Here is a 56873-nt window from a genome sequence, read left to right as displayed (position 1 = left end):
GTTCCTGTTACCCATATTTTGTTCCAACTGCTGGCACTAGAACCCGTAGATAGTATAGTCTTTTTAGAAACGCCGGGTCAGACCACTCATACAGTTGAAATCCAACGTTCAGAATTACAAAATATCCTGCAAAACCAAATGCAGTTTAACTGTGGTACTCTGACATTCCCCACGGCTAGAAGCCTGGGGATTCCCATGAATTTACCCGCGCTAACAGCAAGCATCTTCACCGTATGCCCTAGGGCTGCAAGCTCCCTAATAAGAACTACTTGAGCGGCTGCAACATCCCTATGAGTGGTATAACCACAAGTTGAATAGGCATGATTGTTTTGCCAGTTAATAGTATTGTAAAACGATAGGTAACAGGATTCCTTTCAAAAATTGATGGAATTCCCCGACACAAAATTCACAGCACCTTGAAAGTTGCCACTGCGTCTTGCAATTGCTGGGAAATCTCCACAGTTTTTTGCAAAGATTGGGAAACCACACCAGAAGAATCACGGGTACGTTGGGAAATAGACGCCACTTGTTGCATTAACTGGCTGACCTCTTGGGAGGTTTGTAACTGAGATGTAGTGGCATTACAAATTGACTGTACCAAAGCATCTATTTGCCCCGATACATCCAAAATCTCACCCAGGTTTTCCTTGGCTTCCGCCACCATTTTTGTACTTTCCACTACTTGGGAAGTTCCTATTTCCATTGACTGCACCACTGCGGAAGTTTCCCGCTGGATATTATCGATAATTTGCTCAATTTCTTGGGTGGCGCTGGCGCTACGGATGGCTAATTCTCCTATTTCTTCGGCTACTACAGCAAAACCTTGTCCTTCCTCACCCGCTCGGGCTGCTTCAATACGTGCATTGATGGCGAGTAAATTGGTTTGGGTGGCAATTTGGTTAATTAACGACAGCACGCGGGAAATTTGTTGCGAAGAATCCCCTAACCGTTGAACTTTCTTAGTAGTATCGCCAACTGTTTCCTTTAAACTCAGGATATTTTGCACTGTTAAATCCATTGCTTCTCCACTCTTGATGGCATTTTTAGCAGCATTGTGGGCAACAACAGCAGCTTGTTGAGCGTTTTCCGCTACGCTTTTCATAGAAACAGTCATTTGGTCAACAGCATCCAGGGCGCAGCTGATTTCGGCGGATTGGGTGAGTGCTGCTGCTGCGAGTTGGCGAATTGCTGCGTCGTTAGTACCAATGGACACATTTACTTGGGTGGCAGCTTCTTTCACCTGAGTAACAATGTCCCGGAGGTTTTCGATAATAGAGTTAAAAAAGTCGGCGATAGTGCCAATTGCTCCGGTTGTCACCTCGGCACGTACTGTCAGGTCACCGCCAGCGGCACTTTCTACTTGATTGATTAGTTCTAAAAGTTGTATTCGCAGTGTTTCGTTACCACCTTTTTCTTCAGTCTTGCTGGTTTTTTGAATGGTCTTTTCTTTAGTTAAAACCTCTAATTGCAGGGCTAGTTGATGAATATTTGCATGGATGAGTCGTAAATCATCTTGACTGGATCTGTCTCTAGGAGGTTCGATTTCAAGTTTACCAAGTTTTGATAATTCCCCAGATGCATTTAAAATTTGCCGTGTGGTATAGCTGGCTAACCAAACTATCATTATCACTGCTATTAATACTATCAATCCTGTTATTAGTATGGGACTGCTTATGATTTCTTGCAATTGTCTTGAAATACCATGCTCCGGCTGTTCGTCTTGGGATTGGCGAATCAAGTCACCTTGACCATTGACTATGGCAATTCTGTCATTATTTTCTATGGTATTTGTGAATACTGACAGCATTTGAATATCTTCATATATACCCAAATTTAAGCTGTTGACTTTGTGTGTTGACCTTGTGTTTACCTGATCAATTTTATGCACCGATTGAAGAGCAAAATAAGCGATAGCACCTACCCCTATTGTTTGTATAGTGGTGATAGCGATGGCTAAAATCGTCTTTTTCATCAAGAAACTGCCTCGTTGTAAATTTCCCTGTAGAAGATGATTAACTTTTGCATGATGCCTGTTTGAGTCTTTTACATGACCATCGGTAATTTCTGTGGGTGAAATCGAAGATGCTGGATTTTGAGGATTACTAATTTGACTCATAGCGGTTTTGTTAAAGATAGTTTTATTCGCTATAATGGGGGTGATAAATAAATATCGAATGTTTTTCTGTATTTACACATGATCACTGTAAAGAATTGGGGAATCCACAATACTCGATGCATCCAACACGAGCCACATTTCTGGTTGGTGAACAATGCCTCGCACATAAGGCTGTAAACTAGCGGCTACTTTTCCAGAGGGAGGCTGAATGTCATCAGAGATCAAGTTACTTATACCTGTTATCTCTCGTACAACTAAACCTAAAACTACAGATTTTACATTAATTAGGATGAGATTGTATTGCCGAAGCCTGATATTTATAGATTCTAAATTGAGCATTATCGGCAAGTCGATTACCCAAATTATGTGACTGCGCCACAATTCATCAAGCCTAATACACAAGTCGGCATATTAGGCATTGCAGTGACAGATTCTACAGGTAATATAACTGCTTCTTGAGTGTGATTCATGCTCACAAGAGCAGTGGTTTGTTGATTTAATTTAAACTTAAGATACAAATCACCCTTGTTGCTCTCTTTGTCTTTGCCAGAAAAAATACCGTTAAAATTATTCATTATTTGATTACATCGTCACTGATTTAATAGCACGCAGTAACTGTTCGCGTGTATATGGCTTAGTCACATAGGCATCAGCCCCTTGTTTCATTGCCCATAATCGGTCAATTTCTAGATTTTTGGAACTGCAAATAACTATTGGGAGTTTTCGAGTGGATGGATTTTTTTTCAAGGAACGGCATAACTCAAATCCACTCATTCCAGGCATGACTACATCAGTAACAATTGCGTCTAGCTGTTCTGAAGCAGCTTTGTCTAACGCTTCTTTGGCACTAGTGGCATGAATTACATTGTAACCACTATCTTTGAGATAATGGCTCATTAGTTCTAATTCGCTGGGTGAATCGTCTACAAGCAGTATTTTGCCCACTAGAATAATAGTCATACTAAAATTTTCTCAAGATGAAATTGATATGATCAGTATGATCAGATGTACGTATATATACTATTCCAGATGCTTAAACAACATTTTCAGTAAATCTTGCTGTGTAAAAGGCTTAGTTAAATACCCAGATGATCTGACCATTTTTGCCTTGGCTTTGTCAATAAATCCTTTCCTACTTGTTACCATAACAATGGGGATGTTCTTCAGATCTGAATGCCTCCTTAATAGGGAACACAATTCAAAACCTTGTAAATTCGGCATCTCTACATCTAGTAAAATTATGTCTGGTTTACTACGTATAATTTTCATTAATGCCTTTAATGGATCATTGATTGCCACCACTGAAAATGTATCACCTTCCAGAAAAAGTTTTATAGAATCCAATATTGTTTGACTATCATCAATACAAACAACTGTATATACCTTTTTTCTGCCAAATGTCTGAGAATTGTCATGATTCTTGTTGTCAGCAGTTTCAGTATTGTTTGCCCGAGAGAATTGTGGGCTATTGAGAAATTCCGAGGGCGTTTTTTTAAGAGGTAAAACCGGTTGACCTTGACTAGCCTTAACTGATGAGTCGATATTTAGCTGATTTCCTAACTGCTTGTGAGAGTATTCAACTAGTAACCGCAAATCTAAATGGCAGAATTTTGGTAATTTTTCCCAGCCCTCCTCAATGGAAAATTGATAATTTCCTGCTTTTAAGGAGAGAAATGTTGCTAGGGCTTCTTGGGATAATTGAGATATCAGAGTTTCTGCTTGGCTGGGGGTGATAAATTCCTGACGTACCAACCAGCAAATTGCTTGATAATCTGCATATGGCATAGACTGACTTTCATTTTTGGGTTCAAACATCAGCCGGATTTGTACACGGGTGGCACTATCTAGAGTGGGAACTCTCTGACTTAAGCGGTATAGGTGATGATCCAGACGCTCAAATAGTCTGTCTGAATAAGATGCGTAAGTAAGTTTACCCTCCTCTATATTAATTAACCAAGAAGCCATTTGAGTATATACGCGTAAGTTACCAGTAGTATGGCGGCCTGTGAGTTGTGCTAACAGAGATAAGGGATGTAGTTTTTGGGGTACCCGGTGGCTAGTTACAGAAGTCATGTTCATGTTACTTTTATTTCCTCACCTTTGTCTGAATCGAACTATATGTATGATGCCCTTGGTAGTAATATGTAAGATGAATGCCATTGGATGCAATGTCCACTGGCTCATCAGTTGTCATATTGGCACATTTTTCTCAAGCTGCGCTGGTATCCATATTGTTAATTTTGGTGTTCAAGAGCTAAATATAATAGCAGCATAATAACATGATCAAAGCTGCTATGATATTTCAGTATAAACAAGGTAAAATCATATTTTTCAGTGGCATAATTACTGTCCAACAGGGCACATTTTCATCACACACGACTCTAGGGTGGAAACTATCCCCTGTTTCCAACCCATGAAAAATAGGCGCTACTGAGTGAAATTATCAGTTACTCAGGTTAGCTGCTGCAAAAGCTACCTAGGAGAAACAAAAAAGAATAGATGGTGTTTCCCTTAGGAGCAAGGAGCAATTAGAACTATGTTGGCAATGCCAGAAATTAACCTAATAAATTTAGCCTCAGACATTGATGGCTGGGGTTTAATTACTGCATTGAAAATGCGGATGAAAGGACTTGAACCTTCACTCCTCTCGGAACTAGAACCTAAATCTAGCGCGTCTGCCAATTCCGCCACATCCGCATCAGATTCTGATTGTAGCACAAAAAATCTCTTATGGACAGAGGAAATAAAAAAAATATTTTCCTCATGCCCAATTTTCCTACATGACCGCCACACGAGGCAAGCGATGCTTAAAGCCGCAAAGAATTTCCCAAGAAATAGTGTTTAATTTTTCCGCCCACTCGTTAGCTGAAATGGTTTCGTTTCCTTGTTCGCCGAGTAGGGTGACTATTTCCCCGGCTTGTAAATCTGGAATGGTGCTGACATCAAGCATCAACTGATCCATTGTAATCACCCCGATTTGTGGCACGCGCTGGCCGCGAATTAAAACCTGGATTTTTTGGGAAAGATTACGGGGGACTCCATCAGCATAACCAATACCAACCACGGCCAACCGGAGTTCGTGGGGAGCGATAAAGTGTTGACCATAACTAACCCCAGTACCGGCGCTAATTGTTTTGACCTGAGTAACTCGCGCCTTCAGTTGCAGAACAGGCTGGAGGTTAATCGTATTTTTTAAATGAGGAGCTGGATAAAGTCCGTAGATGGCTAAACCGGCGCGGACAATGTCGTAATGTAGCGCAGGATTGGTTAGGGTGGCGGCTGAGTTAGCTAAATGCAAGCAATGTGGATTGATTCCCATGTTTTTGATTTGGGCGATCGCCTGCTCAAATCGTCTATGCTGTTCTTCCATGAAGGTGGTGTCAGGATGATCTGCCGTTGCCAAGTGCGAATAAATGCTGGCAATTTCAAGATGAGGTAAATTCTGTACTAACTGCACAAACTCAACGGCTTCTTTCCAGTCAGTTCCCAACCGAGACATTCCCGTATCTAACTTAATGTGTACGGGTAAAGGAGAAGTATCATTAATGGTTTCTAAAATATTGGAAAAAATCAGAGCGTGTTTGGGACTGCACAGAGTTGGCTGTAGTTTCCAGTGGGCGATGGCCCGAATTTGCTCTGGTGTGTGGGCTGCACCCAAAATCAAAATCGGGGCTTTTATCCCACCTTCCCTGAGTTGAATACCTTCTGGAACTGTAGCGACTCCCAACCAACCGGCTCCTGATTGCAGTGCTGTTTGAGCCACTGTGACCGCTCCATGTCCATAAGCATCAGCCTTGACTACCGCCATCAACTGGGTACGTGGCAATATAAAGTTTACTAACTGCCCCACATTGTGGGATAACGCCCCTAAATCAATTTCCACCCAAGCCCTTTGCGAGAACCAAGCATATGTATCACGCTCCTGACTATCCGCAAAACTAGGGGTTTCTCTGCGACTTAACATTGCACTTAACTCCTATCACAGCACTGCACACTGGCCAAGTTATCTGATTATTCTGGTTTGCCACCCTTAAGGCTATATCAATATGAATCAGTAAACTTCACCCTTGTTCCGGGAGTTATTATCAGGTTATCAACAGCAATTTATTTAAGAATAATTCTTCCTCATCGTTTTCATTATAACGAATATTGCATGTCAAGTCAACCCGCCAATATCTCTTTGATTGCCGTGGGTATTTCATGAATTGACTCTACCTCATTTACAGCCAGCAGTTATGAACGTATAAATTATTCTCATCTCCCAATAAGAGTATATTTGTGTTAATATACATGAAACTAATACCTCGAGCGTTAACCAATGGGGAAGGTTTTAGTCCTAAACGCCTCTTACGAACCGCTCAATATCACGAGCTGGCGTCGCGCTGTGATTCTGTTAATTAAAGGCAAGGCAGAACGCGTTGAGCATAACGGTAAATTTCTGTATACAGATTTTCCGTTGCCCACTGTAATTAGGCTGCGTCATTATGTGCGCGTGCCCTACAAGGAAATTCCTCTCACTCGTCGAAATATTTTGCACCGTGACAGCCACTCTTGTCAATACTGCGGCTATGTCGGCGATGATTTGACACTAGATCATGTCATACCGCGATCGCGCGGCGGATGTGATACATGGGAAAATATTGTTACGGCTTGTGTCCGTTGCAACGTCAAAAAAGGTAATCGTACACCCTACGAGGCCCATATGCCTTTGCGTCATCCCCCACGCCAGCCCTATAGTAGCCTTTATTTTGAGGTCACTAAACACCTCAACAGCGGACTGCATAATGAGTGGCAAAAATATGTGATTGGTCTTTGACGCTCCGGCAATGACTCGTAACACCTAAAGGAATTATCACCTGTTGCGGGTGTAAAATTCTCCTGCGGCATCAGACGGAGGCCTTCTGTCCCCATCTGAGAGGATGTTTGGCGACATCTAATAAAACATGATGGCAAATATAATGTTCTATTGAGCGACCGGTTTCTAATCGGGGGAGATAGGCGCATTCCCAAATTTATTGGGTATGAAAATGCTAAACTATTTTCATAGCGGTAAAGCGCACATGTAAAAACCCTAGGAGCAGGTTTACGAATATGCCGGTTAATAATGAATCATATTTGTCATAGCTTGCGTGGTATACCCATACCCGGCCGTACTAAGTCAAGTGGACAGATCCAACAGCCAGAACCCTGGTAGCAAAAATCAGAAATTTTGTACAAATATGGGAGTCTCAGCACGAGTTTCGTTAAATCTCCCCTAAGACCCCTTAGCACAGTCGTTGTCAGCTTGTGGAGGTATCCACAGACGGAGGCCTGGTGCTAGTATTTAGTCTCTAAGGACGACAGATAAAGCAAGAATTCCCTTCACTTCACTGGGCGGAGTGTCTAATCAAATAAACATAGGGTGTCTATAATACTTCAGAATATTGTAAAATAACTGAGTCAGGTGGAAATTTCCCCAGACAGTATAAAAATATGCTTAAAGCCTGTAAAAGTTGAAAATACATAAAAACTTTAGTTGAAACTCTTATTCAAAATTGGCAAAAATAACCAGAGGGAACTTGGGTGATTTTGGCAGATTATTGACTAATTTGATTCACAGAAAATACATCCAGATAAGTATGTCAACCAAGCTATATTTTTGCGAATATTAGAATGTGTCTCGAAATCAGTTGGGTGTTAATTGTATTATTTTAAACAATTCAATGGAGGCTCGCACTTATCAAAATGTCCCCTATGCAATTAAATTCTGCCGCGCAACAATCAGAAAGTTTTTTATTGACCACAGAACCTAGCCTAGAGGATGCTGTTCATAGAGGTAAAGAACCATTTGAAGTTTCACATACCAAGCCATCCTTGCCATCATCCCATGACGAAGGAAAACAAGATAGATATTTAGGTCAAAGGGGAAATTCCTCGGCTTTTCAGAAATCTGAAGAGTTGCAAAAGATCCTCTTTGCACACCGACATGAGCGTCATCTAGTAATTCTACAGGATTTCCCCGACCCTGATGCTCTCTCTTGTGCTTGGACTTACCAGTTAATTGTTCAGCAATATGATATAAAATGTGAAATCATTTATGCTGGTACGCTGAGTCATCAAGAAAATATTGCCTTAGTTAAACTAACTGGATTACCCGCCCAAAGGTGGACATCACAAGTCCTCAAAAGCAAAGACTTGTCATCTTATCAGGGTTGTATTTTGATTGATAATCAGGGAACTACAAGTCAACTGATGACCGCCGTACAACAGGCGGAAATTCCCGTAATAGCAGTCATTGACCATCACACCTTACAGGCGGAACACAAGTCAGAGTTTGTTGATATTCGTCCTAATGTGCGAGCGACATCGACAATTTTTACTCAGTATCTGCAATCCGGTTTACTGTCTTTAGATAGCAGCATCAGCCAACACGTTAAATGTGCTACAGCATTGATGCATGGTTTACGGTCAGATACTAATCGGCTGATGCAAGCCCAAGAAGAAGATTTCATGGCAGCAGCATATCTGAGTCGGTTTTATGATGCTCAATTGCTGAATGCTATTTTACAGGCAAATCGTTCTAAGCGGGTAATGGATGTGATTGAGCGATCGCTGAAAAACCGCATTGTTCAGAATAACTTTTCCATTGCTGGAGTTGGTTATCTTCGCTACGAAGACCGGGATGCTATTCCCCAAGCAGCTGATTTTCTGGTGACTGAAGAAAACGTTCATACCGCAGTAGTTTACGGTATTGTTCACGACGAAAACGAGGTAGAAGTAGTTATTGGTTCCCTCAGAACTGCTAAACTCACCCTTGACCCTGATGAGTTTATCAAAGAGGCCTTTGGACAAGATAGCACAGGACGATTTTTTGGAGGCGGACGTACAGGAGCAGGCGGTTTTGAAATTCCCATGGGTTTTCTATCTGGTAGTAACGAAAATTCCACCTATGCCAAAATGAAATGGGAAGTATATGATTCTCAAATCAAGCAAAAACTCCTCAAGTTAGTTAATCCTCAAGACGACCCCATTAAATCAGTGTGAAATTAAATTAATACACTACGTCTAAGTAATATTTCTGAATAAAAAACCTGGAGATATAGGGATTGGCTGGGACTGCTCTGAGTAACAGGAGTAATGCCAAAGCCCTAGGGATGGATTTATTCTGGCTATTGTGATAGCAGTAACTAAAACAACATGGAATTATACTTAGTTCGTCATGGTATCGCTCAAGAAAAGCAACCAGACATTCAAGATGAAGAGCGAAGGCTGACTAAAGCAGGAAGACAAAAAACCGAGAAAGTAGCCCAAAGAATTAAACAGATGGGTTTGCAGTTTGACGTGATTCTCAGTAGTCCCTTAGTACGAGCCTACCAGACCGCAGAAATTCTCATAACCGCTGGACTAAGTACCCAACTAGAGGAATCTATTTATCTCGCCCCTAATGGTAATATAGGAGGTTGGCTAAATGAGTGGTTAGAACCGAAAAATTATGCCCAAAATAGCCAAATTGCCTTAGTAGGCCATGAGCCTTGTTTAAGCAATTGGGCAGAAATTATGCTTTGCGGGGAAGTCAAACACAGTTTAGTCTTGAAAAAAGCAGGTATGATCGGGATAAAGCTACCAGAAATAGGTTCACCTGTGGGTCGTAGTCAAATGTTTTGGCTAGCATCGCCCAAGTACCTGCTGTAACAGCCTTTCAACATTTTTCCCCAAAATGTTGTGACATTGACTGCTGTTATGGTGAAAATAATTTCTGGTAAGTTGGCTTGATCAGATATTTCAAAAAGCAAATGGTGTTGCCATGATGGTGTGCGAATACAAGCCTGGTTTAGAAGGCATTCCGGCTGCCCAATCAAGTATCAGTCATGTTGATGGGCAAAAGGGAATTCTAGAATATCGTGGCATCCGAATCGAGGAACTAGCAGAAAAAAGTTCATTTCTAGAAACTGCTTATCTTTTGATTTGGGGTCAACTACCAAGTAAAGACGAATTGAAGACGTTTGAGGATGATATTCGCTCCCACAGGCGGATCAAGTACCGCATTCGTGACATGATGAAATGCTTTCCCGAAAGCGGTCACCCCATGGATGCTCTCCAAGCCTCAGCAGCGGCTCTAGGCTTGTTTTATTCACGTCGGGATTTACATAATCCCGCCTATATTCGGGATTCTGTGGTGCGTTTGTTAGCAACCATTCCCACAATGGTAGCGGCATTTGGGTTGATGCGAAAAGGCAATGACCCTGTAAAACCTCGCGATGACTTAGACTACGCTGCCAACTTTCTCTACATGCTCAATGAGAAGGAACCGGATCCTTTGGCGGCAAAAATTTTTGACATCTGCTTGATCCTGCATGTGGAGCATACAATGAATGCCTCTACCTTCAGTGCTAGGGTAACAGCTTCAACCCTAACTGACCCTTACGCAGTGGTGGCTAGTGCTGTAGGAACCCTAGGCGGTCCCCTACACGGTGGAGCCAATGAAGAAGTGATTCAGATGTTGGAAGATATTGGTACGGTAGAAAATGTGCGTCCCTATGTAGACGACCTGCTGCAACGTAAAGCCAAGATTATGGGCTTTGGGCATCGTGTCTATAAAGTCAAAGATCCACGAGCTACAGTCCTACAAAACCTGGCAGAGCAGTTGTTTGCTAAGTTTGGGCATGATAAGTACTATGACATTGCCCAAGAAATGGAGCAGGTAGTAGCGGAAAAACTCGGGGGTAAAGGAGTGTATCCTAATGTTGACTTTTATTCTGGTTTGGTGTATAGGAAAATGGGGATTCCTACAGACTTATTTACACCAATATTTGCGATCGCCCGCGTTGCAGGTTGGCTAGCCCACTGGAAAGAACAACTGGCAGAAAACCGGATATTCCGACCTACCCAAGTTTATAACGGTGAGCATGAGGTTAATTATATCCCCATAGAGCAACGTTAACGGGCGGTGTGATCGTTAGTCATACTAATGCCCCAATTAACTGGGTCACCGTTGAGATCAAGTCAGGGGAGGTAATGTCTGAGCTTTACGAGGGCAGAGTAAAGGGATAAGGGAGGTGTAGAAACAGAATTGTTCCTGCACTACCCCATCTCCCCAAAAGAAATCCCAATCCTGACCATAAGTAGAAGTTCTCGTATAGCTTCGAGGGCTGAAAACCATCCGACGATATACTAGGCATGGGAATTCATTCCCGCGACCTCATCAAAGCATAAAAGGGTCAACTACCTTACCTAAGCTATGGGGATGAGGCTTGGGATAGCTTCAACTAAGAGTTGACTAGCCCATAGCAGCCCAATAGAAGCCACACACTTGGTGGGCAAGTCTCCAACGGCGATGATCTGTGTAAGCCTTTTGTAGTGCGGGCATCTTGCCCGCCCCTGACCTTGGCAAAGCCCAGTGATGTTGAATGAAGTAGGTGTGTAATCAAGGATGATGGCTTGGGTGGCGTAGCCATAGTCCGAAATTTATACTTCATAACTTCACACTTCATACTGTAGTTGACTTAAAAGAGCACCAAAAATGAATTCAGGAATTGACCTCCAAGGAACGTTTATTAAATCCTTGATGGATTTAGGGATCCCAGCAGGGACAGCTAAAGCCATTTGGATGCCGTTACCCATGATACTAATGCTCATTGGCGCAACAGTGGGCGTACTAGTCTGTGTTTGGCTAGAACGGAAAATTTCGGCATCAGTACAGCAGCGCATCGGTCCAGAATTTATTGGGCCTTTTGGCTTACTGGCGCCAGTAGCCGATGGTGTCAAGCTGGTATTTAAAGAAGATATTGTGCCAGCCAAAGCTGACCCGTGGCTATTTACCATCGGACCCATCCTAGTTGTCCTACCAGTATTTCTGTCCTACTTAATTGTCCCCTTTGGACAGAATATTCTGATTACCAATGTAGGCATGGGAATATTCTTGTGGATTGCCTTTTCTAGCATTGCCCCCATTGGGTTATTAATGGCTGGTTACGCATCCAATAATAAGTATTCCTTACTCGGTGGTTTGCGGGCGGCCGCCCAATCTATTAGCTACGAAATTCCGCTATCCTTGAGCGTGCTAGCCGTAGTCATGATGTCTAACAGTCTTAGCACCATTGATATTGTTAATCAGCAATCTGGCTATGGTATTCTCGGCTGGAACATTTGGCGTCAACCCGTGGGGTTACTAATTTTTTGGATAGCAGCCCTGGCTGAATGCGAACGCTTACCCTTTGACCTACCAGAAGCAGAAGAAGAAATCGTAGCTGGTTATCAGACCGAATACTCTGGCATGAAATTCGCTCTGTTTTACCTTAGCTCCTATGTCAACCTAGTGCTTTCTGCTCTACTAGTGTCAGTTTTATACCTAGGCGGTTGGGACTTTCCCATTCCGGTGAGTGTGATAGCCAACTGGCTGGGAGTGAGTGAACTCAATCCAGTATTGCAGGTGGTCACTGCTTCTTTGGGTATCATCATGACCCTAATCAAAGCCTATCTGTTAGTCTTTATCGCCATCTTATTGCGTTGGACAGTACCGCGGGTGAGGATTGACCAATTGCTAGATTTAGGATGGAAGTTTTTGTTACCACTGGCTTTAGTTAATCTTCTAGTAACTGCAGCACTAAAACTTGCCTTTCCCTTCGCCTTTGGGGGATAAAGTCAGGCTAAGAGCTTTTACCTAAAGATAAAACATAAAGCCTGAATCGGTGAATTGACTCATAGGGAGAAAAACACTAAAAATGCTAAAGTTCCTCAAACAAGTTGGTGATTACGCCAAAGAAGCAGTACAAGCTGGACGTTACATTGGTCAAGGTTTAGCTGTAACTTTCGACCATATGCAACGGCGACCAGTTACAGTACAGTACCCGTACGAGAAACTAATTCCTGGTGAACGATTTCGCGGACGGATTCACTTTGAGTTTGATAAATGTATCGCCTGCGAAGTCTGTGTGAGGGTTTGTCCCATCAACCTACCCGTAGTAGATTGGGAATTTGAGAAAGCCAACAAAAAGAAAAAGCTCAAACACTACAGCATTGACTTTGGAGTTTGTATCTTCTGTGGTAACTGTGTGGAATATTGCCCAACTAACTGTCTATCGATGACAGAAGAGTATGAGCTATCCACTTATGATCGCCATGAATTAAACTATGACAACGTAGCATTAGGTCGTCTGCCTTATAAAGTCACAAACGACCCAATGGTGACGCCACTGCGCGAACTGGCTTACTTACCCAAAGGTGTCATGGAACCTCACGACCTACCTGCTGATGCTCCTCGTGCTGGTTCTCCTCGGTGAAGACCCGGTAGAGCACACAGAAAAAACAAGTGGCTAGCGCTGCTGGGCGGAAGTCAAAAGTCACATTCTAGTCTTTTGAACTGTCTGGAAAAATGTTTCTGTTTCCGCCGTGCCGTACTAGTGGGTAATCGCTATTACCGATTACCACTTACCACTTACCAGTTACCATTTATTGGAAATTAAAAAGGACCGGAAAAAGTGAATTTAGCTGAAGGAGTACAGTTTGTTTCGTTAGGCATACTGGGTGCAATGATGATTGGAGCAGCCTTAGCTGTAGTGCTGTTCTCTAACGTTGTTTATTCTGCCTTTATGCTGGGGGGGGTGTTTATCAGCATGGCGGGGATGTACCTCTTGCTCAATGCTGACTTTGTAGCAGCAGCACAGGTACTGGTTTATGTTGGGGCGGTCAACGTGTTAATTTTGTTTGCCATTATGTTGGTGAACAAGCGCCAGGATTTTGCACCATTTCCCAGTGCTGGTCTGCGCAAAGTAGTAACAGCCATAGTCAGTTTAGGATTATTTGGTCTGTTGAGTGCAATGGTATTGGGGACTCACTGGGCATACTCAACACCTGCTCCTGTAGCTGCCGAAAGTTCTATAGTTGTGATTGGTGAGCATTTCTTTACTGACTTTCTACTACCTTTTGAACTAGCTTCAGTATTGTTGCTGATAGCTATGTTAGGAGCGATCATTTTGGCACGTCGCGAGTATTTGCCTGAAAAAACCACAGCTTCAGAGTTACCACAAACAATTTTGACTTTGCCAGAACGCCCCAGAGACCTGATATCAGCAGGTAGTGAAACAAAAGAGTAAAATCGGCGATATTATTCGCCGGTAAAGGCCAGATTTTTTATGGCTACGCTACGCAAGCTACGAGAATGGACAGTAAAATCTATGCAACTCAAGTACTTTTTATTACTAGCAGCAGCTTTGTTCTGTATCGGCATTTACGGACTAATTACCAGTCGTAACGCGGTACGGGTGTTAATGTCAATTGAGTTACTGCTAAATGCTGTTAATCTCAATTTAATGGCATTTTCTAACTTTCTGGATTCAACTTTAATTAAAGGTCAGGTATTCACTGTATTTGTGATTACCGTGGCTGCTGCTGAAGCGGCGGTGGGTTTAGCCATTGTGCTGGCCATTTATCGCAATCGTGATACCGTTGATATGGAGCAGTTTAATCTCCTCAAGTGGTAATTTTGTGTGCAAATCAAGCAGGTAATCATTGCTTATAAAGCCCGAGATTCCCAGAGTCAACGCTGGGCAGAACTCTGTGCTCAACAACTGGAAAATCGCCATTGTCACGTGTTGATGGGGCCTAGTGGGCCAAAAGATAACCCTTACCCGGTATTTTTGGCTTCTGCAACTCAACCCATTGATTTAGCTTTAGTACTGGGCGGTGACGGCACTGTTTTAACTGGCGCTAGACATTTAGCCCCGGCCGGTATACCTATTTTGGGCGTTAATGTTGGCGGACATCTGGGCTTCTTAACTGAGTCCGTAGACGAGTTTGAAGATACAGAGAAAGTTTGGGACAGACTGTTTGAGGATCGCTATGCTATCCAACGGCGGATGATGTTACAAGCTGCAGTGTATGAGGGTCATCGCACGAATTTGGAACCAGTGACTGAACACTACCTCGCTTTAAACGAATTTTGTGTCAAACCTGCTTCCGCTGACCGCATGATTACCTCAATTCTGGAAATGGAAATTGATAGTGAGGTGGTAGACCAATATGTGGGAGATGGTTTGATTATTTCCACTCCCACAGGTTCTACCGGTTATACTGTTTCTGCTAATGGACCGATTATTCATGACGGTATGGAGGCTCTCACCATAACTCCCATCTGTCCTATGAGTCTTTCTAGCCGCCCCCTAGTTTTACCTCCTGGTTCGGTTGTCAGCATCTGGCCTTTGGGAGATTATGATTTGAGTACAAAACTGTGGATGGATGGGGTGTTATCTACCTCTATTTGGCCAGGACATCGGGTTGATGTGCGTATGGCAGATTGTCGGGCGAAGTTCATTATTTTGCGAGAGAACAATTCATACTATCAGACACTCCGAGAGAAGCTGCTTTGGGCGGGTACAAGGGTTCGCTACAGTAATAATCACCGCAATTGATTGTTCAAGTGTCTACCGAGCGTTTTTGTTGCTAGTTATCTGTGAACACAACAATATGCCAGCCCCCGGGTATCTTCGGGGGTTTTTCAGTAGTTGTGGCTGTGGGAAGATTTTAAACTACTTTATCGGAAACCTGCTTATGCGGAACCTGACTCTTGTTCCGAGTTGGTTGCGGTTTTTAATTATTTTTTTGTTGGCGATGGGTATATTATTCCGCTTTGTTAATATTCAAGGCAAAGTTTACTCCCATGATGAAATTTATACATCTTTGCGCATTTCTGGCTATACGGTAGCTGAAGTTAAGCAGCAATTATTTAACGGTGGTGTAATTACTAAGGCAAGTTTTGCTAGGTTCCAATTTCCTAATCTAGAAAAGGGCTTTAGTGACACAATTATGTCTCTGGTAAGAGAAGACCCGCAAGCTCCACCACTTTATTATTTAATTGCCAGATTATGGGTGCAAACCTTTGGTAATTCAGTCACTGTCATTAGAAGTTTATCTGCTTTGATCAGTTTGTTGGTCTTTCCGTCTATTTACTGGCTCTGCCGTGAATTATTTAATGTGCCATTGTCAGTACCTGGTTTAGCGATCGCTTTGATGGCAATTTCCCCTCTTCATGTGCTTTATGCTCAAGAAGCACAATCATATATTCTGTGGTTACTCACCATACTACTATGTAGTGCCTCACTATTGCGCGCTATGCGCCTGGAATCACAATCTCACCACGAATTAGTCAAAGTACAGCAAATGCCAGACCCTTTTGCTACCTGGGGTGTTTATGTATTGAGCTTGGTAGTTAGTCTTTATACAAGTTTGTGGAGTATTTTTTTAGCGGTTACCCAGGGAATTTATGTAATTACAATTAATAGATTTCAAGTAACCGAAACAGTTAGGGCTTATTTACTAGCCTCATCTCTAGGTTTTTTAGCTTTTATGCCCTGGATGACGATTGTGGTAGCCAATTTATTTGAGTTTATTGTATCAGCAGATGTCACGGAAAATGATAAATCTATGTTACATTGGCAGCCAATTTTATTTATACAGATAAGTCGAATCTTTTTCGATTTGAACATCGGCTTAGAAAACCCCATACAATATTTAATTTCTCTAATTTTTACATCTCTAGCAGGATATGCACTTTATTTTATATGTCGCACCACTAATTATAAGACTTGGTTGTTTATGGTGACATTAATTATAGTTCCCTTCATACCACTAATGCTGCCGAATTTATTTTCTCAAGCACTAGTTTATACTTCTATGATATATTTAATACCTGTATATTTATGTATTCAAGTTTCTGTTGCCTATATGTTAGCTACCCAAATATATAGTGGAATTTCATCGCGCCGGAGATTGTGGCAAGTAATTTTAGTATTAATAATTGTGTTGGGGATGGTTTCTTGTAGAGTTCGCTATGAAGGAGAAACTTGGTGGAATAAGGGAATTAGTTATGGTAATCCAGAGGTGGCTGAGATTCTCAATGAGGCGCAAAAACCACTTTTAATTAGTAATTCTCAGGGAATTAATTATGTAACTGTATTTTCCCTGAGCTATCTTGTTACGCCAAAAGTACGGTTTCAATTAATTAATGGTGAAGATATTCCTAATATTCCTGATGGGTTTAAGGATATTTTCTTACTCAATCCCTCAGATACCTGGCGTAGAGAAATAGAAACCAGATATAAATCTACAGCTAATATGGTTTATCGCGATAATTATCACTTGCTGTGGAAGTTAACTCATCTCCGGTAACTATCTCAATTGAATTTAGACTTTAACCATTGACACTTTCTATAAGCCAAGTTTTGATGTCTTTAATATCTTCAAGAGTAGCAGTATCAATATGAAAAGCCGGTTCTATTAGCTCTAACTTGCGGTCAAACTGTTGGGAGATACCGGGGAAATTAACCATTCTACCTTGACAAGGGAGATAAATCTTTGCCAGGGATAAAATGTCATTGACAATTCGTTCATGAAGTAGATTCCCTGTAATATGCCAAAAAATACATTGAACCAGACAACCTAAAGCATCTAAAGCAATTTGAGGTTCACTAATTTGATGTTTAAGTTGCTCTAAAACAAATAATGCTACTTTTTCCACATCATTGAGATTAGCTCGCCATTCCTGGGGTTGACCAGGGCTAATGATTCTCGCTAAAGCCCAGAAGGCTTTTTGGCGCACAGCTAAATGTTGATTGCCTTGGATAATCGAGCGCAAGCGCGTAATATTACGTACAGAAGGTTCAGCACAAAAACCAAATGAGTTAAGTAAATTAACGGAACGTGCTAGGTGTGAGATGACTGTAAACTCTTGGTAAATTAACTCGCTAAAATCTGACCATAGCATTTTACCCGGAGCCAGGGAAATGGCTGTTTGTAATTCATGTATGTGGTTATATCTGGATAAACCAGCTTGAAATTGGCGTAAAATCCAGTTGTGATACCTTTGTTCTAGTTCTCTGACTTGGAAGTCAGAACTATCAGCAGGTAAACTTTGCATAATATTAGATAAAGCCATCACCGCTACAATTTTTCTGGTTTGTTGTAAATCAGGTTTAACATTACTCTGTGTTTCCAACCCCTGCAATAAACTGCGAATAATAGATAAACGATTTTTAGCCTGACAAGTCTGATTTTCTAGATTTTTCCTTTGGGTTTGAACACTAGCATTTTGCCAATTTTGAGCCAGACTAAATGTGACCCTCCCCCAGGCTGAAAATTCCACCTCAGTATCGGGATTAATTTCTTTACCTGGACGGGAACGGCTAATTTTAGGAATTAAATCTGTGGCCGTGTTATTAACTGTTTTTTGATTAACTGTTTTTTCGACATTGCTAATTGTCGGTATTTGGGGGGAAACTTCTAAGCGGAAACGAGTATTTGGGCGATCGCGATGTACGAGTGTCAGTAATAATCGCTCATCAAATGTATATTCTACTTCCAGATTTAAATAATCTCCTGGTTGAATATCAGCAGCGCGAATTTCATCGGTATTAACGTAGCGAGTCCGTTGTAAAGTAGTATTTTGATTGATTTGGGAACCCATACCCACCCAAGCTTTAAAACCAATCAAACCGTCTTCTTCAAATGCTGGTAAACGGAATCCCGCCAAAGTACTGCGATAAGGATACTTTTGACCGTGAGCAACTAACAACTCTAATTTTGACTCTTCAGTATTACAATCTGTAACTTCTAGCCAAATATTTGTGGGGTTAATTCCTTCTGATTTACCCACAGTACCTGCTGCATAAAGTGCAGCACCACGAGCCACCGCCAAGTCTGGATCTCCCTCTGATAGAATGAGGATTCCAGGTAAGAGCTGTTCTAAGCGTTCCCGAATTAAAGGGAAATATGTCATCCCCCCGTTAAGCAGAATGCCATTAATTTTAGGTAATTCCCCCAACTTCTCTTTAGCTTTGAGGAGGACATCAAGAACAGGTACGATAAAAGTGTCACGACGGTCTACAAAGGGAGATTCATTAAAAGCGGTTTTCGGGTCTAATTTTTCTATTAGTTCCGGTTTAATATCTGGACACAGCAACTCTTTTAAAGCTTCCTGCATTTGACGATATCCCAAACTGTAGAAAATCGGAAAACTAGAGCTAGAACTCACGTATTCAAACGGCATTCTAAACTCTTGCTTATCCGGGCTATCGGAATATCTACTGCCCCAAACTTGCTTAAATTGTTCAGCATAAATCCTGAGTTCATACCACAATTTTTTCTGCTCAGGTGCAGATAACTTACCTATTTTACTATAGTTACTAAACAAATAATCAACTATTTTTTCATCAACTTGATCGCCTCCCACTCTGGTACGAGAACCAATAGAAATATCCTCAATAAAAAACTGGGCTATATCGCTATTCCAGTGTACTTTGTGTAATGAAGTATCTAAAGTCCCCCCTCCTAAATCATAGACAAGAATATTTAAAGGACGACTGGTATCTAAATCAGCACAAATCTCTCCATTTCGGAGTCTATATAAGAAATCATATAAAGCAGCTTTTGGTTCTGGTAACAAAACAATGTTATTTTCTTCCCAACCTGCTAATTTAGCGGCTTTCCGGGTCGCTTCAATAGCATCAGGTTCATAGGACGCTGGGTGAGTGATGACTGCACCTCTCACATCTATTTGTTTTTGGGTTAATTGATGACGACAAAACTTTAAAACTTCTGCGGCGGCTTGTTCTGGTGTAACATTACCGATAGTAAGTTGATATTCAAAAGGTAACCCATCTTGAAGAGTACCAATATCATGTTTCCAAGCCAGAATAGTTTGATCTCTAAAAGCATAATATTGGCTGCGGACATGGTTACCTATTTTCGCAGTATCTAATTGAGAATACCTGACAGCAGAAGGAATTAATTCTGTATGTTGTACAGCTTCATGCTCATTTTTGACCGGAATACTAATGGCGTTAGCTTTCCATTCCTGCATTAATGTTTGACTAGCTCTTGCTATGACTGTGTTAGTAGTGCCTAAGTCGATACCTAAATATGTGGGGCGTAAAATGTTTTGGAGTAATTCAATATATGTGGCTGTTTCTCTAAGTTTATTTCCGAGTTGATTATTACCAATAGCTACTGTTTTAACTTGTTTACTGGTTAAATAAGAAAATAATTTGGCATAATCATTATCATTGCTAACAACGGCAATGATATTAATTTGCTCCTGGGAATTGTTAATCAACTCCTCGGATGTGCGGAAAATTAAATTATCAACTTCTTGGGGAACAGATGTCAATCCGGGTGTTAATTCAAAGCGATATCCTAAATTACGTAGCTGACTACCATAAGCAGAGAGGACTGCTGGAGTGTTGGAAAATGCACGACGTACTTTTATGGAACCATACTTGGTACAAATAGATTCAATTTCCCCAAGTTCAGGTTTAATGTTGTCTAGGTCTAATAAGATTGCAATATTTTCTGCCATGGTTTTTTATCCTTTTTTTATAAAAATCTTTTAATTATTGGTGGAATTATCAGTTAATTCTTGTACTTTTGCCGGTGTAATTATGTTGTCTTTAACCTTCCATCCTTTCTGAATACACTGTACTTGTTTAATTTCTGTATAATTTGTAAAAGGCGTTCCCCCTACATAAGCATATTTTGCTAAGTCAAGTTGAGATATTGTGAAACTATCTTGGAGGGACTTCGGGTAAGTTTCTATTCCTAGTTTTTGGAATATTGTCATTAAATTACGCAATACAATAAATATGGACAGAGAATCATCAGAGGAAATTTGAGCTTCTCCACTTGCTTCAGTTTGAGGTTCTATTAAACTGATAATTTTCTGTATTTGATCTAAAGCCGGTTGGGAACCATTTTGTAGTTCTTGAGCAATTTGGGTCACAATTTCTTGATGTCCTTGCTCACGCAGTTGCTCCAACGCTCGAGTCAGTTCTAAGTTTTCAGCTTCTAAAATACTAATTTGAGTTGTTAATTGTCTTTCAATCTCTCCGAGACCTGAAACAAGATTTTTAGCTGTTTCGTCTTTAATTGCAGTGCGCGTAACTTTAAAATGTTTCATCAAGGCCATGCCAAAATCCGTGAGGATCTCATGAGAACCAGATGCAATTATGCCTTGAAAGACCTGAGAAGCTGCAAAGAATTTTTTAGCATCTTCTGGAACATATGCTTCTATTTGAGACAGAACTAAATAGGTTTTAGAACGGTGTTTTTGAAAGTAATTTATGGCATCAGATAGCTGGCTAATTCTGCCAATATCTTTATTATCTGTGTGTATAAATCCATATTCAGCGTTATTAATCAAACCTTGGATAGCTGCTTGAGATTCTTGATAAACTTCCTGTGGTGTAAGTTTTCTACGGTTAGATAGATAATAGTAAAAGTCATCAATCAGCTTGGTGGAAGATGGAGGAATTCTATGGAGTATTTGTCTCCAAGATTCTTGATGATTTTGATTGAAGGTTTTAATGGCGGTTTGCAATATATTTCCACGTTTTTTCTCCTCCTCTGTACTGGGTGGAATGTATTTACTGTAGAAATCTTCGACAAATAATAAAAATTGTCCCCAAGGATTTTTTTGGAGAATTTCCAGATCAAATTTATCTTTTAATGATGATTTAGTGTTTTGAGACTTTTTAGGTTGTTCAGGTAATGGACGAACAAAAGTAGAATTTTTCTGTTTGGGTTTTGGTTTGTGAGTGTTGTAGTCCATGGGTTCGACTAATTATGTAGTAGGCAGTAATGATGCATCAGAATGTAGAAGCATATACTTAACAATAAAAAAATATGCACTGTCATCTATCTCAAGATAGATATTGAAAGACTCTTGATTAACAACTCAGTGATTATATCACGTATATGGAATAGTCCTCTTCCAGTCAAGAGCTTGTTAATGCTCTTACCTGTGTGAGATGGATCAAGTTATGATTTTAGGTATTTTGTGATAGGAGGGAAGAGGAAAAAGTGAGTTAACAATTTTTTTATAAAAAAATAAATAAGAGTTTTATCACTAAAAGTTGATAGATAAAATGATAAGATCAGACTTAATCATCAAAGATGACCCCTTATGGTTTAAAAATGCGATTATTTACGAAGTACCTATTCGCGCATTTGCTGATAGTAATGGTGATGGTATTGGCGACCTACAGGGACTAATAGAAAAACTAGATTACTTGCAAGATTTAGGGATTACGGCTATTTGGTTACTACCTTTTTTCCCCTCACCACTGAAAGATGATGGTTATGATATTGCTGAGTATACCAGTATTAACCCCATCTATGGGACATTAGAAGACTTTAAAAACCTATTGAATGCTGCCCATCAGCGTGGTATCCGGGTGATTATTGAGTTAATTATTAACCATACATCGGATCAACATCCTTGGTTCCAACGCGCACGCCGCGCCCCAAAAGGTAGTCTAGAAAGAGATTTTTATGTGTGGAGTGATACGGCAGAAAAATACCAAGAAGCGCGAATTATTTTCCAGGATTTTGAAACCTCGAATTGGGCTTGGGATCCGGTAGCTAAGGCTTATTATTGGCATCGTTTCTATTCCCATCAGCCGGATCTAAATTATGATCATCCCTTGGTAAGAGATGCGGTATTTGATGTTTTAGATTTTTGGTTAGAAATGGGCGTAGATGGATTACGTATGGATGCAGTACCTTATTTGTATGAAAGGGAAGGGACTAACTGCGAAAATCTCCCGGAAACTCATGCTTTCCTAAAAGAATTGCGATCGCACATTGACGCGAAACATCCTCACAAGATGCTACTAGCTGAGGCTAATCAATGGCCAGAGGATGCAGCTAAATATTATGGCGACGGGGATGAATGCCATATGAACTTTCATTTTCCCCTAATGCCACGCCTATTTATCGCCCTACAGATGGAAGACAATTTCCCCATTGTAGATATTCTCCAACAAACTCCACATATTCCTGACAATTGCCAGTGGGCGTTGTTTTTGCGTAATCACGACGAATTGACCTTAGAAATGGTCACAGATGAAGACCGAGACTTTATGTATCGAGTGTATGCTCAAGACCCGGTAATGAGATTAAATTTAGGTATCCGCCGCCGACTAGCACCTCTGTTAGGTAATGACCGCCGCCAAATTGAGTTACTTAATAGTTTGTTGTTATCCCTACCGGGAACACCCGTAATCTATTATGGTGATGAAATTGGCATGGGGGATAATGTTTACTTAGGCGATCGCAATGGTGTACGCACTCCTATGCAGTGGAGTTCTGACCGCAACGCCGGTTTTAGTCGTAGTAATCCCCAGAGGTTGTACTTGCCGGTGATTATTGACTCAGAATACCACTATGAAGCGGTTAACGTCGAGGCACAGAGGGCTAACTTCAATTCTCTGTGGTATTGGATGAAACGCTTGATTGCTACTCGAAACCGTTTTCAGGCTTTAGGTAAAGGCAAATTTGAATTATTACACCCTAATAACCGCAAAGTTTTTGCTTTTAGCCGCACCTACGAAGAAGAACATATCGTCATAGTAGCAAATTTATCTCATTATGTCCAAACGGCAGAATTAGATTTATCAGATTTCACAGGACTAGTACCAGTGGAAATTTTTGGTTACACGGAGTTTCCCGCCATTGGAGAGTCGCCTTATTTTCTCAGTCTGAGTCCCCATGGATTTTACTGGTTTCTCCTCAAACGTAAACCTAGTTTGACTCAACCCCCGAAACCCCAAGCCGAGTTACCTACCCTAGTTGTCAATGAACGGTGGCAAAATGTGATTTTACAACGGGAGTTAAAAGGGGTTTTAGAATCAACACTGCGGGATTACCTATATACCTGTAAATGGTTTGGTGGTAAAACCAGAACTTTGCAATCGGTGCAAATTGTAGAAACCATTGCCATACCCTACAATCAGCAGTTAGCCGAAATGGTTTGGTTACAGGTAGATTACATTGATAGACACCGCGAAACTTATCTATTATTTTTCGCCTATGCAGAGAGTGAGCAAGCAATGCAGCTATTGAGAGAAATCCCCCAAGCTGTAATTTCACGTCTGCAAGTGCAAAGGGAGGATCCCCTGGTTAATACTCCAGAAGTAGGAATTTTATTTGATGCGTTAGTAGATAAGAACTTTTTGAGTTCATTATTAGATGCTATTGGGGAGCAGCGTTTATATAAAGGGACAAAAGGAGAATTATTTGCCACGACCACTGATTTATTTTCACAGTTATACTCACAAAACGGTGACCATGAACCAAATGTTCTCAAGGAAGAAGAACAAACCAATACTTATATAGTTTATGGCTCCCGCCTATGTTTGAAACTCTTCCGGAAATTTGAGGAAGGTATGCACCCGGATTTAGAAATCCGGCGTTTTCTGGGGGATAAAAAACGCTTACAACATTTTGTACCTGTAGCTGGGGCTTTAGAGTATGGTCGCCAATGGCTACGCCACGCAAGCTATCAGAGATTTGGGGATAGTTCCAACCTACCGATGACCATAGGCATATTACAAGAGTTAATTCAAGATACTCGCAGCGGCTGGGATTACACCGTAGACAGCCTACGTCATTATTTTGATGTGGTGACTACAGAACAGGCGAGTATTGCAGAAGTTCCCATACCATCAGGTTCTCTCTTAAATTTACAGAGAACTGATATTCCCGATCTGGCAACCAAAACCATTAATTCTTACCTTCCAAATGTAGAAATATTAGGTAAATCCACGGCTGAATTGCATATGACCTTAGCTACAGATACAGATAATCCCGACTTTGCGCCAGAACCCTTTTCATCATTTTACCAACGTTCCATCTACCAAGATGCACGTAACCTCACAGGGCGAGTTTTCCGATTACTTAGGGAAAGGGCAAAAGATTTGCCATCTCATACCCAGGAATTGGCAGCAGATGTACTTAATAACCAACAAGAGATTTTGGCACGTTTCCAGTTAGTTGTGAATCAAAAAATTATCGCCTTCCGGACTCGTTATCATGGGGACTATCATCTGGGGCAATTGCTGTACACTGGTAAGGACTTTATTATCACCCATTTTGAAGGTAAAGCAGCCCGCAGTTTGAGTGAACGCCGCCGTAAGCGATCGCCATTAAGAGATGTAGCCAGGATGCTGGTATCCTTCAATTATGCTGTGACTGAAGCTTTGCGCCGTGAAATAGAAACCGGTATGGTTCGCCCTGAAAATCTGCCACTTATGAAACAATGGGCAAAATTTTGGTATACCTGGGTAAGTGCTACTTTCTGCAATTCTTATTTAGCAACTGCTAGGGAAAACAACTTTTTACCAAAGACCCCTGCGGAACTACAATTACTGCTATTTGCCTATCTATTAGAAAAAGCCATGGAGGAACTCCACCATGAACTCAACCATCGTCCAGATTACGTAGAAATTCCCCTACAACTGATTTTGCAACTAATATCAGAATCATGAACCTGCTTATCTGTGGTTAATTCATCTTGGCATTTTCACAACTTGGGGATGTGCTTCCAACCAAATATCAATATCACCTAATACCTGTTGGGGAACTTCCCAAGGAAATAAATGTGCTGTATTTGGGTAACAACGCCACTGGCTACTTTTCAAATGTTGCGCTGTTTCTAAACTAGACTCAGGGGTAATATGACAGTCTTGTTCTCCAGCCAGTACCAAACCAGGACAGTGAATTTGTTGTAAATCAGTGAGTCGATTGTAACCAGATTTCAGAGCAGTGTAAAGGGCGCGAGTTGCGAAAGAAGAGGTTTGTAAATAGGACTGTACTGCTTCGGTGGCAATATAATTATAAGCTGCGGGGGTATGTTGTTGAATCAAATAGCGAAAAAGCGATCGCTTGGCAAAAGTATCTATATTCCATTGCCAACTTGGTTGAATATAGTTCAAAATTCCGGCAATGGCAGTATATAGATTATCCTGCCAAGTAATGGGGGGATGATTACCACGGGGTCTGGCTGCGGTGGCCACCAAAATCAGACCAGTAAAGCGTTGTGGTAGTCGCAATGCCATTTCCATTGCCAAAATCCCACCCAGTGACCATCCCAATATCAGACATTTTTCAATTTGAAAGCGGTCTAGAAGCGCCTCTAAGTCTGTCAAATGGTCTAACATCTCAAAATTGCCATTACAGCGACTTTTACCGTAGCCGCGTAAATCAGGTGCGAAAGTTTGGTAGCGTTTGGATAAATGATTGGTAAAAACAGAAAGATTACGACCAGATCCAGGGTGACCGTGTAAACACAGAATAGGGAAACCCTCACCTTGGATGTAGAGGTTGAGGTTTGCTGGTGTGGTGGAGATATAGGACATAATTTAATATTATCCCCCTCAATAAATAAAACTCAATTGATTTACAGTCTATTGACGCTCTTGACTTGTGTGCCTTGCAATTACCCTTTTTCATGTTCCACACCCACCAGGTATGTCCCAGGATTGATTTGCACTTTGTTTATTTCTGCTACAAATTTTTTTTATCTGGGAGAGAATAATCTTATGTGCTATATTTTTTATACCTTTTTTAAAAAGTTCCTGCTCAACTCACAAGTTAGGAGCTACAATTCATATGTTTAGCCCCAATTTCCCTAGGAATCACAATGATCATCATTTGATTTACTATGAGGTAAAAACACAAATCTCATGGTGTTGACCTTTTTGCGAGGCCAAAGGAGTATATGAGTTGATCGGCTGCTTTTAAAACTGGAAGTATTAATTTTATCCATTTTCGCACCTTAGTTTTTAGCAGAAGTGCTGTGCAATCGCAATTTAAATTACCAAATCAGAAAATATTATGATGCGTTGGCTAATTATAGTCCCGATGCTCCTGAATGTTTTACTAATGGGCTGTTCTGTTGGAAATACAGCAAAATATACCACATCCACTGCCAGTAGCCAAACAAAAGCTCCCAGTGGTCAAATGCTACCAATTTCAGCACAAGCAGTTCTGCCTAATGGTAGTAGAATCCAATTGGAAGTGGCACGGACACCGGAACAGCAGGCGAAGGGCTTAATGTATCGTCCACCTTTACCAGATGATCAGGGGATGTTATTTGAGTTCCCTGATGCACGACCTGTCAGATTTTGGATGAAAAATGTCCCTGTTCCTCTGGATATGGTGTTTTTGCAAAATGGGGTGGTGCAATATGTTCAGGCTTCTGCGCCTCCGTGTCCTAGGGAACCTTGCCCTACTTATGGTCCAAATGATGTGCCCGTTGATATGGTCATTGAATTGCGATCTGGACGATCTGCGGAATTAAATTTGCGGGATGGTGATGTGATCAAAATTGAGTTTCTCGATACGGGAAATCTGGGGAAATAAATTTCCCCCTGTCAGATAGGGCGAATCCTCAGTTAATATCTTTGTGTCCAAAATTTATTTAAGTATAGAATAGCACCTTATTATGAATACTATTTACCTTGTTTACAACATAGTGAAATTTGCAGTTTCAAGCTATAATCACATTTCTCTACTATGGATGCCAAAAATATTCCGTTTGGCGTAAGTGTAAATGGACTCTCATAAGAGAGTATTAGCTATGGAATATTTGTGACTAGATGTGTGATGAAATCAAACATAATAGTCAACAATATCAGTGGTGCGTTGAATGGGGAATCTTCGAGTGTAACCGGTGAAATCTGTCAGTTTGAAGAGTTTTAGCCAATTGTGTTGGAATTTCTGATAACGTGGCGTGGCGTAAGTCATTCCGGTCATCACCAGTTACGAATAAAATATTAGCTGCTGGTTACTGAGAAATGGGAGATGGTTATATGACAATAAATTCAACTAAAGGGGGTGAGTTACAAATGTCACCATCAACATATTCACGACTGATTCATTTTCTAGAGGAAGATTTGTCAATTTCCTCGGCTTCTCTTGCAGTCGCCCTGCGACATCGGGAGCAAGATCCCGGTCCTTTACCAATGATTCTTTGGCAGTATGGATTAATTACGTTAGAACAGTTAGAACAAATTTATGATTGGCTGGAAACAGCATAAGAGCAGGAATTTGAGTTTTGCATTGTCTAAGTCTAAAATACAGGCTACCTCAACCTATGGCGTTTCTATAACATAAGTTGGATTGGCGAAGCTTTTGATTGCAATCATGGTTCTAATGTGTATAAGTATGCCTTTCATACCGGAGAATTGAGGATGTCACGTGGATTCTGTCTTTTACCGGGGCTGATAGATAGGAGAATTGACTGTTACAATTTTTACTTATTTCCAGAAGGATACAAAGAGCGAGTTGACTGTTTAACTCGCTCTTTATAATTTCAATGGGAGTAGAACCAAAATACTCATCATTAGTGCGGCTAACAGTTCTCCTTTCTCTTGGAGACGCTTCGCCAAGGATTTACGTTCCCCAGATAGACTGGGGATGGAGACTAACTAAATACTTTAGCCGCTGCTGCTACACCAGCACCAGGGGTGAAGTCTTCGTAGCCGAGTTCAGTGAGAGTCACTTCTAAGGCAGCTATACAGGTGAGAATATCGCGATCGCTAACAAAACCCAAGTGACCAATGCGGAAAATTTTGTTTTTCAGATGGTCCTGTCCACCGGCCAAAGCAATATCAAAACGCTTCTTCATCAATGAGCGAATTTTATCAGATTCAATACCCTGTGGGGCGACAGACGTAATTGCTGGACTGGCATAATCATCTGCACCAAATAAAGGTAAATTCAAACCACGCACCGCGGCACGGGTGGCATTTTTGAGTCTTTGGTGCCGAGTAAATATTGACTCCAAGCCTTCATCCTTCATCATTTGTAATGTGGTGTGTAAAGCCACAATCAAGTTCACCGGTGGAGTAAAGGGAGTGGTATTTTTGGCTGCGGATTTGCGATATTTACCTAAATCAAGATAATATTTCGGTAATTTTGCAGTTTTGTAAGCTTCCCAAGCCTTGGGGCTAACAGCAACAAATCCTAATCCAGGGGGAATCATATAACCTTTCTGGGAACCAGAAGCCACCACATCTAAACCCCAGGTATCTATGGGTAAATTGAATGCACCCAAGCTAGTAACTGCATCTACGATAATTAAAGCTTGGCCATGTTCCTTTACTAGGCGGTTGATAGTTTCTAAGTCATTCAACACACCGGTTGAGGTTTCGCTGTGGGTAATAATGACCGCTTTAATTTCCTTGTTGGTATCCCCTTGCAGTTTTTCTGCAAATACTGCTGTATCTACGGGTTTCCCCCATTCGGTAGTAACAGCTTCGACATTCAAACCGTATGCTGCAGCGATTTCTACCCAGCGTTCTCCAAACTTACCATTGGAACCGACTAAAACGCGATCGCCTGGAGACAGAAAATTAATGATTCCCGCTTCCACCGCACCCGTACCGCTAACATTGAGCATTAGTACATCATTTTGAGTTTGGTGTAACCATTTGAGGTTTTCTATCACCTCCGCCATGATGTTACTAAACTCATTGGTGCGGTGTCCAATTGGGTGCTTGGCTAATGCCAATAAAGCAGCTTCTGGTACTGGTGTGGGGCCAGGAATCATGAGCATTAGCTTATTGTCCATTTGTTCGTCCTAAAAAAGAATAAAAGTTCAAAACTTGGGGAGGATACTTAAATTTTTGGGGGGAATTTTAGGTTTTATCTGCATATACATAAACAATACTTGCCATAGTCTTCAAATCCACAGATTTAAAGATCATTAGAGCTAAAGAATGATCGTTTACTTGACTTTTGCAACAACCTATGTATATTAGTTAAAAATAATCTAAAATTCTTCTTTCAAGTTATAGCATTTTATCATCTGTTCAACTACGGACTTATCTGTGTACCCTACCCTAGGTTCTGCGTGCATGGACATAAATAAGCACCGAATCTCCCGCTACAGCGGTTGGCGGTGGTTAGCAAACAGTTTAGCGATCGCTAAACCAGGGTCGGGTTGTTTAACTAACGACTCTCCAATGAGTACGGCTGCTGCTCCTGCCTGGTGTACTATATGTAAATCTTCAGGAGTATGTAGCCCTGACTCGCTCACAACTAGGAGATTAAGTTCCTGTAATTGACTAACTCGTGCTGCCAATAATTGACAGGTAGTTTGAAGATCAACGGAAAAATCTTCTAAATTGCGATTATTGATCCCCACCAAAAACTCACAAGTCGAGCGGTCGGCTGTCCAACGTTTAGCTAAAGCTAACACGCGATCAAGTTCTGCCAAACTATGAACCTCAATCAAGGCCGTCATCTTCAATGCTTTAGCAATTTTCAGGAAGTATTGTAAATCTTGATCACTGAGAATAGCCGCAATTAGCAAAATTGCATCTGCGCCCTGAATACGAGCCAAGTACATTTGGTAAGGATAGATAATAAAATCCTTACATAAAAGTGGTAATTTCACCCTAGCACGCACTTGGGCTAAATTCTCAAAACTGCCTTGAAAAAACTTCCTATCTGTCAAAACAGAAAGACAACTAGCTCCGGCTTGTTCATAGGCCGCAGCAATGGCTACCGGGTCAAAATCTGCTCGTAAGACACCCTTGCTAGGGGAAGCTTTCTTGACTTCAGCAATTAAAGCCGGCTTGGTGTTTCCTTGTTTTAAAGCGGCGATAAAATCACGGGTGGGTGGTGCCGAGAGTGCCTGCTTTTGCAATTCTGTTAAAGGTCGCCTTTCCCGCATCTGGTCAATTTCAACTTCCTTATGCCAGACAATTTCCTCCAAAATGTTGTTTGGTTCTATATCTGGCAAAGCAGACTGATAACGTAAAAAAGAGACATTAATGGTAGTGTTGGTAGAACGGCGACGAATTTGCATAATTTAAGTTTTGAGTTCTTCTTTGCTGAGTTTGACACTCCCGGCCCTCAAGAGACAATGACGGGCGGAAAATATTTCAGTGTTAACAGGCACCCTTTAGCCACTGATGGCGTAGCGTAGCCATCACGACTCATAAGACCTTCCCGCCCTAGTCCTTAAACCACGGCGCGTTTATAAGCTTCATCTAGCACTTCGGAAAGTGTGGGATGGGCGTGTACTAAATGAGCCAGGTCTTGGACAGCTTGACGGTTGGCGATCGCGGCTGAGGCTTCATGAATTAAGTCTGAGGCGTGCATACCAAAGATATGCACTCCTAAAACCTCACCAGTATCTTGGCGATACACTACTTTAGCCATACCATCGGCTTCTTTTTCTGCCAGAGCTTTGGAATTACCTTTGAAGTAACTTTTAGTAGTAGCCACATCAAAGCCTTCAGCTTGCGCCAATTCCTGGGCGGCTACTTCTGTTAAACCTACATAACTGACCTCTGGGTGAGTAAATGCGGCCGCGGGGATGCTGCGATAGTCCACAGTGCGGGGACGACCGATGATATTTTCCACCGCGACGACACCTTGAGCCGAGGCTGTGTGGGCCAACATCATTTTCCCAGTGGCGTCACCAATGGCCCAGACATGGGGGACTATTTCCCCGCATGAGGAGAACACAGCCATATGGTCATCTACGGGGATATAATTCCGCCGGTCTAGTTCTATGCCTAAAGTGTCTAGTCCTAAGTTATTGGTGGCGGGAATACGCCCTGTGGCTACTAAACAAGCATCGACTTCAATAACATCAATATCTTCTTTGGTTTTAAAGTCTGCTAATTCAATTACCACTGGGGAACCGGGAATGATTCTTTTGGCGTATATTCCCACTTTGGTTTCTATATCCCGGGGTGTAATTAAGACTCGTTCTGCTAGTTTAGCAATATCCCGGTCAAATCCTGGCATGAGTTGGTCTAGGGCTTCAATCATGGTGATTTCACAGCCCAAAGCCGAGTAAACATCAGAAAATTCTAAGCCGATGTAACCACTCCCAATAATTGCGATCCATTCCGGTAGAGATTCTAATTTTACACCTTGATCGCTGGTAAAAACGGTTTTACCATCTACTTCTATGCCTGGGGGTACGAAGGGGACAGAGCCAGGGGAAAGAATGATATCTTTAGCTCTCACTGTTTTCTCTGTACTATCGCTGGTGATAGTTACTTTTTGAGTGCCGGCAATTTTTCCCCAACCTCTGATAATATCTACTCCTAGACGTTTGAGGCTGTTGGTGAGGTCGCCTTGAATTTTTGATACAAGACTACTAGCATGGTCTGCGATCGCTTGACGGTCAAATGCCACATGATCAACTTGAATTCCCAGGGATTTGAGATGATGGGCATTACGTAACTCCCGCACACGTCCAGACGCAGCTAACAAAGCCTTGGAAGGGATACAGCCACGATTCACACAGGTTCCCCCCATGTCCCCAGCTTCAATAATCGCTGTTTTCAGACCACAGCTAACAGCGTGTAGGGCTGCGCCATGTCCACCCACACCCGCGCCGATAATCACTAAATCGTAATCAAATCCATCACTCACGTTAGTTTCCCCTTGTACTTTGCCTATTTATTTTCAACTATGGCTTATGCCAAGCTACGCTATCACGTGCAACCTATGCAACTCCCCATAGTTTGGGAATTCCTTTAAATTTTTTAAACTTTAAATTTGTTCAATTAATTTACTGTGATGGGGCTGGTTCCTCCAAAGGACGAATAATGGTCGGGGTTGGTGTTACCTCTGGTTGAAAGATTCCCTGTAATGCTTGTTCGAGTGTAGGAGCCATCACAATTCTATTTTCAAAAGCCACGATTACCCGTACTAGGGTGGGGAGTCTATTTTGAGTGGCTTCTAAATAAATTGGCTCGACGTACAATAAGGATTGTTCAATGGGGATAATTAAGAGGTTACCTTGAACTGCTCTGGAACCTTGACGATTCCAGAGGGAAATTTGTTGAGAGATGATGGGGTCTTGGTTAATTCTGGCTTCTATTTGCTCTGGTCCAAAAACTAGGCGTTCTTTGGGGAATACATAGAGTAATAATTTACCGTAGTTTTCACCGTCTGACCGAGCTGCTAACCAGGCGATTAAATTAGAGCGTTGTCTGGGGGTGTAGGGTAGAAGGAGGATAAATTCTTCCGTATGAGAGGAATTGCTGTCAGAAAGGGGGACTGTGGGGAGGCTGGTGATGAGGTAGTATGGTTTAACTGGACGGGCTTCGTCCCCGTAGATTTCTGTGGGTATTTGCCACTGGTCTTCCCGGTTATAAAACACCTGGGGGTCGGTCATGTGGTAGGTTATTAATCGCTCGGATTGAATTTTGAACAAGTCCACGGGGTAACGAATATGTTTCCGCAGGTTCAGTGGTAAGTCCAAGAGGGGTTTGAAGGTATGGGGAAATATTTTCCCCCATGTGGCTATGATGGGGTCTCCGGGGTCGGCTATGTAAAAGTTAACTGTGCCGTGGTAAGCGTCAATGACTACTTTAACTGAGTTGCGGATATAGTTGATTTTCTCTTGATGGTCGGCTATGTTGAGGCTGGTTGTGTCTGAATAGGGATAGCGATCGCTTGTAGTGTAAGCATCAACTACCCAGTAAAGGTAGCTGCCGTTTTTCTCAAAGTCTTTGTCACCAGCATCAGCAGCAACTAAATAAGGGTCGCTGTCAAATTGGAGGAAGGGGGCGATCGCTTGAATACGTTCTTTAATATTCCGCCGGAATAACACTTGAGTATCTGGTAGAAAGTCTTCTGTAAATAGCATTTGCCAATCTTTTAAATACATGGCAAATAGTAATCTTCTCCACCGTCTACCAACACGAATCCCCCCTACACCATCATAAATATTGTATATATTATCGCTACCACTAGGAAAGTCTAATTCTTTAACTTTTGTTCCAGTCATGACGTAAGTATCAGTGATTTCACCGAAGTAAATCCGGGGTTTTCCTATGGGGACGCTCTCACGAATGGCTTCACTGGCGGTAGTAAGGGCGGTGTCGTTATTACCGGCGATGTCTTTGACAAAATATTCTGGTAGTCCACCAGGAGCGACGGTATTTACTGGACTCATAGTGAACCCAAAACCATGGGTATAGATTAAATGACGGTTTACCCAGGTTTGAGCTTGTTGGGGTACGGCGGTGTAGTCTAATTCCCTGGCGGCTATTAGTACTTGTCGCCGTTCTGTGGTCTCTTGGTCTACTGGGTTGGGAAATACCCCCGTTGCTGTGGGTATTTCCGCAGGTACTTCCTTAAGCAGGGTATAGCGGTCGATGTCCGCATCGGAGAAGCGGTAGTAAAGGCGAATCTGTTGCAGTTGGCGGTTAGTTTCTAGCAGTGGTTGCTGGCCCCACAGGCGAATGTTACGAATTGTTAAGTCATTTCTTTGGATATCGGCTTCTGTTAGGTCTCCTGTCGGGTTAAAGGTTTGCACGTCGATGTTTTCTAAATCAAATGCTTGGCGGGTTAGGGCGATAGTACGCTGGATGTAGGGTTGTTCCCGTTGGAGTTCGTTGGGCTGTACGATTAAATATTGCACTAGGGTGGGGAGGAAAATATCGGCGGCGACCATTCCTATTAGATAAACTCCTAAGCTGTAAAATATAAATGGCCGGTAGCAGGATTGGGGTTTCCAGCTTGCTGTCCGCCATAGCAGGTAAAAGGCTAGGGCTAGGGAAGCAAAGCAGAGGATGGTATAGGACGGGAGGACGGCTGTAACATCGGTATAACTTGCACCGTAGGTAACGCCACGTGGGGAATAAACTAGCTCGTAACGACTGAGCATATAACTCAGGGCTACTAGGAGCATGAATAGTCCACCGTTACCGTATAAATGACGCTGTTGCTGGGAAGAAAACCCCAGGAAAACGCCTTGACTAAGGCTACCGGCACCCAAGAGGTAAGTTAGGGCTACAGCGATGAGGGTATACAGGAATAATCCCATTAACCATAGTTCTAGAAGCTCCCAAAAGGGGAGGGAAAATATATATATGCTGATATCTTGATCAAATAATGGCTCGGAGGCGTTGAAGGATGTGGGGGCGAAATATTGCAGTATCCTAGCCCAGTTGTGGGATATGATTTGAGCAAATAGAAGGCTCAGAAGAATTGCGATCGCTCGCAATTGAAAATGAGGATATACTACAATGGCGATGACTATTGCCAAAATTAAACCGAAATACCAAGGTGTGGAAATAAAGTTACCTATTAACTCCCAAATGCGCCCCGGTCGAAATAACTGGGGATTTACCGGAATATGGCGGATAATTCCCGGATGCCAATGGGTAGCAGCTATTTGGCTATAGTAAATCACCATTAAGCCTACTAGAAAACTTAATACTAATGCTATGGGTAGTAACCAGACTAGTTTAATTTCTTTAGTTCTGGGGACCTGTTGGAATTTCACAGCCACCATGGGGGAGGGATGATTTGGGGGATGCTGGTGGCGGTAAGCTAAGTGAAGATTACCCAAACAAAAGGCGGCGCTGATACCTGCTACAAATATCCAAAGTCCCCCCATGGTGACTATCCGCAGGAGGAACATTTGTAAATAACCAATATTTTCAAACCAGAGTATTTCTGCTCCTAGGTGAGCAAGCAAATCCAGGAATAGCCAGACTCCTAGGGATATTGTTAGTAATCTAAACCACCAATTCCGTAACATAAATCAACTCAGGTAAGGGAGAGTGTACAACTTTCACCCTCTTAGGTCTATTTTACCTGAATCTCGGTGAGGTAGTGGTGTGGTGATGGTGGTAACCGATGCAGTAATTGAGATACTCTTACTCTGGATACTAATGTCAACTTAAAGGTAAAGTAATACACCAAATATATTGCTCCGACCAAAGAAAATAGTAGAACAGAACGGACACATATAGCGTGGCGTTAGCCATTGGCCTTAATTAGCGGGGTCTATGCGATTAACAAACCAAGCCAGGGGAATCATAGGTATAGCCGGAAGTAAGCAAATTAACCACTGTTGTAAATTCAGGGGTGCGGTTTTAAATAAAAGATTCATGACATCCCATTGACTAAATATGATTTGTAATAATACTGTGCCAAATATACCCAGAGACATGGCGCGACCATCGTTGATACTGACTGTTTGACCTTGGATTTTTCGCGCCGCTACATTCGCTAACTGACTAATACTCAATAAATACACAATTCTTCCGGCGACTAGAGCTTGAATTGCCATGGTTCGAGCTATGTTAATATCCCCTATGGTTTGACGCACCCATTCAAACATCCCAAAGATGAGAATCCAGTTAAAGATAGAAACTGCTGCTATGCGCTGGAACAAGGTACGAGAAAGTAACTGCTCCTTGGGGTTGCGGGGTGGACGTTTCATTACCAGGTCGGATTTTGGTTCAAATGCTAAAGGTACCGTCATGGCTACTGAATTAACCATGTTTAACCACAGCACTTGGAGGGAGAGAATGGGTAGGTCTCTGGCGAAGAGGGCGCTAATGAGAATAGTCATGGATTCGCCCCCATTCACCGGTAAGATAAAGGCGATCGCCTTTTGTAAATTCTGATATACCGTGCGTCCTTCCTCCACCGCAGCCTCAATAGAGGCAAAATTGTCATCAGTAAGCAGCATATCAGAGGCTTCCCGGGCTACATCTGTACCTGCGCCCCCCATGGCGATACCAATATCTGCTTGTCTGAGAGCGGGAGCGTCGTTGACTCCATCCCCGGTCATGGCCACAATTTCCCCTTGGGATTGCAACGCTTGCACTAACCGGAGTTTTTGCTCTGGAGCTACCCTAGCAAAGACCACACCATGCTCCACAGCATGGGCGAGTTGGCTGTTGTCCATTTGGGCGATTTGCTTACCCTCAAAGGCTTGTACCTGACCGTCTTTTTCTAAACCAATTTGTTGGGCTATGGCTTTGGCTGTGGTAATATGGTCGCCTGTAATCATCTTAACTTGAATCCCTGCGGTTTTACAGGCACGCACCGCAGCGATAACCTCTGGACGGGGTGGGTCAATCATCCCCTGTAAACCTAAAAAAATCAACCCAGAAGCAATATCTTCATGGTCTACAGAGTTCTGCTCATGGCTGACGATTTTTTTACCAAAAGCTAAAACGCGCATCCCCTGTTTAGCTAAAATCGTTACCACCCGCCGCTCTATTAACTCAATATCCGCCATTGGTTCGAGTTCTCCCTCAGCATTGAGCATTTGCTCACAACGACTGGTAATAGCTTCAACGGAACCCTTGACGTAAATAATTCTAGACTCCGAGTCTCGGTTGTCATGGAGAGTAGCCATGTATTGAAACTCAGACTCAAAGGGAATACCATCAATGCGCGGAGTTAACTTTGTGATTTCCGACTGACTCCACCCCGCCTTATTTGCCACTCTAATTATAGCGCCTTCGGTAGGATCACCTACCACAGACCAATTACCATTACTATTTTTTGCTAAATGAGAGTCTGTGCAAAGTAACCCAGCCATTAAACAATCTGCAAGGGCGGGGAAGTTTCCGGTTTGTAAATCCACTGGTTGCTGCTCAAACAGAATCTCCCCTTGAGGATTATAACCCGTACCGGTGACTTGGAAATGCTGCCCGCCGGCGTAAATTCCCTGAACCGTCATTTGATTTTCTGTGAGAGTACCAGTTTTATCGGAACAAATAACAGTAGCCCCTCCTAAAGTTTCCACCGCCGGTAGTTTGCGGATGATGGCGTGACGTTTTGCCATGCGGTTAACTCCAATAGCCATGGTCACCGTCACCACTGCGGGTAAACCTTCGGGAATTGCACTCACAGCCAAGGCCACCGACGCCTCAAACATAGCAGCCCAGGTTTGTCCTTGTCCTAAGCCCACAGCAAACGTCATAGCTGCTAGTCCAAGGATTATATAGAGGAGTTGATGACTAAATTTGTCAAATTTACGGGTGAGGGGGGTGCTGAGACTGGTGGTTTGTTCTAGGGACTGGGAAATACGCCCCATTTCCGTAGCATTGGCAATGGTAACAACAATACCGCTACCTTGACCAAAGGTGACAAAGCTACCTGCGTAAGCCATATTCACCCTTTCTGCTAGGGGAGTATCCGGACTGAGGTCAGCAGTAGACTTTTCTACTGGTACTGACTCCCCCGTTAAAGCGGACTCATCTACCTGTAAATTACGAACGTTGAATAACCGTAAATCTGCTGGGACTTTATCCCCAGAGGTCAGCAAGACAACATCACCGGGAACTAATTCTTGGGAGGGGATGCGGGATTTTTGTCCGTTACGAATCACCGTCGCTTCGGTGGTAACAGCTTGGGCTAAGGCTGCGATCGCACCTTCGGCTTTTGATTCTTGGACAAAGCCAATGATAGCGTTAATTAGAGTCACACCCCAAATTACCCCGGCGTTTGTCCACTGGAGTAAAAGAGCCTTAATTAACCCAGCAATAAGTAAAATGTAGAGAAGCGCTTGATTGAACTGCAACAGAAATCTCAACCAAGCAGGCTTTCCCGGTTTACCCTTAAGTTCATTCTTACCAAACTCAGATTGTCGTTTGTAAACTTCCGCAGAAGATAATCCCCTTTCTGGGTCGCTATTGAGAACTTGAATAACTTCTGTTGTCCCTTGGCTGTGATAGTTTTGGGGTGCTGATATACTAGTTCCAGTCGTCGGCATAAAAATGTTCTCAAATTCTAGAGTGGTTAAAATCTCTAAATAAATTTGGATATATAAATACGTCGTCCTCTGTCTGTACTACTTTTTCTTTTCTGATATCTCTAGACAGCGTTGCAGAAACCTGCGGGGGATTTCCCGATTTTGTCCCCAGTGTACATGAATATAAGATGCATGCAAATTTCTCAGATGTAGCCCACACAAGCTGTGGGTCTTGCCATCAGTTCCCAGATGTTGACTGTTGTGTGCTACTTCCAAGCTATCACCATCGTAGGGATAAATTTTAAATAAACTTTGCTCAGGTTTAGGGTCTAACTCAGAACGATGGAATTCATGACCGTAAATGCTTGTACCTGCTGATACTAATAGGTTATCTTGTGAAGCTACCGCTCGACGATACCCTAAAGTTAAATTTTTGCCCATAATAGCAGATGTGGGTAAGACCCCCGTCATCTGCCAAGGTTTACCCTCAAAGTCGATAATTTCTTTACATAAATACATTAATCCCCCACACTCTGCTATGGTGGGTACTCCTGCTAGAATTGCTGTTTTAACAGCATTACGCACAGAAATGTTGGCTGCTAAACCCTCAGCGAAAACCTCCGGGAAACCCCCGCCAAAATACATTCCTTGTATATCAGGAGGTAGTTGGGTATCTGCTAAAGGACTCCAGAAAACGACTTCGGCACCTAGATTTTGCAGTAAATCGAGATTATCTTGATAGTAGAAATTAAAAGCGCGATCGCGCGCTACTGCAATTTTGAGAGGATAACCGTAGGAATGTGGGAATAATTCCCCTCCCCCTTCTCCCTTACAGTCTAGAGACGTTCCGTCGGAAGGTCTGTACCCGTCTGTGTCCCCCTTGGGATTCTCCAACAATGGTAATAAATATTGCCAGTCAAAACAGGTATCGCCTAAATCAGCCAGAACATTAATAACAGCGTCCAATTTCGGCAGTTCTGCTGTAGGGACTAAACCTAAATGACGATCGGGTATAGTGATATTATCCTGACGACGCAGTACACCCACTATAGGTAATTGTAATACTGCTAGAGAGTCTTTAAGTAGAGATAAATGGCGATCGCTCCCGACGCGATTTAAGACCACCCCAGCAATTTTTATTCTTGGATCAAAAGAACAATAACCGTGGGCGATCGCCGCCACAGAGCCAGATAAACGGCTACAATCAATTACTAACAGTATAGGTAAATCTAGCAGTCTGGTAATATGTGCTGTACTAGCAAAATCTCTACTCAAGGAAGCTTCTTCCCCCCCTGTTACCTCCTTGACTCCATCAAATAGACCCATCACCCCTTCCACCAGGGAATATTGACACTCCTGACTGTGATCAACAAAACATCTTTTAAGGTAAGCCTCCGAAGTTAGTACCGGGTCTAAATTGCGACAAGGACGACCAGTAACATAAGCGTGAAACATAGGGTCAATGTAATCTGGGCCCACCTTGAAAGACTGTATAGATACACAACGACGGCGTAAAGATGCCAAAAGAGCCAGGGTAACTGTTGTCTTACCCACTCCACTACGTTCTCCTGCGACAACTAAAGCCATAGACTGGAGATAATAAAACTTATTAAATAGGCATCATCACTAATTATGACATAAAAAATGCCCGGAATTTTTTTGAGAAATTCCGGGTTCTGAATAGAAGTTCAAAAAATCACCGAACCGAATCAAACCACAATCACCCTAAATAGAGACGTTCCGCCGGAATCTCTCAACTCTCCAAATCCAAAACTTTAGCGACCACAGCCAAACTTTCCTCAAAAAGTAACTCCCGACCCCAACGCTGCACCTGCTGACTTAACAAAGACTCTGCCTTTTGTTCAGAAAGAGAACCGACTTGTTGAAACAGACCAGCAGACTGAGCTCCCCCGTGGGTTTCCATACGCATACAACCGCCAGTTTCTGTACAAATAACGGTACCACAGTCCGCTTGGGCATTTGTGGAGCTTAGACGTAGAGCAATTAAATCACCCACAACATCACCTACATCAGCAACCGGAACCCCGGCTAATTCCGCTTCTACTTGTCGCTGATCTTGAGCAATAAAACAAACTTGAGTAATTTCATAATCACCAGTTTCTGTTTTATAGGAGACCGGCGACCATTGCAAGCGACTAGCCAACCAACCTAAAAATAATAATGCTTGAGCAGAATTACCCTTTTCATAGTCTATAGTCACCCGGTCAATTTCCTTAAGAGCCGCGCGACGATGGGGTGAGTCGTAAGCTTGAGCCGTCAATTCTTGCCATGCTGACAGGCGTCGCCAATTTAAATCAGCCAAAGGAACACCAGTTTCTACCAACTTTTGCAAGCTAAGTAAATCACCTTCTGGCTTGTTAAAATTGCAAGAATCCACAATCACATTATTGCAAACTGTTGCCAGTCGCTTAAAGAGATTGTTATTAGGGTCTGGTGTAGCTTTCCACCAGAGAAACTTGGGTAAGCCACCAATTAATAATGCTGGAATCATACCTCCCACGCGTTCCAAAGCCGCAGCGGTTCCACTCAAAGTAATATATTCACAACAGATAAGAGTGCTAGAAGACTGCTTTTGAATCGGACAGTAGGCAGAAATTGAAGCTCTAACCCCTTCATCTTCCCCAGCAATAGGGAACAGCGCAATAATGCGGCAGGGATTACGTAGAGCAATTTCATCAGCGATAGAGGGGCTTGTGGGGCTGAAATTATAAGCAACACCTTCAGATGCTGCCGTACTTCCCTGACGTTTAGCGAATTCTTCCCGTAGTATAGCCACGGTTTCCGGTGTCGCTGTGCCGGTTTCGGGAAGTCCATACTTAACTTGAACTTGCCTGAGGGCTGCCCCCATTTGTGGACCGAGAATGCCATCTAAAGGACCTTTATAAAGTCCTAGAACTGATAAAAGATATTGAGTTTCTTCCGGTTCGTAAACTACCAAAGTAAATGTTGTGGCTCTGGTAGCAGCAGGAAGAGTACCGTCTTCACCTGTGATGCCGTAACTTTGCCAAATTTGATTAAGCTCCGTTTCTATTTCGCTGATGGAAATATCTTTAGGAGCCTGAAGAGAGAAAATTGTTGGAGCTTGGGAAATCATAGTACTTTAGTCAGTATTCATTGGTTATTGTTTTTACAGTCTGCGCCAGCGACGACCATCTTGGTTAATTAACAATTCCGCCTCTGTAGGTTCCCAGGTACCAGCTTCGTACTGGGGAATATTAGCTGGGTCTGCTGGTGCATCCCAAACTGAAAGAGCGGGAGTTACTACTTGCCAAGCCGCTTCTACCTCGTCGGAACGAGTAAATAATGTTTGGTCGCCCATCATGCAATCAAGAAACAGTCTGTCGTAAGCGTCAGAAGTAGCTTCAATACCAAAAGAACCATAACTAAAGTCCATATCCACCGAACGGGTGCGGAATTCAGCACCTGGCATTTTTACATCAAACCGCAGGGAAATTCCTTCGTTTGGCTGAAGACGCATGGCTAAGATATTGGCATTTCTTTGTTGAGATGCTGATTGAAACATACGAGAGGGAACATCGCGGAAGTGAATAGATATTTCACTTACTTTTTTTGGCATCCGCTTACCTGTACGTAAGTAAAAAGGTACACCTTGCCAGCGCCAGTTATCAACCTGAAATTTCATGGCTACATAGGTGGGTGTGGTTGAATTGGAATCAACTCCCGGTTCTTGGTGATACCCTGGGACAGGTTGCCCTTTCATCCAGCCAGCACTATATTGACCACGTACTGCTGACCGTGACAAATTGGGGATATCAGCTAAACGAGTGGCTTGCAGTACTTTTACTTTCTCTGTGCGGATGCTGTCGGCATCCATGGAATTAGGTGCTTCCATGGCCGTGAGACAGTAAAGTTGCATCAGGTGATTCTGCAACATATCCCTGAGAGCGCCCGCTTTTTCATAGTAGCCGGCTCGGTCTTCTACTCCTACGGTTTCTGCTACGGTAATTTGTACGTGGTCAACAAATTGACGGTTCCATAACGGTTCAAATATAGCATTAGCGAAGCGGAACACCAGCAGATTTTGAACTGTTTCTTTACCTAAGTAGTGGTCAATGCGGTAAACTTGATTTTCTTGGCAATATTTTTGCACTATTTGGTTCAGACTCTGGGCTGATGCTAGGTCGCGACCAAAGGGTTTTTCTATCACCAGACGATGTTTGTATGGGTCGTCTAGCATTCCCGCGCTTCCTAGTTGCCTAATGGCTTCGGGAAAGAAGTTAGGAGCTACGGAGAGGTAGAACATCCTGTTTCCCCTTGTGCCCCGTTTCTGGTCTAATTCCTTTAAAAGGGTGTTGAGCTTTTGGTAGCTTTCAGGATTGTCTATGTCTCCTGGACAGTAGAACAGACCTTGGGAGAAGTCTTGCCATAGTTCACCTAAAGGGACTTTAGCATGAGCTTCTTCCATGCCTTTTTGCATTTGCTCACGGAAGTACTCGTGGCTCCACTCTCGACGGGCAACGCCGACAATGGTGGTTTCTGGAGGTATGCGTCCTTCTCGGCGCAATTTGTAAAGGGCTGGGACTAATTTACGCCAGGTAAGGTCACCAGATGCGCCAAAGATGATGATAATTTGAGGTTCGGGCATCCCTTGTTGTTGCAGGCCTACGCGCAAGGGATTTTCTAGCAAACTAACCATAGAAGTTTTCAGTGGGTGTTAAGTGGTGTGTTGACGAGACGCTTGATATCTGACTACGCCACGCTTGGCTATTGCGTCTACAAAGAAACTTGTGCCTTGAAGGTCTATACTGGCGACAATAACTTGACTTTGTTTTCTAAAGAGTTCACAGAGTTCATCCTTGATGAACTCTGATGAACTTATCAATACCCTCAACTAGGAGTTCCTCCATGACTACATTCAGATCAATGTTAATGTCTGGGTCTTTTAGGCTTTCCATGAGTTGATAGGCTTCTGCAACGCCGCTTTCTAAGCGCAATGCTACATCACAATGGTCTGCGCAAGCTGCAATTGTCTCGGGTGGTAAGGTGTTAACGGTCTGCGGCCCAATCAATTTGTTAACATACATGACATCACTGTATTTTGGCTCTTTGGTGCTGGTACTAGCCCAAAGTAATCGCTGTACATTAGCTCCTTTGGCCGCTAAGGCTTGCCATCTCTGGCTTTGAATAATTTTTTTGTATTCCTGGTAGGCAATTTTGGCGTTAGCGATCGCGACTTGTCCTTTGACTGCTTGCAGTTTGGCTTTGTGGGTGATATCATCAATACCACTTTTAATTTTGGCATGAATTTTAGTATCAATGCGACTGAGAAAGAAGCTAGCTACGGAAGCAATTTGACTCAGGTCTTCACCTTTTCCTGCCCGTTTTTCTAAGCCCCGCATATAAGCCTGTGCTGTTTTGATGTAACTATCTACGGCAAACAGTAGGGTGATGTTGATGTTGATACCTTCTTCAGATATGGCCTGTTCTACTGCTGCTAAACCGGCCGGTGTACCTGGTATTTTTACCATGACATTTTCCCTCCCAATTTCTTGAAAGTAGCGACGGGCTTCTGCTATTGAGGCTTGGGGATCATGGGCAATGGTCGGTGTTACTTCTATGCTTACATAACCGTCGAGTTTATTGGATGCTTCATATACTGGGTGCTGCAGATAACATGCATTGCGAATATCTGCAAAAATTAGGGATTCGTAAATTTTGCTTGGGGGTAATCCCTCCCGAATGCCAGCTTCAATGTCCGCATCATACATAGTACTGTTGGCGATAGCGTAGCTTGGCGCGGCCATCGCTTTTTCAAATATGGCTGGATTGGAAGTAATTCCACAGATACCCTGATTTTCTACCAAGTCTTGCAGTTCACCTGATTTCATAATTTCACGGTTCAAATTATCTATCCAGAGATTTTGACCATGTTTTTTAATTTCGAGCAAATGATTGGTGGACATACCCTGATTTTACTCCTGTTGATGATACTTCTGGTGTGTTGCTATGGCTACGCCACGCTACGCTATTGGCATCACCAGAGAAGCAACGCACAATAATACATCAATTTTTGATGTTTTCTTTGGAATTGTGGCGTTAGTCATCACTCATGACATCGGCCAGCTGAGGTAATTTTTAGTTCATCACCAGGGATCTGATCTTTGCCCAATTCCAGATATTCTCGAATAACATAGCCATATTAACTGTTAATTCTTGGTAGAGATTTCTTGTATCTATTAGCTCCTCGGTGTAAATCAACTACTCATTGCCAATTAATCAAAAGAATTTTTAGTCTCAGAACTAGGAATTAGGAGCGGTACTAGTGTCCGTTTTGAATAAAAGACTCCACCTTGGCCACATCTTCCTGACTACCAATAATTAAAGGTGTGCGTTGGTGTAGCTTTTTCGGCACTACTTCCAAAATATCTACCAACCCTGTGGTGGCCCGACCGCCTGCTTGTGAAATCAACATAGCTAAGGGAGCGGATTCATAAAGTAAGCGCAATTTCCCTTCTGGTTTCTGAATTGTCCCTGGATAGAGAAATACGCCACCTTGAACTAAAATACGATGGATGTCACTCACCATAGCGCCACTATAACGAGCAGTATAGCCTTCAGTGCGATGAACGTAGCGGATATACTCTCGCATTGATTCTTCCCACTGCCAAAAATTACCTTCGTTAACGCTATAGACAGAACCATGATTAGGGATGCGGATGTTTTCTTCCGAGAGGATAAATTCCCCTAAGCTGGGGTCAAGGGTAAATGAATGAACACCATTGCCTATAGTATAAACCAGCATTGTGCTCGGCCCATACAGTATATATCCGGCGGCGATTTGTTCCCGTCCGTTGCTCAGGAGATCCGATGCTTGACGATCAATATCATCGCCTTTTTGCTGACGAATAGAAAAGATTGAACCCAAACTGAGATTAGTGTCGGTATTAGATGAGCCATCAATTGGGTCATATAACAAGGTATAACGACCTATAGGGCAGTTTTCTGGGATGTAGTAAGGTTCTTCCATTTCTTCGGAAGCGAGGCGACAGACTAAGCCACTTTGCTTAAACACGGAGATAAATACATCGTTGGCGTAGACATCCATCTTTTTGACAGATTCCCCTTGGATGTTGACGTCTCCAGAAAATCCCAGAACTCCTTCCATTAAACCGGCGCGGCTCAGACGACGAGCCACTAGTTTACCCGCCAGGGCTATACGATTCATCAGCGCGCTCAAATCCTGTGCATCTGGGGAAAAAGTCTTAAATTGTTGGAGTACGTGACGCGATAATGTTGTACAATCACGATCTAAGCTCTTATCTGTAGCATCATTCATAAAAAAATCTAGAGATTCTGGCGCTTGAGTCATTTTTGTTACTCCCTAGCATTGTGCTTGTGAGTTGGATTTATTAATGACAACTTTTGGTTGCTGCCTCTATCTTAGAAAGGTATTTTGATAACTCAAATATGATTTTAGATAAACTAAAGAATTGAAATTTTGGCTTTTGCGTCTGAAAGTTCTCTGAACTCCCGGAACTAAGCTGTTAGTACTTGTATGCCTTTATGAGCAACTATTTTTTGATATGAGGAGTTTTCCTAGCTTACCTAGTTCATGTTTTCTATGGTCTGCCTTACCGCTAAATTAATAATTTCAGTAGGTTTTGACTGCAACTAAAGTTGCTGGCGATTTATCCCACCCCTAGAAGGAGTGGGCTTTCTGCTCTAGTACTTGTCAAATTGAGCAATTAATTTTCCGTCGGTAGAAAAAATATGCTATTATTAATAATCTCCTTTTTTACCCCAACTCCCGCGGCGATTGTCTTCCTTTGGCTTGGCTTTATTGACCCTCAGTTGACGGCCCATCCATTCTGCGCCATCTAACTCAGTGATAGCTGCATCTTCTTGAGCATCTTCCTTCATTTCAACAAATGCAAAGCCTCGCATCCGACCTGTTTCGCGGTCAGTAGGTAAGACCACTCTTGTGACTTGACCATACTCGGCAAATACAGTTCTTAAGTCTTCTTCAGTAGCGCTGTAAGAGAGGTTTCCAACGTAAATAGTCATGTGGATCACGTAATTTGTAACAAAAAGCGATTAGTTCAGCTGGGGAAAGAGATATGAACAAACTGCAAATTTTGCATAGTCTGTTCTGACTCACCCATGGCGGATGTTGTAGGACAGCGATCATCATGCTGGCTTTCGCTTCAACTAAAGATGCCAAGGGGCTGAACCTAGCCATACGCTCACATGATAACTGATTGTGACATTTTTCAAAGTATGGGATTTAACAAACTGTATTAAACTGATGATGCAGGGCAGGCAAATGCCTACCCATAATAGTTTTGTTTAACCTCAATTCTGGTTTAGTCCATTCTTGGATAGGTCTAAATCTCAATCAATAGAAATTTGCTGAGGGCCAGTAGCTTTGCCATTATGGGCTTCACTAGTTGGACTGGTGTGACAAGTAGAATTGATGTGTTTATCCAGCCAGCTTTTGACCGGATCGTCCTTGAGATTGAGTCGCAGCACACCAGAAAAAAATCCCCCCATAAATGAAACTGGGTGCTTGGTTAATTGTTGAAATATTGGTGACAATTCATCAATGAACATATTTGAGAGTCTGCTGTAGTTTTAAATGATCCTAACCTGAAAAACTAGAGACGCAATTGAACGCGTCTCTACAAGGCAATATCTCCCTACTGGATTGGGGTCCTAAGATGCAGGAGATTCAATAGGAAACATACACTTATCAGAATCACATCCACTAGGCCCAACCTCTGTTAATTCACCGGAATCATAGCGACTCAAAACGGTACAGAAATTATCTGTTCTGCGGCGTGCTTTAACTTGTTGAGTTAAACGCTCATAGGTTGACTTGTCTATGGGCTCAAATGGTAAGCGTGGGAATGATTGCAAGTCATCGAACCGGGCTAACAGCGCGGCGGAAATATAGCCTTCATGATTTTGGATGGCTTGATAAATTCGCTGTCCTAACGGTTCAACTTCTTCAGAACGTAGTTCTATTGTTGCTGATGTGTTGTGAGTTACATACCAACGCTGAACTTGGAGGGCAAAGTCAAATTGAGCTAAGGCGGAAAACTGAGAAACATCAATTTCATCTGCTCCTGGTAAGTCAGCCCAAGATACGGATACAGGAATTTCTACTAGCCATTCAGTTACACGGGGGTCAAATGGGTCATTTAGTAAGTTTCCCTGTTCGTCCTTGTCTGATTGGGATGGAATGACGCTGTACCCGTAGTCAATGCAGGCTAGTGCTACTGGGTCATTTTTCCTGAAGGTGATCCGTCGGATAAATCTCTGTGATTTGGGAGGATGCCAACCAGGGCTAGCACCTGTTAATAAAGATTTAGTTCCACTGGGTTGGACGGTGGTACAGCGATTGGGCCGTTTAATGTTGTGGCGATCGCAGTAGTCCCAAACAACCCGGTGTACTGTATCTTTCCAGTAGCTAAGATATTTTGCCTCTTGCTCTTTCCAAGCCAAACCTTGGGGTGTTTCTGGTCTACCTTCAGACCACCAGCGCAACCAGTCTACACCAAAGGCATGAACAAAGAAATCGAATAATCCGGTAAAGGAGACCCCAACAATCGGGTCTAATTCCCGGCTCTTTTGGTAGCGTGGCTCTAAAAATTGATGGTTTAACAGTGCTGCTACAGATAAAGCCCCGGCAGTAAAAGCTTTTTCTTGTTCTTTGTAGTCCTCTGGGTCAATTTGGTTTAAGTGAATTTCTGATAAGTTACAGTGAAAGTTAGAGCCTATGATTTCACCACAGGGGTTTAAGCCATAGCGGTTTAAACGATGTTCTAATTCTTGAGAATCAATCTTTGGGTGATGTTGTTGTATCCATTCTTTGGCTTTTCCTTGATCATAAGCTTGCAGAAAATCTTTTTTTAATTGTGGTGTATTGAGCAAATCACAATTAGCTCTGGCTACGGATTCCCCAGCCCACTGAATAGCACCTTCGCCACTATAGTATTGTTTACGAACAGATTCTATACACTCTTCTAATGTGGGTTGGCGATGAAAAACTCTGGTATGATTAGCCATGCGTAAAGGGTCACGTTCTGGGTCTATGCGCCAGTTACCCTCTTGATCTTGTTGCCAAAGATTATCTTTAGCTGTTGCTGCTAAATTGTCATCAGACTCAAACTGACGCATTCCAGCACTGCGCCGAATATTTCCGGCAACAATTGCAACAGCAGCCTGGTCAATCAGCAAACAGCATTCCACGGAGTTTAATTGTCTTCCTATAGCCTTGTTGAGTATAGATGCACACTTTTCATATAGATCTGGTAATTTGACTGGATTAGCTACTCCACCAAAGCCCTTGAGGGGTTCGCCGGTTTTACGTACATTACTGAGGTCAACTATTACCTGTAGTTTGGTGGATAACCTTTCATTTGTGGAGAGTTCCAATAGGGATTTGTAGGATTCTACCCAGCCTTCACGGCTATCTCCCACATAGATGGTAACGGTATTGCCTTCTATGGAGCTTTTAGTATGTTGATCACGTAATCCTGAAGGTATGCTACCAATTTCCCCTTGTACGGTTACATTTAAGTGATTACGGATCACAGGGAGTTGATTGATGTGTTGGGGTTCTATAACCGCACCAGTACCACAGCCCATCATGGCTAAATCCATCATTAATGCAAATGCACTCCAGTCTTGCAGGTTTGTGGATGTGCAATTATAAGCGCCGGAAAAGTTTTTGGATTTGGTCATCCACTCTGTATTACCCTAAGCCACATTGTCGCCAACGTGACTCGGCTTCAGAACCGTGCATGATACTTTCGCATCACACGGCTCCTCAACGATTTGGCTCTTGTCATGAGTACCATCTCGTTTGGTTTTGATGTCGTGGCAGTGCCTATGCAATAGCCGGTAATTTTCGTAGGTGTCTTTTCCTCCTTGAGAGCGAGGAATTACATGGTCTACTTCCATTACATCTCCATCTCTGAAGTACATATTGCATTCTCTACATTTTCCATTTTGCTTTTTCAGCAATTTGGAGACTCTAGTTGGTAGTTCGACGCTTTTTCCTATGCGGGTAACCCAATAGACGAAATCGCCATTATATGGGCTGACTTCTCCCTTGACTTTGACAAATTTCTGGATATGGAAGTCGCCGTGGTAGACAAGATAGAGTGTCTTTCCTTCATTCACGGCACGAAATACCCAGTTTGACCCGTCCTTGGAGCCGAAATATTTCCTGATCCACTGCTTGGTAGATTTGTGGAGATGTCTAGCCTTAGTCCAAGCAATAAGCTTGAGTGTCAGAAGGTGGTCTAGCTCTTTAAAGACTTCAGCACTATTGACTTTAGAGTAGTAGTTACTCCATCCAGTGATGATTGGGTTTAATCCCTTGATTAGCTCTATTTGTGATTGACAAGATTTTAATTTGTCAATTTCATCCGCTAACCTTCGGTAGTGAGCTTGGACTGCCTCTTTACTTGGCTTGATGTAAGTCTTATACCCTAGCGGTTTGCCGTGGGTGTTTTTACCTGTGGCATATTTTCCTACTGAGTATTGGCGGATATTAAAGCCAAGGAAGTCGAAGCCGGAGGTTTCTTCACCCATTGCTTCCAGAGTGTGAGTTATACGAGTTTTTTTCGGTCTAAGTTCTAAACCAATGTCATTAAGAAATTCCTCAATCAGTGCTTTAGCCCTCATAATTACATCCAGCTTGGGATGTAGGATGACAAAATCATCGGCATATCTAACTAAGGTTATTTCTTTCTCGTTATTGTCCTTTTTACCTGGAAGGGTTCGGGCAAATTCCTTGACAATCTTTTCCATTCCGTGTAAGGCGATGTTTGCTAATAGTGGCGAAATTACACCACCTTGAGGGGTTCCTTCGTCAGTTGGAAACCATGCTCCGCTATCATAAAATCCAGATTTCAGCCACGCTTTAATCTGTCTACGGAGTTTAGGAAACGTATTGATTTTATCCAATAGTTTCTTATGGTCGATTTTGTCAAAACATTTTGCAATATCGGCATCTAGAACATATTTGCTCTTTTGCTTGATTGCTACTTTGATACCCTCAATAGCATCCATACAGCTTCTACCAGGTCGGAATCCATAGCTATTAGGCTCAAACTTGGCTTCCCATTCAGGTTCCAAAGCTAGCTTCACAAGTGCTTGTTTTGCCCGTTCTCCGATAGTGGGGATTCCCAAAGGTCTTTTTTCTGTTTTCCCAGGCTTGGGAATCCATACTCTGCGAGTGGGTGTAGATTTGTGGTCTAGCTCTAATGTTTCCACTAGCTTAAATCTGGATTGAGGCGTTAGTGCCTTTTTCCCATCCACTCCCGCAGTATTCTTTCCTTGGTTATCCTGTGTCACCTTGCGGACGGCAAGCATTTTAGCAGACCAGGAATTTAGAAGAGTCTTCTGCAATTTACGCACTGCTTTGACATCTCCCCGTTGAGAGGCTTGATAGATTCTCTTTTGCAACTTGTACACAGTACGTTCTAGCTTGCGCCAGTTCACTTGTGTCCATACCACCATCGGTTTTTCCCGTGTTTTAGTCATTTTCATTGCTTTGTTAAAACTCTATCTTCCAAATCATCGGGAATCTGTCAGCGTATCCATGCCCATTACAGGCAGGCATTTGCTTCTGATTCCATCTCCTCCTGTTAGGGCTTGCGGATTGGTTCCTACTCTAAAATCGACCTTTTAGAGAGCCACTAACCGGATTACTTCGTTCCGTATAACCTTTTGTTTGAGTGTTTAGGACGGTACTACTCAGCCGGAGACAGGAAAGCGTGACCTTTATGGAGGCACTTTCGGGTTCCTATGCGTCTCAGTGTCTTTTGACCGCAGCGTATCAACCATTCTTTTCGCTACTTACTGGGTTACGACTGTTCAGACGTACCTTTACTTTCGTTGTCCATGCACTCTTGCTCGCTGGGATTCACCTCATGGTTTGGTGTTACCAGCTTTTTTCCCCGCTTTACCCTTTGATAACCAGTCGCTAGGTAGGGGAAATGCTTTCACTCCCACGCTTGGAGGATAGGACTTTGTGATGACTACATCACATCACCTACAAGGTTATACAGTTATCAAGGTTCGGTTATCCGCACATTACTTACTCGGTTATCCGCTTGGGTATTTGTAACGGATTTTTAAGAACCTAGTGAGTCATCTCAAGGCTAAGAATTAGCTGAAAGCCTTTTCTAGAGCCAGTTTCGACTCAACGAATCACACACCACCCACCCATAACCAGCGTCCACTGGGTAAGGCCTTGAGGTGGCGTTGCATATTTTCTAGGGTGGCAATCTCGTCTGGGTTAAGCTTCCCTAATTCGATGATCCCCTCAAGGGTGCGATCGCATACCTCGTCCCATGTTTCCCTCAGCCCTGCCTTTGTCAGACGGCTGTAGGTTCTAAAAAATACAGGATTAGCAGCTGGCGCTGTTTCTGGGAACTCTGCACTCTGACGTATTCTTTCTAGTTCTCGAACCATAATCAAGTCTTGTAGCTTGCTAACAGATTATGACTATACGCTAACTAGATTTTGGATGAAAGATTGCCAAATTTTCCACTTTGCGCTACTCACCCTGGTGTACTAATAATAACTTACATTTAGAATGTATAATTTAATTCGCTTTGATTGGTATTGGTTTGATACTAAGTTATGGTCAAAAACTCATTCTCGTTAATTATCTGGATTTTCTTCGAGAAAATCCAGATAATGGATCTGTACCCCCAACCCAGTTAAAATCACTAATGCGGATGCTGAAACCGCCTAATTCCACTATTGGGTTATAACGCAAAGTGATGCCATAGGTACGGCGGCTATATTCTAAAATATAGTCTGTGCTAGTTTCTCTACCAGTTTCCAAGTTAATTGCTGTTTGTAGGCCTAAAAGAAATGGCCCATAAATTTGCACCTGAGCGCCAACACTTAGTACTTTATTATCAACTGAGCGGTCAAACAAAAAGGGTGACAGCCCGCTATTTGATCCCTGAGAATAAGTCACGTTGAAAGCCGTATAGTCTAAATAGGGGCGAGAGAAATTACCAAACTGCCCGACCAAACCGACTGCGGCGGTCAGGGTGCTTTGATTTTGGTTATTAGTATAATAAGTATGTGTACCTGTGACACTGGCAATTGTCTGTACGTAAGGGACTACGGGGTTGGGGGTATATCGTAATCCCTCTGTAGAAGTAGGTGGTAATGGTTTACCTTGCCATAGTAAAAACCCCCGACTGAGGCTTGCACTAGCTTGTAAGCGACCAAGGGTAATACGATTATTGTTACCCTGGGCTGCTAGCAAGTCTAGGCGGTCGGTGTTGGCATTGATATATTGTACGCCAGCCTGATAGTTGAGGTTAACACCACTGTTACCTAAAGGAATCACAGGAGAGGTAATCAGACCACCAAGACTGCTCTGGACAGTTTGAAAGCCAAGAGAGCCATTATACAGGCGATCGCGGTAGCTATATTCTAGATTTAATACGTGAGGATTAACATTGCCTAATATTTGGCGCATGCGCAAACCAACCTGCAAATTTTCCTCTAAATTGTTTAAATTGGTTAACTCACCCGCACCTTCTAGTGTTAACCCTGGGTTTAAAACAGCATTTAAACTGGTCTTGACACCAAACAAGGCAGCTAAATCATCTGTACCCCCTTGCAAGGCTTTTTGCACAAACAACTGAGGGATGATTCTCCAACGTACCTGCTGGGTATCAACAGGTGTGAAACCCCGTTCTACAAATAAACCACCCCGCTTATCCCCATCAAAACCTGGAGACACTAGAAATGGTGAGGCGTCGCGTTCAAAACTGTCAATAGTTTGTTTATCTACGGGAATTGGTAAAGAGACTTTTTGGTCAAAAACTAAACGCTGTCCGCGTGTAGTAATAGTTTCTTTAAAAGAAGACTCCCTGATAGAAGTAACTTGAGATGCACGTAACTCTAATTCTGGGGGTGAAAAGGGGTCGTTAGTAATTCGCACATCGAAAGCTTGCCAACCTCGCGGATAAAACAAAATCCGTTCAGCTTCAAACCGCAGTCTCCTGACCTCACCTCCGGTTGTGGGTAAGGTGATGTTCCTCGCTTGTATACCACCTAATGTGAACTCAATACCCCCTGGGCTAGTGATTTCAGACAGGGGCTGATTTCTTCTGACTCTATCGCTTACAGGAGCCTCAATTCCAACCGGTCTAACATTACTGGATGAAAAAGCGAAATCTTGTTGGGCTGAGGGTGTAAAAATCTCCCCGCTGCCATTTTCTATTTCCCCATTGTCCTGGATAAAATTATAGGTAAAGCGTTCTCCGCGCAAGACTTGATCTCCTCGTGTTAAGGCCACATTACCAGAACCCACAGCGATCAAGTTATCTAAATTTACTTGCAGGCGGTCAGCATCCAACACAGCCCCATCAAATCGGACTACTACATTACCTTCAGCGGTGACAATTCGCCGGATTTGATCATACTCCTGCCTGTCTGAGATGACTTCTATGGTTCTTTGTCTAGCTAAAGATGTAGGTGACCGAAATTCTATGGTAGAGGGATTCGAGGTTTGGCTACTGGGGTGACGAGACTTCAGCAGTAGCGTATTTTGTACGGGACGAAAAATTGCTGTATAATTTGTGTCATAAAATGAAATAATATTAGTTTCCTGCGCTTGTGGAGTTGCTTTAGCCCCTGCAACTGGCACATTGGGTTTAGTGTTAGGCGCTTGCAACTGCTGTGGGGAATTAGCAAATGTCTGGGGCTTACCCAAACAAGCAGCACTCTGAGAAGGGGTGAAAGTTTCTGATGTATTGGGTGTGTCTAGACTTTTGGCAGTGGACTGATGCCCAGCAGAAGATGTAGTATCTCTTACATGGAAAAATTGTGGAGTTTCCTCTGGTGGTGGGGATGCTGGTTTGTGTCCTTGGGGATTTTTTTGATTGGTGATCAATGGGAGAAACTGATTGTCACTAGCACAGGAAATAGAATTTGCTGATGATACCACTTGGAGAATGGTAGGAGGGGGTGGAGGTAAGGGAACTGGATGAAGCATATCTACGGCACATCAAGCTAACAATTGAACTATCCTGGCTTGGAAAAAGCAGGATTCTTCCCTTTCGGGCTTTGACTGACGAAATCAGGTTTCATCCCGGATTTTGGACACAGGGGTTCTCAGGCTCCCAGTCAGTTTTCTGATGGCCAATTAATAGTCGGAAGGATCAATTATAGGTTGATCTTCCGACTTTTGCTTTTTGCCTGAATATTAGGAAGCTGATTCAGAGAAAGTGCTGGTGTTTTAGGTCTTCGGAGAGTTTTGACACTTTGCCACTACCATCTCAACATTAATGTAATCATTAATGATTCAGGCAGATGTAGGCTCTCCTAGAACCGGTTTAGCACTTCCCCTCAAAGTCAATAATTGGTGGCTAATTGGTGGCTATTTTACTCTAAATCCTGGCGTCCGGGGTTACGGGCTGGATCGTTGGACAAAAATCCAAAGACAAAGATAGCCACAAAAAAGGCAACAACAATATAAACAGCGATTTTTAAAGTCACCATACAAGTATCTCCAAAAGGTGTGAGAAATAAAGTTTCTCTCTTGTGTATGTGCTATACAGCAAAGATAACTACTTTATATTATCGAAATCTCGCCCCTTTTTGAGATCAGTTTGAGTCGTAAATGTCCGTTAGATGTTTTCTGATAGTTACCAGGGATGGGGGAGTATTAACTTACCTGTGCTATGATGTCACTAAATCCTTGTTAACTCGACTTTTGATGACTCTTGCAGGTATACCTACGGCTACAGAATAGGGGGGGGATGTCTTTGTTGACAACTGATGCTGCGCCAATAACACTACCTTTACCAATGGTAACCCCATCTACTACCGTTACCCCATGCCCTAGCCAACAGTCATCTTCAATCACTATTCCCTGACGGGTTACTCCTTGGTGTTTTATCGGTTGTGTTAGAGAAGTAAATTTGTGGCTGTTGGCATATATTCCCGAATGGGATGCTATCATGCAATACTTGCCAATTTTGATATTTCCTGGGCCAGCAATACAAACATTAGGAGCGATAAAGGTTTCATCACCAATAGATATACAAGTGTTATCCAAACACCCAATATCAACGTAACGCTCAATGGCTACTCCATTTCCTAGACAAATTTTATTATTTGGGTGTCCTTGGCCATCCAGGCGTACACCTTTAAAAATATATACACCATTGCCGATTTCAATGGCAGAAGCGCCCAGAAATTCCACCCCATCTTGAATATAAATTGGTTTTCCCATGTGCTAAAAAATCTGAGGATATACCAGATTTCTGAGTTTGGAACCAAAGGCACCAAAGGCAATAGTGGGAATATTTCCTAATAAGGTTGTGAGCAATAGTTCTTGTAGTCTTTGCAACTTAGAGGTATATTGCTTGTTGTTCATGGTTAAATATCTCTGAATGGAATTTTTCACAAGTATTGAATACCTCTTGAGAGGTAAGCCTGCTTTTAGTAGTCGGAGTGACACTGAATAGTATTAAAATGATCCCGTTTATTTTTAGGGCTAGAAAATATGTTCCCAATTATGAGTTATGCTCATAGGTACATAGAAAACTAATTTCTAATTTTGACTAACTGGAAATCATGGGTAATGTTGACTCTAGGTTAGTTCACATCAGTTACTACAGTAAAATTTATCCTATCTACTAGACTCAGTAATACAGCAGGTTACACACATGAATCTGTATTTGCTCTGAATGCAAGCTGCTTTAGCTCTGCTACTGTTGAGGGTTTTTGCATTCAAATCCCTTCCTATCAAACACTAAGTTTGAGCAGCTTCTTGTTAAGATAATTACTGTCCTGAATTATGATAAATTTTGCAGATAACCTTTAACCAAATTCACCACAAGTGTTGAATGTCGTTACAAAACTTTACATATTTAAGTATAGTAGTCTTATCAAGGGTAAAAATGTCAGCATTTCATAATATTTTCCATCCAATGAACATAACTGATTTGTTGACACATACAAGCCTGAAGATAGCGGAATTTATCTAACATCTTTTCTCCCCATTCTTTCGGAACAGATACAAGTTGTAAAATTAGATAAGCAATGAGACTAGCATAGATTTGGATAGCAATACCATTAACATTTTTGGTAATTAATCGATCTAGTTTTAAGTGCATCTTTAAAAATTTCCATAACAGTTCAACTACCCACCGTAAACGATATAGCAACCGCCAAGGTAATTTAAGCATAAACTAGAAGTAATCCCTTTTCATGTGAAGCGATCGCTTGCTATAGGTATATGCCCAAGTCGTACAGTTACGACCTTCGTCAAAAGGTCATCCAAGCTATTGAACGCGATGGTTTGAAGAAAACTCAAGCCAGTCAAATGTTTAATATTAGTCGCAACACCATTACCCTATGGTTGAAGCGAAAAACGGAAACGGGGGACTTCCAAGCCTTGCCTAATCGGCGTCCTGGGAATGGTCACAAAATTAC

General features: G+C 42.5%; 36 protein-coding genes, 1 tRNA gene and 7 pseudogenes. 16 read left to right on the top strand and 28 right to left on the bottom strand.

What is annotated here, in order from left to right; genetic code table 11:
• Positions 1-273: pseudogene (locus PN447_RS11950) on the top strand (hypothetical protein); the annotation flags it as partial.
• A gap of 133 nt (positions 274-406) precedes the next feature.
• Here PN447_RS11950 and PN447_RS11945 read toward each other — a convergent pair.
• From PN447_RS11945 to alr, 6 genes and pseudogenes are all read right to left on the bottom strand, one after another.
• Positions 407-1402, bottom strand: a pseudogene (locus tag PN447_RS11945) (methyl-accepting chemotaxis protein); the annotation flags it as partial.
• Positions 1403-2188: 786 nt separating this feature from the next.
• A pseudogene (locus PN447_RS11940) lies at positions 2189-2691 on the bottom strand (chemotaxis protein CheW).
• Between the two features lie 7 nt (positions 2692-2698).
• Positions 2699-3076, bottom strand: a complete 378-nt coding sequence (locus tag PN447_RS11935) for a response regulator (protein WP_271732410.1) — start codon at positions 3074-3076, stop codon at positions 2699-2701.
• Between the two features lie 60 nt (positions 3077-3136).
• Positions 3137-4195 carry a response regulator gene (locus PN447_RS11930; protein ID WP_271763251.1) on the bottom strand — a complete coding sequence of 353 codons (1059 nt, stop codon included), beginning with the start codon at positions 4193-4195 and terminating at the stop codon, positions 3137-3139.
• A 536-nt stretch (positions 4196-4731) separates the two neighbouring features.
• Positions 4732-4813: transfer RNA gene (locus PN447_RS11925), tRNA-Leu, on the bottom strand.
• Positions 4814-4892: 79 nt separating this feature from the next.
• On the bottom strand, positions 4893-6080 hold the full coding sequence (gene alr, locus PN447_RS11920) for an alanine racemase (protein WP_271763250.1): 1188 nt from the start codon (positions 6078-6080) through the stop codon (positions 4893-4895).
• 354 nt (positions 6081-6434) lie between these two features.
• On the opposite strand from alr, the gene PN447_RS11915 reads away from it, so the two are divergent.
• The 10 genes from PN447_RS11915 (at position 6435) to PN447_RS11870 (ending at position 17257) form a co-directional block, all read left to right on the top strand.
• Positions 6435-6932 (top strand): HNH endonuclease, encoded by a 498-nt coding sequence (locus PN447_RS11915; RefSeq protein WP_271763249.1) that lies wholly within the window; start codon positions 6435-6437, stop codon positions 6930-6932.
• Between the two features lie 917 nt (positions 6933-7849).
• Positions 7850-9139: a DHH family phosphoesterase gene (locus tag PN447_RS11910; RefSeq protein ID WP_271763248.1), complete on the top strand. Its 1290-nt coding sequence runs from the start codon at positions 7850-7852 to the stop codon at positions 9137-9139.
• 153 nt (positions 9140-9292) lie between these two features.
• Positions 9293-9787: a phosphohistidine phosphatase SixA gene (sixA, locus tag PN447_RS11905; RefSeq protein ID WP_271763246.1), complete on the top strand. Its 495-nt coding sequence runs from the start codon at positions 9293-9295 to the stop codon at positions 9785-9787.
• A gap of 112 nt (positions 9788-9899) precedes the next feature.
• On the top strand, positions 9900-11036 hold the full coding sequence (locus tag PN447_RS11900) for a citrate synthase (protein WP_271763245.1): 1137 nt from the start codon (positions 9900-9902) through the stop codon (positions 11034-11036).
• 579 nt (positions 11037-11615) lie between these two features.
• Positions 11616-12734, top strand: a complete 1119-nt coding sequence (gene nuoH, locus PN447_RS11895; RefSeq protein WP_271763244.1) for an NADH-quinone oxidoreductase subunit NuoH — start codon at positions 11616-11618, stop codon at positions 12732-12734.
• A gap of 82 nt (positions 12735-12816) precedes the next feature.
• A complete protein-coding gene (gene ndhI / locus PN447_RS11890; protein WP_271763243.1) occupies positions 12817-13374 on the top strand; it encodes an NAD(P)H-quinone oxidoreductase subunit I in 558 nt (185 codons plus the stop codon).
• A 198-nt stretch (positions 13375-13572) separates the two neighbouring features.
• Positions 13573-14187 (top strand): NADH-quinone oxidoreductase subunit J, encoded by a 615-nt coding sequence (locus PN447_RS11885; protein WP_271763242.1) that lies wholly within the window; start codon positions 13573-13575, stop codon positions 14185-14187.
• 81 nt (positions 14188-14268) lie between these two features.
• On the top strand, positions 14269-14574 hold the full coding sequence (gene nuoK / locus PN447_RS11880; RefSeq protein ID WP_271763252.1) for an NADH-quinone oxidoreductase subunit NuoK: 306 nt from the start codon (positions 14269-14271) through the stop codon (positions 14572-14574).
• 6 nt (positions 14575-14580) lie between these two features.
• Complete coding sequence (locus PN447_RS11875) at positions 14581-15501, top strand: NAD(+) kinase (protein ID WP_271732400.1); 921 nt, start codon at positions 14581-14583, stop codon at positions 15499-15501.
• Positions 15502-15640: 139 nt separating this feature from the next.
• Complete coding sequence (locus PN447_RS11870) at positions 15641-17257, top strand: glycosyltransferase family 39 protein (RefSeq protein WP_271763241.1); 1617 nt, start codon at positions 15641-15643, stop codon at positions 17255-17257.
• Positions 17258-17279: 22 nt separating this feature from the next.
• On the opposite strand, the gene PN447_RS11865 is transcribed toward PN447_RS11870, so the two are convergent.
• Together PN447_RS11865 and grpE are read right to left on the bottom strand one after the other, a co-directional pair.
• Entirely contained in the window at positions 17280-20441 is a 3162-nt protein-coding gene (locus tag PN447_RS11865; RefSeq protein ID WP_271763240.1) for an Hsp70 family protein, read from the bottom strand.
• Between the two features lie 30 nt (positions 20442-20471).
• Positions 20472-21689: a nucleotide exchange factor GrpE gene (gene grpE / locus PN447_RS11860; RefSeq protein ID WP_271763238.1), complete on the bottom strand. Its 1218-nt coding sequence runs from the start codon at positions 21687-21689 to the stop codon at positions 20472-20474.
• Positions 21690-22005: 316 nt separating this feature from the next.
• Here grpE and treS point away from each other — a divergent pair, with 316 nt between their 5' ends.
• A complete protein-coding gene (gene treS / locus PN447_RS11855; RefSeq protein WP_271763237.1) occupies positions 22006-25407 on the top strand; it encodes a maltose alpha-D-glucosyltransferase in 3402 nt (1133 codons plus the stop codon).
• A 21-nt stretch (positions 25408-25428) separates the two neighbouring features.
• On the opposite strand, the gene PN447_RS11850 is transcribed toward treS, so the two are convergent.
• Entirely contained in the window at positions 25429-26277 is an 849-nt protein-coding gene (locus PN447_RS11850) for an alpha/beta fold hydrolase (protein ID WP_271763236.1), read from the bottom strand.
• Positions 26278-26755: 478 nt separating this feature from the next.
• Between PN447_RS11850 and PN447_RS11845 the strand changes: the two genes are divergently transcribed.
• Together PN447_RS11845 and PN447_RS11840 are read left to right on the top strand one after the other, a co-directional pair.
• Positions 26756-27283, top strand: coding sequence for a DUF192 domain-containing protein (locus PN447_RS11845; protein ID WP_271763235.1), 528 nt, complete (start codon positions 26756-26758; stop codon positions 27281-27283).
• 449 nt (positions 27284-27732) lie between these two features.
• Positions 27733-27960 carry a DUF2949 domain-containing protein gene (locus PN447_RS11840; RefSeq protein WP_200987871.1) on the top strand — a complete coding sequence of 76 codons (228 nt, stop codon included), beginning with the start codon at positions 27733-27735 and terminating at the stop codon, positions 27958-27960.
• A gap of 386 nt (positions 27961-28346) precedes the next feature.
• Here the strand turns inward: PN447_RS11840 and PN447_RS11835 are convergent, their stop codons facing one another.
• The 9 genes and pseudogenes from PN447_RS11835 to tal form a co-directional block, all read right to left on the bottom strand.
• Positions 28347-29495, bottom strand: coding sequence for a pyridoxal-phosphate-dependent aminotransferase family protein (locus PN447_RS11835; RefSeq protein WP_271763234.1), 1149 nt, complete (start codon positions 29493-29495; stop codon positions 28347-28349).
• 315 nt (positions 29496-29810) lie between these two features.
• Positions 29811-30737 (bottom strand): indole-3-glycerol phosphate synthase TrpC, encoded by a 927-nt coding sequence (gene trpC, locus PN447_RS11830; RefSeq protein WP_271763232.1) that lies wholly within the window; start codon positions 30735-30737, stop codon positions 29811-29813.
• Positions 30738-30892: 155 nt separating this feature from the next.
• On the bottom strand, positions 30893-32323 hold the full coding sequence (gene lpdA / locus PN447_RS11825) for a dihydrolipoyl dehydrogenase (protein ID WP_271763231.1): 1431 nt from the start codon (positions 32321-32323) through the stop codon (positions 30893-30895).
• Positions 32324-32462: 139 nt separating this feature from the next.
• Complete coding sequence (locus PN447_RS11820) at positions 32463-35447, bottom strand: UPF0182 family protein (protein WP_271763230.1); 2985 nt, start codon at positions 35445-35447, stop codon at positions 32463-32465.
• 234 nt (positions 35448-35681) lie between these two features.
• A complete protein-coding gene (locus tag PN447_RS11815; protein WP_271763228.1) occupies positions 35682-38423 on the bottom strand; it encodes an HAD-IC family P-type ATPase in 2742 nt (913 codons plus the stop codon).
• A gap of 78 nt (positions 38424-38501) precedes the next feature.
• Positions 38502-39989, bottom strand: coding sequence for a cobyrinate a,c-diamide synthase (locus PN447_RS11810; RefSeq protein ID WP_271763227.1), 1488 nt, complete (start codon positions 39987-39989; stop codon positions 38502-38504).
• Between the two features lie 166 nt (positions 39990-40155).
• Complete coding sequence (gene opcA, locus PN447_RS11805; RefSeq protein ID WP_271763225.1) at positions 40156-41517, bottom strand: glucose-6-phosphate dehydrogenase assembly protein OpcA; 1362 nt, start codon at positions 41515-41517, stop codon at positions 40156-40158.
• A 33-nt stretch (positions 41518-41550) separates the two neighbouring features.
• The gene (gene zwf, locus PN447_RS11800; RefSeq protein WP_271763224.1) at positions 41551-43080 is read right to left on the bottom strand and encodes a glucose-6-phosphate dehydrogenase; all 1530 of its coding nucleotides are present in this window, start codon (positions 43078-43080) and stop codon (positions 41551-41553) included.
• Between the two features lie 104 nt (positions 43081-43184).
• Positions 43185-44347 (bottom strand): annotated as a pseudogene (gene tal, locus PN447_RS11795) (transaldolase).
• A gap of 43 nt (positions 44348-44390) precedes the next feature.
• Here tal and PN447_RS11790 point away from each other — a divergent pair.
• Complete coding sequence (locus tag PN447_RS11790; protein ID WP_271763223.1) at positions 44391-44516, top strand: hypothetical protein; 126 nt, start codon at positions 44391-44393, stop codon at positions 44514-44516.
• Positions 44517-44703: 187 nt separating this feature from the next.
• On the opposite strand, the gene fbp is transcribed toward PN447_RS11790, so the two are convergent.
• The 10 genes and pseudogenes from fbp to PN447_RS11740 all read right to left on the bottom strand — a co-directional run.
• On the bottom strand, positions 44704-45753 hold the full coding sequence (gene fbp, locus PN447_RS11785) for a class 1 fructose-bisphosphatase (protein WP_271763222.1): 1050 nt from the start codon (positions 45751-45753) through the stop codon (positions 44704-44706).
• Between the two features lie 410 nt (positions 45754-46163).
• The gene (locus PN447_RS11780; RefSeq protein ID WP_271763220.1) at positions 46164-46448 is read right to left on the bottom strand and encodes an RNA recognition motif domain-containing protein; all 285 of its coding nucleotides are present in this window, start codon (positions 46446-46448) and stop codon (positions 46164-46166) included.
• 327 nt (positions 46449-46775) lie between these two features.
• A complete protein-coding gene (locus PN447_RS11775) occupies positions 46776-46994 on the bottom strand; it encodes a hypothetical protein (protein ID WP_271763218.1) in 219 nt (72 codons plus the stop codon).
• A 102-nt stretch (positions 46995-47096) separates the two neighbouring features.
• On the bottom strand, positions 47097-49130 hold the full coding sequence (nrdJ, locus tag PN447_RS11770; RefSeq protein ID WP_271763217.1) for a ribonucleoside-triphosphate reductase, adenosylcobalamin-dependent: 2034 nt from the start codon (positions 49128-49130) through the stop codon (positions 47097-47099).
• A 15-nt stretch (positions 49131-49145) separates the two neighbouring features.
• Positions 49146-50939: a group II intron reverse transcriptase/maturase gene (ltrA, locus tag PN447_RS11765; protein ID WP_271763216.1), complete on the bottom strand. Its 1794-nt coding sequence runs from the start codon at positions 50937-50939 to the stop codon at positions 49146-49148.
• A 675-nt stretch (positions 50940-51614) separates the two neighbouring features.
• A pseudogene (locus tag PN447_RS11760) lies at positions 51615-51872 on the bottom strand (ribonucleoside-triphosphate reductase, adenosylcobalamin-dependent); the annotation flags it as partial.
• A 196-nt stretch (positions 51873-52068) separates the two neighbouring features.
• Entirely contained in the window at positions 52069-54426 is a 2358-nt protein-coding gene (locus PN447_RS11755) for a DUF3769 domain-containing protein (RefSeq protein ID WP_271763214.1), read from the bottom strand.
• A 389-nt stretch (positions 54427-54815) separates the two neighbouring features.
• Positions 54816-54932, bottom strand: coding sequence for a photosystem II reaction center protein I (locus PN447_RS11750; RefSeq protein WP_200987887.1), 117 nt, complete (start codon positions 54930-54932; stop codon positions 54816-54818).
• Between the two features lie 180 nt (positions 54933-55112).
• Positions 55113-55812 (bottom strand): annotated as a pseudogene (locus PN447_RS11745) (acyltransferase).
• 529 nt (positions 55813-56341) lie between these two features.
• Positions 56342-56602: pseudogene (locus tag PN447_RS11740) on the bottom strand (transposase); the annotation flags it as partial.
• Positions 56603-56676: 74 nt separating this feature from the next.
• Between PN447_RS11740 and PN447_RS11735 the strand changes: the two are divergent.
• On the top strand, positions 56677-56873 hold a 197-nt coding region (locus tag PN447_RS11735), incomplete at its 3' end, for an IS630 transposase-related protein (RefSeq protein ID WP_271763213.1).

This window comes from Anabaena sp. CS-542/02 (genome assembly GCF_028331085.1).
GTDB classification, from domain to species: Bacteria; Cyanobacteriota; Cyanobacteriia; order Cyanobacteriales; family Nostocaceae; genus Anabaenopsis; species Anabaenopsis arnoldii.
This window is presented reverse-complemented; position numbering and strand designations above follow the sequence as displayed.

What these genes read in the sequence shown, in the direction of transcription:
- PN447_RS11845 (WP_271763235.1), top strand. Translation starts at nt 26,756, where the DNA reads ATGATGCGTTGGCTAATTATAGTCCCGATGCTCCTGAATGTTTTACTA.
- PN447_RS11915 (WP_271763249.1), top strand. Translation starts at nt 6,435, where the DNA reads ATGGGGAAGGTTTTAGTCCTAAACGCCTCTTACGAACCGCTCAATATC.
- ltrA (WP_271763216.1), bottom strand. Translation starts at nt 50,939, where the DNA reads ATGACTAAAACACGGGAAAAACCGATGGTGGTATGGACACAAGTGAAC.
- PN447_RS11935 (WP_271732410.1), bottom strand. Translation starts at nt 3,076, where the DNA reads ATGACTATTATTCTAGTGGGCAAAATACTGCTTGTAGACGATTCACCC.
- PN447_RS11775 (WP_271763218.1), bottom strand. Translation starts at nt 46,994, where the DNA reads ATGTTCATTGATGAATTGTCACCAATATTTCAACAATTAACCAAGCAC.
- PN447_RS11750 (WP_200987887.1), bottom strand. Translation starts at nt 54,932, where the DNA reads ATGGTGACTTTAAAAATCGCTGTTTATATTGTTGTTGCCTTTTTTGTG.
- alr (WP_271763250.1), bottom strand. Translation starts at nt 6,080, where the DNA reads ATGTTAAGTCGCAGAGAAACCCCTAGTTTTGCGGATAGTCAGGAGCGT.
- PN447_RS11790 (WP_271763223.1), top strand. Translation starts at nt 44,391, where the DNA reads ATGGCTACGCCACGCTACGCTATTGGCATCACCAGAGAAGCAACGCAC.
- PN447_RS11835 (WP_271763234.1), bottom strand. Translation starts at nt 29,495, where the DNA reads ATGGACAATAAGCTAATGCTCATGATTCCTGGCCCCACACCAGTACCA.
- zwf (WP_271763224.1), bottom strand. Translation starts at nt 43,080, where the DNA reads ATGGTTAGTTTGCTAGAAAATCCCTTGCGCGTAGGCCTGCAACAACAA.
- treS (WP_271763237.1), top strand. Translation starts at nt 22,006, where the DNA reads ATGATAAGATCAGACTTAATCATCAAAGATGACCCCTTATGGTTTAAA.
- PN447_RS11815 (WP_271763228.1), bottom strand. Translation starts at nt 38,423, where the DNA reads ATGCCGACGACTGGAACTAGTATATCAGCACCCCAAAACTATCACAGC.
- PN447_RS11810 (WP_271763227.1), bottom strand. Translation starts at nt 39,989, where the DNA reads ATGGCTTTAGTTGTCGCAGGAGAACGTAGTGGAGTGGGTAAGACAACA.
- fbp (WP_271763222.1), bottom strand. Translation starts at nt 45,753, where the DNA reads ATGACTCAAGCGCCAGAATCTCTAGATTTTTTTATGAATGATGCTACA.
- nuoK (WP_271763252.1), top strand. Translation starts at nt 14,269, where the DNA reads ATGCAACTCAAGTACTTTTTATTACTAGCAGCAGCTTTGTTCTGTATC.
- grpE (WP_271763238.1), bottom strand. Translation starts at nt 21,689, where the DNA reads ATGGACTACAACACTCACAAACCAAAACCCAAACAGAAAAATTCTACT.
- nrdJ (WP_271763217.1), bottom strand. Translation starts at nt 49,130, where the DNA reads ATGACCAAATCCAAAAACTTTTCCGGCGCTTATAATTGCACATCCACA.
- PN447_RS11930 (WP_271763251.1), bottom strand. Translation starts at nt 4,195, where the DNA reads ATGAACATGACTTCTGTAACTAGCCACCGGGTACCCCAAAAACTACAT.
- PN447_RS11820 (WP_271763230.1), bottom strand. Translation starts at nt 35,447, where the DNA reads ATGTTACGGAATTGGTGGTTTAGATTACTAACAATATCCCTAGGAGTC.
- ndhI (WP_271763243.1), top strand. Translation starts at nt 12,817, where the DNA reads ATGCTAAAGTTCCTCAAACAAGTTGGTGATTACGCCAAAGAAGCAGTA.
- PN447_RS11850 (WP_271763236.1), bottom strand. Translation starts at nt 26,277, where the DNA reads ATGTCCTATATCTCCACCACACCAGCAAACCTCAACCTCTACATCCAA.
- PN447_RS11780 (WP_271763220.1), bottom strand. Translation starts at nt 46,448, where the DNA reads ATGACTATTTACGTTGGAAACCTCTCTTACAGCGCTACTGAAGAAGAC.
- opcA (WP_271763225.1), bottom strand. Translation starts at nt 41,517, where the DNA reads ATGATTTCCCAAGCTCCAACAATTTTCTCTCTTCAGGCTCCTAAAGAT.
- PN447_RS11865 (WP_271763240.1), bottom strand. Translation starts at nt 20,441, where the DNA reads ATGGCAGAAAATATTGCAATCTTATTAGACCTAGACAACATTAAACCT.
- PN447_RS11755 (WP_271763214.1), bottom strand. Translation starts at nt 54,426, where the DNA reads ATGCTTCATCCAGTTCCCTTACCTCCACCCCCTCCTACCATTCTCCAA.
- PN447_RS11910 (WP_271763248.1), top strand. Translation starts at nt 7,850, where the DNA reads ATGCAATTAAATTCTGCCGCGCAACAATCAGAAAGTTTTTTATTGACC.
- PN447_RS11840 (WP_200987871.1), top strand. Translation starts at nt 27,733, where the DNA reads ATGACAATAAATTCAACTAAAGGGGGTGAGTTACAAATGTCACCATCA.
- trpC (WP_271763232.1), bottom strand. Translation starts at nt 30,737, where the DNA reads ATGCAAATTCGTCGCCGTTCTACCAACACTACCATTAATGTCTCTTTT.
- PN447_RS11900 (WP_271763245.1), top strand. Translation starts at nt 9,900, where the DNA reads ATGATGGTGTGCGAATACAAGCCTGGTTTAGAAGGCATTCCGGCTGCC.
- nuoH (WP_271763244.1), top strand. Translation starts at nt 11,616, where the DNA reads ATGAATTCAGGAATTGACCTCCAAGGAACGTTTATTAAATCCTTGATG.
- sixA (WP_271763246.1), top strand. Translation starts at nt 9,293, where the DNA reads ATGGAATTATACTTAGTTCGTCATGGTATCGCTCAAGAAAAGCAACCA.
- PN447_RS11870 (WP_271763241.1), top strand. Translation starts at nt 15,641, where the DNA reads ATGCGGAACCTGACTCTTGTTCCGAGTTGGTTGCGGTTTTTAATTATT.